This is a genomic window from Achromobacter sp. FW305-C-28 (assembly GCF_058783235.1).
The window spans coordinates 1-56,535 of the sequence record NZ_JBYSYL010000018.1 but is presented as its reverse complement, the minus strand read 5'-3'; the positions used below and the strand labels follow the sequence as shown (position 1 = coordinate 56,535).

Annotated in this window: 52 protein-coding genes and 1 tRNA gene (1 of these 53 only partly in view); 25 read left to right on the top strand and 28 right to left on the bottom strand. The window is 64.5% G+C overall.

Annotated features, from left to right (window positions below; genetic code table 11):
- On the top strand, nt 1-569 hold the 3' portion of the coding sequence (locus tag AC3WMR_RS29305) for an SDR family NAD(P)-dependent oxidoreductase (protein ID WP_492266613.1). Its footprint begins 130 nt before the window's first position; the window shows 569 of its 699 coding nt (coding positions 131-699); its start codon lies off the left edge, out of view; its stop codon occupies nt 567-569.
- Here the strand turns inward: AC3WMR_RS29305 and AC3WMR_RS29300 are convergent.
- Nucleotides 553-1,509, bottom strand: coding sequence for a LysR family transcriptional regulator (locus tag AC3WMR_RS29300; protein ID WP_492266659.1), 957 nt, complete (start codon nt 1,507-1,509; stop codon nt 553-555). The genes AC3WMR_RS29305 and AC3WMR_RS29300 overlap by 17 nt on opposite strands.
- 259 nt (nt 1,510-1,768) lie before the next feature.
- On the opposite strand from AC3WMR_RS29300, the gene AC3WMR_RS29295 reads away from it, so the two are divergent.
- From AC3WMR_RS29295 to AC3WMR_RS29265, 7 genes are all read left to right on the top strand, one after another.
- A complete protein-coding gene (locus AC3WMR_RS29295; RefSeq protein WP_175192799.1) occupies nt 1,769-2,743 on the top strand; it encodes an ABC transporter permease in 975 nt (324 codons plus the stop codon).
- Complete coding sequence (locus AC3WMR_RS29290) at nt 2,740-3,648, top strand: ABC transporter permease (protein ID WP_492266612.1); 909 nt, start codon at nt 2,740-2,742, stop codon at nt 3,646-3,648. The genes AC3WMR_RS29295 and AC3WMR_RS29290 overlap by 4 nt, the downstream gene beginning before the upstream one ends.
- 10 nt (nt 3,649-3,658) lie before the next feature.
- The gene (locus tag AC3WMR_RS29285; RefSeq protein ID WP_492266611.1) at nt 3,659-4,639 is read left to right on the top strand and encodes an ABC transporter ATP-binding protein; all 981 of its coding nucleotides are present in this window, start codon (nt 3,659-3,661) and stop codon (nt 4,637-4,639) included.
- The gene (locus AC3WMR_RS29280; RefSeq protein ID WP_492266610.1) at nt 4,636-5,676 is read left to right on the top strand and encodes an ABC transporter ATP-binding protein; all 1,041 of its coding nucleotides are present in this window, start codon (nt 4,636-4,638) and stop codon (nt 5,674-5,676) included. The genes AC3WMR_RS29285 and AC3WMR_RS29280 overlap by 4 nt, the downstream gene beginning before the upstream one ends.
- The gene (locus tag AC3WMR_RS29275; RefSeq protein ID WP_492266609.1) at nt 5,673-7,280 is read left to right on the top strand and encodes an ABC transporter substrate-binding protein; all 1,608 of its coding nucleotides are present in this window, start codon (nt 5,673-5,675) and stop codon (nt 7,278-7,280) included. The genes AC3WMR_RS29280 and AC3WMR_RS29275 overlap by 4 nt, the downstream gene beginning before the upstream one ends.
- Complete coding sequence (locus tag AC3WMR_RS29270; RefSeq protein ID WP_492266608.1) at nt 7,277-9,226, top strand: CocE/NonD family hydrolase; 1,950 nt, start codon at nt 7,277-7,279, stop codon at nt 9,224-9,226. Before AC3WMR_RS29275 ends, AC3WMR_RS29270 begins: the two co-directional genes overlap by 4 nt.
- Before the next feature lie 141 nt (nt 9,227-9,367).
- The gene (locus AC3WMR_RS29265) at nt 9,368-10,384 is read left to right on the top strand and encodes a porin (RefSeq protein WP_492266607.1); all 1,017 of its coding nucleotides are present in this window, start codon (nt 9,368-9,370) and stop codon (nt 10,382-10,384) included.
- A 13-nt stretch (nt 10,385-10,397) separates the two neighbouring features.
- On the opposite strand, the gene AC3WMR_RS29260 is transcribed toward AC3WMR_RS29265, so the two are convergent.
- The 3 genes from AC3WMR_RS29260 to AC3WMR_RS29250 all read right to left on the bottom strand — a co-directional run bounded on the left by AC3WMR_RS29260 (nt 10,398) and on the right by AC3WMR_RS29250 (nt 13,449).
- Nucleotides 10,398-10,925 carry a DedA family protein gene (locus tag AC3WMR_RS29260; RefSeq protein ID WP_183002165.1) on the bottom strand — a complete coding sequence of 176 codons (528 nt, stop codon included), beginning with the start codon at nt 10,923-10,925 and terminating at the stop codon, nt 10,398-10,400.
- Nucleotides 10,926-10,935: 10 nt separating this feature from the next.
- Complete coding sequence (locus AC3WMR_RS29255) at nt 10,936-12,321, bottom strand: aminotransferase-like domain-containing protein (RefSeq protein ID WP_492266606.1); 1,386 nt, start codon at nt 12,319-12,321, stop codon at nt 10,936-10,938.
- Between the two features lie 192 nt (nt 12,322-12,513).
- Entirely contained in the window at nt 12,514-13,449 is a 936-nt protein-coding gene (locus AC3WMR_RS29250; protein WP_492266605.1) for a hypothetical protein, read from the bottom strand.
- A 152-nt stretch (nt 13,450-13,601) separates the two neighbouring features.
- On the opposite strand from AC3WMR_RS29250, the gene AC3WMR_RS29245 reads away from it, so the two are divergent.
- From AC3WMR_RS29245 to AC3WMR_RS29210, 8 genes are all read left to right on the top strand, one after another.
- On the top strand, nt 13,602-14,513 hold the full coding sequence (locus tag AC3WMR_RS29245; protein WP_492266604.1) for a LysR family transcriptional regulator: 912 nt from the start codon (nt 13,602-13,604) through the stop codon (nt 14,511-14,513).
- A 139-nt stretch (nt 14,514-14,652) separates the two neighbouring features.
- Nucleotides 14,653-16,797, top strand: a complete 2,145-nt coding sequence (locus AC3WMR_RS29240; protein ID WP_492266603.1) for an FUSC family protein — start codon at nt 14,653-14,655, stop codon at nt 16,795-16,797.
- Nucleotides 16,787-16,981 carry a DUF1656 domain-containing protein gene (locus AC3WMR_RS29235; protein ID WP_492266602.1) on the top strand — a complete coding sequence of 65 codons (195 nt, stop codon included), beginning with the start codon at nt 16,787-16,789 and terminating at the stop codon, nt 16,979-16,981. The genes AC3WMR_RS29240 and AC3WMR_RS29235 overlap by 11 nt, the downstream gene beginning before the upstream one ends.
- Nucleotides 16,982-16,995: 14 nt before the next feature.
- Nucleotides 16,996-17,916 carry an efflux RND transporter periplasmic adaptor subunit gene (locus AC3WMR_RS29230; RefSeq protein ID WP_492266601.1) on the top strand — a complete coding sequence of 307 codons (921 nt, stop codon included), beginning with the start codon at nt 16,996-16,998 and terminating at the stop codon, nt 17,914-17,916.
- Between the two features lie 10 nt (nt 17,917-17,926).
- The gene (locus AC3WMR_RS29225) at nt 17,927-19,444 is read left to right on the top strand and encodes an efflux transporter outer membrane subunit (protein ID WP_492266600.1); all 1,518 of its coding nucleotides are present in this window, start codon (nt 17,927-17,929) and stop codon (nt 19,442-19,444) included.
- Nucleotides 19,441-19,887, top strand: coding sequence for a hypothetical protein (locus AC3WMR_RS29220; protein ID WP_492266599.1), 447 nt, complete (start codon nt 19,441-19,443; stop codon nt 19,885-19,887). The genes AC3WMR_RS29225 and AC3WMR_RS29220 overlap by 4 nt, the downstream gene beginning before the upstream one ends.
- A gap of 149 nt (nt 19,888-20,036) precedes the next feature.
- The gene (locus tag AC3WMR_RS29215; RefSeq protein ID WP_492266598.1) at nt 20,037-20,987 is read left to right on the top strand and encodes a glycosyltransferase family 9 protein; all 951 of its coding nucleotides are present in this window, start codon (nt 20,037-20,039) and stop codon (nt 20,985-20,987) included.
- Between the two features lie 46 nt (nt 20,988-21,033).
- Nucleotides 21,034-22,146: a glycosyltransferase family 4 protein gene (locus tag AC3WMR_RS29210; RefSeq protein WP_492266597.1), complete on the top strand. Its 1,113-nt coding sequence runs from the start codon at nt 21,034-21,036 to the stop codon at nt 22,144-22,146.
- A gap of 225 nt (nt 22,147-22,371) precedes the next feature.
- Here the strand turns inward: AC3WMR_RS29210 and AC3WMR_RS29205 are convergent, their stop codons facing one another.
- The gene (locus tag AC3WMR_RS29205; RefSeq protein ID WP_492266596.1) at nt 22,372-22,542 is read right to left on the bottom strand and encodes a hypothetical protein; all 171 of its coding nucleotides are present in this window, start codon (nt 22,540-22,542) and stop codon (nt 22,372-22,374) included.
- A 255-nt stretch (nt 22,543-22,797) separates the two neighbouring features.
- Here AC3WMR_RS29205 and AC3WMR_RS29200 point away from each other — a divergent pair, with 255 nt between their 5' ends.
- A complete protein-coding gene (locus AC3WMR_RS29200; RefSeq protein WP_492266595.1) occupies nt 22,798-23,085 on the top strand; it encodes a hypothetical protein in 288 nt (95 codons plus the stop codon).
- 94 nt (nt 23,086-23,179) lie between these two features.
- Here AC3WMR_RS29200 and AC3WMR_RS29195 read toward each other — a convergent pair whose 3' ends face one another.
- The gene (locus AC3WMR_RS29195; RefSeq protein WP_492266594.1) at nt 23,180-23,614 is read right to left on the bottom strand and encodes a DUF1090 family protein; all 435 of its coding nucleotides are present in this window, start codon (nt 23,612-23,614) and stop codon (nt 23,180-23,182) included.
- A gap of 215 nt (nt 23,615-23,829) precedes the next feature.
- Here AC3WMR_RS29195 and AC3WMR_RS29190 point away from each other — a divergent pair, with 215 nt between their 5' ends.
- The 4 genes from AC3WMR_RS29190 (at nt 23,830) to AC3WMR_RS29175 (ending at nt 30,027) form a co-directional block, all read left to right on the top strand.
- Nucleotides 23,830-25,062, top strand: a complete 1,233-nt coding sequence (locus AC3WMR_RS29190; RefSeq protein ID WP_492266593.1) for an EAL domain-containing response regulator — start codon at nt 23,830-23,832, stop codon at nt 25,060-25,062.
- Nucleotides 25,063-25,118: 56 nt separating this feature from the next.
- Nucleotides 25,119-28,880 carry an ATP-binding protein gene (locus tag AC3WMR_RS29185; protein WP_492266592.1) on the top strand — a complete coding sequence of 1,254 codons (3,762 nt, stop codon included), beginning with the start codon at nt 25,119-25,121 and terminating at the stop codon, nt 28,878-28,880.
- Between the two features lie 14 nt (nt 28,881-28,894).
- Complete coding sequence (locus tag AC3WMR_RS29180; protein WP_492266591.1) at nt 28,895-29,518, top strand: response regulator; 624 nt, start codon at nt 28,895-28,897, stop codon at nt 29,516-29,518.
- Between the two features lie 236 nt (nt 29,519-29,754).
- Entirely contained in the window at nt 29,755-30,027 is a 273-nt protein-coding gene (locus AC3WMR_RS29175; RefSeq protein ID WP_492266590.1) for a hypothetical protein, read from the top strand.
- Between the two features lie 75 nt (nt 30,028-30,102).
- On the opposite strand, the gene AC3WMR_RS29170 is transcribed toward AC3WMR_RS29175, so the two are convergent.
- The 8 genes from AC3WMR_RS29170 to AC3WMR_RS29135 all read right to left on the bottom strand — a co-directional run bounded on the left by AC3WMR_RS29170 (nt 30,103) and on the right by AC3WMR_RS29135 (nt 35,899).
- Nucleotides 30,103-30,441 (bottom strand): DUF6693 family protein, encoded by a 339-nt coding sequence (locus tag AC3WMR_RS29170; RefSeq protein WP_492266589.1) that lies wholly within the window; start codon nt 30,439-30,441, stop codon nt 30,103-30,105.
- A gap of 205 nt (nt 30,442-30,646) precedes the next feature.
- Nucleotides 30,647-30,723 (bottom strand) — tRNA-Arg (locus tag AC3WMR_RS29165).
- A gap of 87 nt (nt 30,724-30,810) precedes the next feature.
- Entirely contained in the window at nt 30,811-31,395 is a 585-nt protein-coding gene (locus tag AC3WMR_RS29160) for a helix-turn-helix domain-containing protein (RefSeq protein ID WP_492266588.1), read from the bottom strand.
- A gap of 12 nt (nt 31,396-31,407) precedes the next feature.
- Nucleotides 31,408-32,700 carry an NAD(P)/FAD-dependent oxidoreductase gene (locus AC3WMR_RS29155; RefSeq protein WP_492266587.1) on the bottom strand — a complete coding sequence of 431 codons (1,293 nt, stop codon included), beginning with the start codon at nt 32,698-32,700 and terminating at the stop codon, nt 31,408-31,410.
- 9 nt (nt 32,701-32,709) lie between these two features.
- On the bottom strand, nt 32,710-33,399 hold the full coding sequence (locus AC3WMR_RS29150) for an amino acid ABC transporter permease (protein ID WP_492266586.1): 690 nt from the start codon (nt 33,397-33,399) through the stop codon (nt 32,710-32,712).
- 2 nt (nt 33,400-33,401) lie between these two features.
- Nucleotides 33,402-34,094, bottom strand: a complete 693-nt coding sequence (locus AC3WMR_RS29145; protein WP_263912289.1) for an amino acid ABC transporter permease — start codon at nt 34,092-34,094, stop codon at nt 33,402-33,404.
- Nucleotides 34,095-34,177: 83 nt separating this feature from the next.
- Complete coding sequence (locus AC3WMR_RS29140) at nt 34,178-34,969, bottom strand: ABC transporter substrate-binding protein (RefSeq protein WP_492266585.1); 792 nt, start codon at nt 34,967-34,969, stop codon at nt 34,178-34,180.
- Nucleotides 34,970-35,143: 174 nt separating this feature from the next.
- Entirely contained in the window at nt 35,144-35,899 is a 756-nt protein-coding gene (locus AC3WMR_RS29135) for an amino acid ABC transporter ATP-binding protein (RefSeq protein WP_492266584.1), read from the bottom strand.
- Between the two features lie 126 nt (nt 35,900-36,025).
- On the opposite strand from AC3WMR_RS29135, the gene amaB reads away from it, so the two are divergent.
- Together amaB and AC3WMR_RS29125 are read left to right on the top strand one after the other, a co-directional pair.
- On the top strand, nt 36,026-37,528 hold the full coding sequence (gene amaB / locus AC3WMR_RS29130; protein WP_492266583.1) for an L-piperidine-6-carboxylate dehydrogenase: 1,503 nt from the start codon (nt 36,026-36,028) through the stop codon (nt 37,526-37,528).
- 176 nt (nt 37,529-37,704) lie between these two features.
- Nucleotides 37,705-38,988 (top strand): phospholipase A, encoded by a 1,284-nt coding sequence (locus AC3WMR_RS29125; protein ID WP_492266582.1) that lies wholly within the window; start codon nt 37,705-37,707, stop codon nt 38,986-38,988.
- A gap of 25 nt (nt 38,989-39,013) precedes the next feature.
- Here the strand turns inward: AC3WMR_RS29125 and AC3WMR_RS29120 are convergent, their stop codons facing one another.
- From AC3WMR_RS29120 to AC3WMR_RS29105, 4 genes are all read right to left on the bottom strand, one after another.
- Complete coding sequence (locus tag AC3WMR_RS29120; protein WP_492266581.1) at nt 39,014-39,976, bottom strand: dihydrodipicolinate synthase family protein; 963 nt, start codon at nt 39,974-39,976, stop codon at nt 39,014-39,016.
- Nucleotides 39,977-39,981: 5 nt separating this feature from the next.
- Complete coding sequence (locus AC3WMR_RS29115; protein WP_492266580.1) at nt 39,982-41,154, bottom strand: L-rhamnonate dehydratase; 1,173 nt, start codon at nt 41,152-41,154, stop codon at nt 39,982-39,984.
- Between the two features lie 67 nt (nt 41,155-41,221).
- On the bottom strand, nt 41,222-42,256 hold the full coding sequence (locus AC3WMR_RS29110) for a 4-hydroxythreonine-4-phosphate dehydrogenase PdxA (protein ID WP_492266579.1): 1,035 nt from the start codon (nt 42,254-42,256) through the stop codon (nt 41,222-41,224).
- A gap of 8 nt (nt 42,257-42,264) precedes the next feature.
- On the bottom strand, nt 42,265-43,239 hold the full coding sequence (locus tag AC3WMR_RS29105; protein ID WP_492266578.1) for a Bug family tripartite tricarboxylate transporter substrate binding protein: 975 nt from the start codon (nt 43,237-43,239) through the stop codon (nt 42,265-42,267).
- A 120-nt stretch (nt 43,240-43,359) separates the two neighbouring features.
- Between AC3WMR_RS29105 and AC3WMR_RS29100 the strand changes: the two genes are divergently transcribed.
- On the top strand, nt 43,360-44,286 hold the full coding sequence (locus AC3WMR_RS29100; protein WP_492266577.1) for a LysR family transcriptional regulator: 927 nt from the start codon (nt 43,360-43,362) through the stop codon (nt 44,284-44,286).
- A gap of 14 nt (nt 44,287-44,300) precedes the next feature.
- Here the strand turns inward: AC3WMR_RS29100 and AC3WMR_RS29095 are convergent, their stop codons facing one another.
- The 8 genes from AC3WMR_RS29095 to AC3WMR_RS29060 form a co-directional block, all read right to left on the bottom strand.
- Nucleotides 44,301-44,702 carry a barstar family protein gene (locus tag AC3WMR_RS29095; protein ID WP_492266576.1) on the bottom strand — a complete coding sequence of 134 codons (402 nt, stop codon included), beginning with the start codon at nt 44,700-44,702 and terminating at the stop codon, nt 44,301-44,303.
- A gap of 228 nt (nt 44,703-44,930) precedes the next feature.
- On the bottom strand, nt 44,931-45,317 hold the full coding sequence (locus tag AC3WMR_RS29090) for a hypothetical protein (RefSeq protein ID WP_492266575.1): 387 nt from the start codon (nt 45,315-45,317) through the stop codon (nt 44,931-44,933).
- On the bottom strand, nt 45,271-45,573 hold the full coding sequence (locus AC3WMR_RS29085) for a hypothetical protein (RefSeq protein ID WP_492266574.1): 303 nt from the start codon (nt 45,571-45,573) through the stop codon (nt 45,271-45,273). Before AC3WMR_RS29085 ends, AC3WMR_RS29090 begins: the two co-directional genes overlap by 47 nt.
- A 169-nt stretch (nt 45,574-45,742) precedes the next feature.
- Nucleotides 45,743-46,057 (bottom strand): DUF6984 family protein, encoded by a 315-nt coding sequence (locus AC3WMR_RS29080; RefSeq protein ID WP_492266573.1) that lies wholly within the window; start codon nt 46,055-46,057, stop codon nt 45,743-45,745.
- A gap of 723 nt (nt 46,058-46,780) precedes the next feature.
- Nucleotides 46,781-47,185: a hypothetical protein gene (locus AC3WMR_RS29075; RefSeq protein ID WP_492266572.1), complete on the bottom strand. Its 405-nt coding sequence runs from the start codon at nt 47,183-47,185 to the stop codon at nt 46,781-46,783.
- A 167-nt stretch (nt 47,186-47,352) separates the two neighbouring features.
- Nucleotides 47,353-49,215: a hemagglutinin repeat-containing protein gene (locus tag AC3WMR_RS29070; protein ID WP_492266571.1), complete on the bottom strand. Its 1,863-nt coding sequence runs from the start codon at nt 49,213-49,215 to the stop codon at nt 47,353-47,355.
- A 39-nt stretch (nt 49,216-49,254) separates the two neighbouring features.
- Nucleotides 49,255-49,644: a ribonuclease toxin immunity protein CdiI gene (gene cdiI, locus AC3WMR_RS29065; protein WP_492266570.1), complete on the bottom strand. Its 390-nt coding sequence runs from the start codon at nt 49,642-49,644 to the stop codon at nt 49,255-49,257.
- Nucleotides 49,645-49,652: 8 nt separating this feature from the next.
- Nucleotides 49,653-49,820 (bottom strand): hypothetical protein, encoded by a 168-nt coding sequence (locus AC3WMR_RS29060; protein ID WP_492266569.1) that lies wholly within the window; start codon nt 49,818-49,820, stop codon nt 49,653-49,655.
- Nucleotides 49,821-49,924: 104 nt separating this feature from the next.
- Between AC3WMR_RS29060 and AC3WMR_RS29055 the strand changes: the two genes are divergently transcribed.
- Complete coding sequence (locus AC3WMR_RS29055) at nt 49,925-50,257, top strand: hypothetical protein (protein ID WP_492266568.1); 333 nt, start codon at nt 49,925-49,927, stop codon at nt 50,255-50,257.
- A gap of 42 nt (nt 50,258-50,299) precedes the next feature.
- Here the strand turns inward: AC3WMR_RS29055 and AC3WMR_RS29050 are convergent, their stop codons facing one another.
- Nucleotides 50,300-50,893, bottom strand: a complete 594-nt coding sequence (locus AC3WMR_RS29050; protein WP_492266567.1) for a hypothetical protein — start codon at nt 50,891-50,893, stop codon at nt 50,300-50,302.
- Entirely contained in the window at nt 50,890-56,520 is a 5,631-nt protein-coding gene (locus AC3WMR_RS29045; RefSeq protein ID WP_492266566.1) for a hemagglutinin repeat-containing protein, read from the bottom strand. Before AC3WMR_RS29045 ends, AC3WMR_RS29050 begins: the two co-directional genes overlap by 4 nt.
- Nucleotides 56,521-56,535: the final 15 nt, after the last annotated feature.

Below are 56,535 nucleotides of genomic sequence, written 5' to 3'. Positions count from 1 at the left end.
AACTGCCAGGCACGACTGTGCACACCCAGGTGCTGGACGTGGCCCGCGACGCCGACGCCATGGCCGCGCTGCGCGACCTGATCGCCCGCATGGAAGGCCTGGACCTGTGCATCATCAGCGCGGGCGTGGGCTTTTTGAACACGGACCTGGACTGGGACAAAGAGTCAGACACCATCGGCATCAACGTGCACGGCTTCGCGGCCATGGCCAACATCGCGCTGCGGCATTTTATCCTGCACCGCAAGGGGCACCTGGTGGGCATTTCGTCGGTGGCGGCGCTGCGCGGCAGCGGCGCCGCACCGGCCTACAACGCCTCCAAGGCGTTCGTGTCGAACTACCTGGACGGGCTGCGGCAGAAGGTCAGGCACTTGAGGCTGCCGATCGCGGTGACCGACGTGCGCCCCGGGTTCGTGGCCACCGCCATGGCGCAAGGCAGCGGCCTGTTCTGGGTGGCGTCACCTGAAAAGGCCGCCAAACAGATCGCCCACGCCATCCGGCTGCGCAAGCGGCGCGTCTATGTCACGCGGCGCTGGGCGTTGATTGCCGCGCTGCTCAAGCTGATGCCGTAAGCGGCGCGTCGCCCGGCTCGGGCGGCACCACCGAGAAAGCGCCAGGCCCGGCGCGCTGCGTCATCGCAGCGAGAATGCGCGCGGCCAATTCCGGCACCAGTGCATGCGGCGGCTGCCCGGCCAGCGTGGCCATGCCCACGTAGTAATCGATGCGTGGGCGAAACGGCCGGCGCTCGATGCCCATGTCCAGGCACAGGCCGGCAAACAGGCCGTTCACGATCGACACCCCCACGCCCTGCGCGGCCAGCCGGCAGGCCATTTCCACCGAGTGCACCTCAGCCTTGATCTGCGGCATCATGCGCCCGGCGCGAAACGCCTGGTCGATCTGCTGGCGCAGCGAACGCTGGCGGCCCAGCAGTACCAGGTCGACGCCGATCAGGTCAGCCGACGTGACTGCGTCCAGCGCCCGCAACGCGTGGCCCGGCGGCATCACGCAGACGGCTTCGGTGGCCAGCCGCAAGATCATCGACAGGCCCGAATTGACGGGCGGCGAACGCACCAGCGCCAGGTCGGCCTCGCGGCCCAGCACCGCGACCTCGCTGGCTTCATAGGTGCCCACCAGCACTTCCAGCGCCACCTCGGGATGATCGGCCAGAAACGCGTCGGCCACCGATGGCATGACCGACTGCGCCACCGTACTGGGCAGCTGCACCCGGATCAGCGTGCGCCGCTGCCCGCCCAGCCTCAGCTGGTTGACGTGGCGGTGCAGCGACTCGGCATCCGAGATCATGTTCTGCACATCGGGCAGCAGCGAATCGGCTTCGGCTGTGGGATGCAGGCGCCCCTTGCGCCGCACGAACAGCGGCAACCCCAGGTCGGCTTCGAACTGGCTCAGAAGACGGCTGACGGCGGGCTGGGACGCGCCCAGCCGCTGGGCCGCCTCGATCGTCGAGCCCGTGGTCATGAAGGCCAGAAATGCCTCTAGCTGCTTGAAGTTCATGCTGTCGTGCACGGTCCGCATTGCGGCCGCCCGCAGTGCGCGCGGCCTAGGGTTAACACCAAATTTCTCGTAAATCACATAGCCGCATGCCGGCTTGGCATACGGTTGCCAGCGCGGCGGGATGGATCGAACATTCCGCCCATCAAGGATTCTCGCCATTCATGAATCCGTAATCAATACGCGATATCGCCGATTTTTCCGGCAAGGAGCCCCCGATGCGCGCCGCCCCCTTCCCCGATTCCTGTCGCCACGGCACATCATGACCGCCTTCATCATCCGCCGGTTGTGCCAAAGCGTGGTGATCCTGGCCATCACGTCGCTGATCGTGTTCGCCGGTGTCTACGCCATCGGCGACCCCATTGAAATCCTGGTGCCCGCCGACGCCACGCCCGCCGAAATCGCGCAGGCCGTGCAGTCGCTGGGCCTGGACCTGCCGCTGTACCAGCAGTACCTGAAGTTCGTCGCCAACGCGCTGCATGGCGACCTGGGCAACTCGTTCGTCTTCAACCAGCCCGCCATCCAGCTGATCCTGCAACGCCTGCCGGCCACGCTGGAACTGGCCTGCGTGGCGCTGCTGCTGGCGCTGGCCATCGGCCTGCCCCTGGGGCTGGTGGCGGGCCTGAAGCCCGATTCGGCGCTGGACCGCGGCATCATGACCGGGTCGATCCTGGGCTTCAGCCTGCCCAACTTCTGGCAGGGCATCATGCTGGTGCTGATCTTCTCGGTCACGCTGGGCTGGCTGCCTTCCACCGGGCGCGGCCCCACCGGCGAATTCCTGGGCATGCGCACCAGCCTGGCCTCGTGGGACGGCATCCGCCACCTGATCCTGCCGGCGCTGAACCTGGCGCTGTTCAAGATCGCGCTGATCGTGCGCCTGACCCGCAGCGGCGTGCGCGAAACCATGCCGCTGGACTACGTGAAATTCGCGCGTGCCAAGGGCCTGCGCGAATCCCGCGTGATCGGCATGCACGTGCTCAAGAACATCCTGATCCCCATCGTCACCGTGGTGGGCATGGAATTCGGTTCGCTGATTGCCTTTGCCACCGTCACCGAAACCATCTTCGCGTGGCCCGGCGTGGGCAAGCTCATCATCGACAGCATCATGAAGCTGGACCGCCCGGTGGTGGTGGCCTACCTGTTGATCGTCGTCACGATGTTCATCGTGCTCAACCTGCTGGTCGACATCCTCTATTCCATCCTGGATCCCCGTGTCCGCGTGGGAGCCTCGCAATGACCGCCTCCGTTTCCCGGACCTGGCTGCCCAGCCGCGACACCACGCTGGGCCAGGCGCTGCACGGCGTGCTGGACAGCCGCCCCGCCACGATCGCCGCGGTCGTGTTCCTGCTGCTGGTGCTGGCCGCGCTGCTGGCGCCATGGATCGCGCCGCAGAACCCCTATGACCTGGCCGCCATCACCATTCTGGACGGCCGCATGCCGCCCGGCAGCCACGGCATCTATGGCGATGTCTACTGGGCCGGCACCGATGCCCAGGGCCGCGACATGCTGTCGGCCATGATGTATGGCCTGCGCACCAGCCTCAGCGTGGGCGTGCTGAGCGGCCTGTTCGCCATGGCCGTGGGCACGGTGCTGGGGCTGGTGGCCGCGTACTTCGGCGGCCGCATCGACGCGCTGATCATGCGGCTGGTGGACCTGATGCTGGGCTTTCCCACCATTCTCGTGGCGCTGATGATGCTGGCCATATTGGGCCAGGGCGTGGACAAGGTGATCCTGGCGCTGGTGGTGGTGCAGTGGGCCTACTTCGCCCGCGCCGTGCGCGCCACCGCCGTGGTCGAGCGGCGCAAGGAATACATGGAAGCCGCCCTGTGCCTGGGCCTGAGCCACCGCCGCGCGCTGTTCAGCCAGCTGCTGCCCAACTGCATACCGCCGGTCATCGTCATCGCCATGATCCAGACCGCCAACGCCATCGCCGCCGAGGCCACGCTCAGTTTCCTGGGCATCGGGCTGCCGGTCACCGAGCCGTCGCTGGGCCTGCTGATCGCCAACGGCTACCAGCAGATGCTGGCCGGCCTGTACTGGATCAGCGTGTTCCCCGGCGTGCTGTTGCTGACCGTGGTCTTCACCATGAACATCGTGGGCGACCGTGTCCGCGAGGCGCTCAATCCGCGCCTGCAGAAATAGGACTCGCGCCATGACAAGCACCCCCACCCTTTCCGTGCGCAACCTGCGCACCTGGTTCCATACCCGCGCCGGCCTGGTGCGGGCGGTGGACGACGTCAGCTTCGACGTGCATCCCGGCGAAATCCTGGGCCTGGTCGGCGAGTCCGGCTCGGGCAAGTCCATCACCGGCTTTTCCATCCTGGGTCTGATCGACCCGCCGGGACGTATCGACGGCGGCCAGATCCTGTTCAAGGGTACCGACCTGGCGACGCTGTCGCGCGAAGAATTGCGCCAGTTGCGCGGCAACCGCATCGCCATGGTGTTCCAGGACCCGATGATGACGCTGAACCCGGTGTTCCGCATCGAGACCCAGATGGTCGAAACGGTGCAAACGCACGAACGCTGCAGCCGCAAGGCGGCCTGGGCTCGCGCCCGCGACACGCTGGCGGCAGTGGGCATCCCGTCGCCCGACGAACGGCTGAAGGCCTATCCGCACCAGTTGTCCGGCGGCATGCGCCAGCGCGTGGCCATTGCGATTGCCATGCTGCACAAACCCGACCTGATCATCGCCGACGAACCCACCACCGCGCTGGACGTCACCATCCAGGCGCAGATCCTGGCCGAAATGCAGAAGCTGTGCGCCGAAACCGGCACCGCCATGGTCTGGGTCAGCCACGACCTGGCCGTGGTGGCCGGGCTGGCCGACCGCGTCTGCGTGATGTATGCCGGGCGAGTCGTCGAATCCGGCCCCACCGACGACATCCTGGATCGCCCCCGCCACCCGTACACCATCGGCCTGATCGGTTCGGTGCCCAGCAACGAACACACGGGCGACCGGCTGTACCAGATTCCCGGCATGGCGCCGTCGCCGCTGGCGTTGCCGCCCGGCTGCGCCTTCAACCCGCGCTGCGGCCATGCATCCGACCGCTGCCGCATCGAACAGCCGGCCATCGATGTCACGGGCAACCGCAGCCACCGATGCTTTCACCCCCAGACAGGAGCCTTCTCGTGAACCCGCCGATCCTGATGCAGGCCAACCAGGTGTCGCGCCTGTTCGTCAAGCGGCCCGACTACGCCGAACGCCTGGCCGGCTTGCTGGGCGCCAAGGTCGGCACGCAGACCGTGCACGCGGTGGACAAGATCGACCTGACCATCCACCAGGGCGAAGTCGTGGGGCTGGTGGGCGAGTCCGGCTGTGGCAAGTCCACGCTGGGCCGCGTGCTGGCCGGCATTCTGCCCGCCACGTCCGGCACCATCCAGACGCCGGCCGGCGAACTGTCCACGCTGACCGGCCAGGCCGCGCATGCGCAACGCATGGCCACGCAGATGATCTTCCAGGACCCGATGTCCTCGCTCAATCCGCGCAAGCGGGTGCGCGACATCATCGGCGAAGCCCCCTTGGCCAACGGCATCATCGCGCGCCGCGACTACGACGATTACGTGGTGCAGGTGATGCGCCGCGTGGGCCTGGACCCCGACTACCGCAACCGCTTTCCGCACCAGTTCTCGGGCGGCCAGCGCCAGCGCGTGGGCATCGGCCGGGCGCTGGCCGTCAAGCCGCAGTTCCTGATCTGCGACGAATCGATCGCGGCGCTGGACGTGTCGATCCAGGCGCAGATCCTGAACCTCTTCATGGACCTGCGCCAGGACCTGGGCCTGACCTACCTGTTCATCAGCCATGACCTGGGGGTGGTGCGGCGCATCAGCGACCGCACCGTGATCATGTACCTGGGCCGGGTAGTCGAATCCGGCCCCACGGCAGACGTCTTCCAGGCCCCGCGCCATCCCTACACCCAGGCGCTGCTGAACGAAGTGCCGCGTCTGTCGAACCGCAAGCGGCGCTTTCATGCCATCCAGGGCGAGATCCCGTCGCCGCTGCATCCGCCGTCCGGCTGCCATTTCCATCCGCGCTGTCCGCAGGCCATGGCCCGCTGCAAGACCGACGCGCCGCGATTGCAGGCCACGGCCGACGGCCACCAGGCCGCTTGCCACCTGTTGGACGCCCGGCCGAATGCGTCCGCATCGCAACAAGGAATCCGCGTTTCATGACCTTCCCCCGCCCCTCCATGCGCGGCCTGCCGGCCTTGGCGCTGACCCTGTCGCTGACGCTGGCGGCGCTGCTGTGCGCCACGCCCGCCACGGCGCGCCCGCTGCTGACCATCGGCCATTCCAGCGAACCCTCGTCCATGGACCCGCTGTTCTCGCGCACCGGCAACAACCAGGCCGCCGCCGAGAACGTCTTCGAGCGGCTGGTGTCCACCGACGAGAACATGCAGACCCAGCCCGGCCTGGCGCTGTCCTGGCAGGTCCTGGCCCCCGATACCTGGGAAATCCGGCTGCGCCCCGGCGTGCGCTTCCATGACGGCACGCCGTTCACCGCCGACGACGTGGTGTTCTCGCTGGACCGCGCGCCCAAGGTGCCCAACAGCCCGGCGCCCTTCACTGGCGCGGTGCGCTCGATCGCCGCCGTCCAGGTCATTGACGCCCTGACCCTGCGCATCCGCACCAAGGAACCCACGCCGGACCTGATGGAGCAGATCGGCCTGGTCTACATCCTGTCGCGCCATGCGGCCCAGGGCAAGCGGTCGGAAGACTTCAACAGCGGCGTGGCCGCCATCGGCACCGGCCCCTACAAGTTCAAGCGCTGGCAGCCGGGCGACAGCCTGGAACTGGAACGCAACGATGCCTACTGGGGCCGCCGGCCCGACTTCGACCGCGTGCTGATCCGCTACATTGCCAACGACGCGGCGCGCATTTCGGCGCTGCTGTCCGGCTCGGTCGACCTGATCGACAGCGTGCCGCCCACGGATGCCAGGAACCTCAGGAACAAACCCGGCTACACGCTCTACAGCTCGCCGTCGGCGCGCCTGATCTACCTGGCGCTGGACTCGGCGCGCGACGCCAGCCCCTTCGTCACCGACGCGCAGGGCAAGCCCATGAGCGTCAATCCGCTCAAGGACGTGCGCGTGCGCCAGGCAATCTCCAAGATGTTCATGCGCGGCCCGATCACCGAGCGGCTTCTGAGCGGCGCGGGCGTGCCGGCCGGGCAGATGGTGCCCGAAGGCCTGGGCGGCTACAGCCCCAACCTGCCCGCGCCCGCGTACGACCTGGACGGCGCGCGCGCCCTGCTGGCCCAGGCCGGCTACCCCAAGGGCTTTGGCCTGACGCTGCATTCGTCCAACGACCGCTTCGCCGGCGACAGCGACCTGGCCCAGGCGCTGGCGCAGATGATGGCGCGCGCCGGCCTGCGCATCAACGGCGTGGTGACCCAGCCCTACAACGTCTATGCCGGCGCCAGCGGCAAACAGCAATACAGCGCCTTCATCTTCTCGTACGGCAACAGCACCGGCGACTCGTCCAACGGCCTGACCAACGTGCTGGCCACCTACGACAAGGCCGCGGGCACCGGCGCCTTCAACCGGGCACGCTATTCCAATCCCGCCGTGGACCGCCTGCTGGCGCAGGCCGCGGTGGAATTCGACGCTGGCAAGCGCAACGCCCTGCTGCGCCAGGCCGCCGAGGCCGCCTTCAACGACGTCGGCATCGTGCCGCTGTATTTCCCCGTGGCCTTCTGGGCCGCCCGCGATGGCACGGCCATCCGCGCCAACAAGCTCGAACGCACTTCAATGCCGTACATACAGGAAACAAAATGACCGCCCCCGACGCCCCCCACTGCCCGCCGCCCGCCGCCTTGCTGCAGGACCAGCGGGTGCGCATGCGCGACGGCATCCACCTGGCCACCGACGTGCACCTGCCCGCCGGCTACCGGCCCGGCATCGACGCGCCGCTGCCCGTGATCCTGGAGCGCACGCCCTATGGCAAGGCCGAGGTGTCGCGATCCGAGCAGATCGGCGCGCGCCTGGGCGTGCCGCGCCCGGAAGTCGCGCGCCATTTCGTCGCCCATGGCTTTGCCGTGGTGTTCCAGGATTGCCGTGGCCGCTATGGGTCCGAAGGCCAGTTCACCAAGTACCTGTCCGAAGGGCCGGACGGCTTCGACACCCTGGCCTGGATCATGCAGCAGCCGTGGTGCAACGGCCGCATCGGCACCATGGGCCTGTCGTATGCCGCGCACACCCAGATGGCGCTGGCGTGCCTGAATCCGCCGGGCCTGGCCTGCATGGTGCTGGACTCGGGCGGCTTTTCCAACGGCTACCAATGCGGCATCCGCCAATCGGGCGCGTTTGAATTGAAGCAGGCCACGTGGGCCTACAAGCAGGCCAAGCTCAGCCCCGCCGCGCAGCAGGACCCGCTGGTGCTCGCGGCGCTGGAAGCCGAGGACATCCGCCAGTGGTTCACCCGCATGCCGTGGCGGCCCGGGCATTCTCCCCTGGCCAGTGTGCCGGAGTACGAAGACTACCTGTTCGAGCAGTGGCGGGCCGATACCTTCGACGCGTCCTGGCGGCAACTGGGCATCTACGCCCAGGGCTACTACGACGCCATTCCCGACATCCCCGTGGCGCTGATGTCCAGCTGGTACGACGCCTACGTGCGCACCACCATGGAGAACTACGACGGCCTGACGCGGGGCCGCCAGTCGCCCGTGCGCCTGATCATGGGGCCGTGGCTGCACGGCGACCGCAACACGACCCACAGCGGCGACGCCGACTTCGGCCCGCGCGCGGCGTTCGACGGCAATCTGGCCGGCGACTGGCTCGGCTTCCGGCTGGCGTGGTTCCAGCGCTGGCTGCAGGATGCGCCGGCGCCGCAGGCGCAACAGGGCGCCGCGCCGGATCCGGTGGCGCGGCTGTTCCTGATGGGTGGCGGCAGCGGCGCGCGCGTGGCGCAAGACCGGTTCGACCATGGCGGTTCCTGGATCCAGGCCGATGCCTGGCCGCTGCGCGAGGCCCGCCCCACGGCCTACTACCTGCATGCCGATGGCCGCCTGGATGCGCAGGCCCCCGTCTCGGCCGACGCCCGCATCAGCTATCAATACGATCCCCGCAATCCGGTGCCCACCATCGGCGGCGCGCTCACGTCCGGCCAGCCGGTGTTCGAAGGCGGCGGCTTCGACCAGCGTGAAGACGCGCGTTTCTTTGGCGTGCGCCAGCCCGGCCTGCCGCTGGCTTCGCGCGACGACGTGGTGGTATTTCAGACCGCGCCGCTGGACGCGGACCTGGCCGTGGTGGGCCCGGTCACGGTCACGCTGCACATCTCGTCCGACTGCCCCGACACGGACTTCACCGCCAAGCTTGTCGATGTGTACCCGCCCAGCGCGGACTATCCGCAGGGCTACGCGTTGAACCTGACCGACGGCATCTTCCGTTGCCGCTTCCATGCGTCCTGGAATGAGGCCAATGCGTTGACCCCCGGCAAGGTTTACGAAATCATGATCGAACCCTTTGCCACCTGCAATCTGTTCAAACGAGGCCACCGCATCCGCCTGGATATCTCCAGCAGCAACTTTCCGAAGTACGACGTCAACCCGAACAGCGGCGAATCCGCCGCCGACGCCCGCGAAAAGCGCATCGCGCTGAACACGGTGCACGTGTCGGCGGCCCATCCGTCCCACGTCACGCTGTGCGTGGCTTCGCCGCAGGACCTGACGCCATTGCCCGCGCCCGGCGCCACCGGCGCGCACCGCGGCCCGTTGACGCAATGAGCTAGCGCCCGCGTCAGTCACGCCGGCCTCGCCTGGGCGCCGGCCCAGCCATCCGATGTTCCACCCTCCGCCGCCGGCGCGCCGCGCCGGCGGCCGGGGCTTCTTTTGTCCAACGCAACGCCAACCGAGGGGATCTCAACCATGAAAAGAATCATTCGTCACCGCCGCAGCCTGGGCGCCGCCCTGGCCCTGAGCTGCATGAGCCCGGCGCAGGCCGCCGAGACCAGCAGCGTGACGCTGTACGGCCTGGTCGACCTGGGCACGACCTACGAGCGCCGTGATGGCGAATCCAGCCTGCGCCAGAAAAGCGGCAACCAATCCGGTTCGCGCTGGGGCCTGCGTGGCGCCGAAGAGCTGGGCAACGGCTACCGGGCCGTATTCCGCCTGGAAAGCGGTTTCAACGCCAACAACGGCACGCAGGCGCAGGGCCGCCTGTTCGGCCGCTGGGCCTATGTGGGCCTGGCTGGCGGCTTCGGTGAAGTGCGCCTGGGGCGCCAGTGGGTCTACGGCTTCGAGTGGGCCGGGGTCGGCTCGCCCTTCGGCACCGGTTGGGGTCAGGCCTCCAACAACGCCAGCCTGGCCTACAACGACGGCGACTTCGGCGCCGGCGGCCGCGTCAACAACGCGGTGTTCTATGCCACGCCGCGCATGAACGGCTGGCAAGCGGGCGTGGGCTACAGCTTTGAAGCCCACGACAACGACGCCTTCGCCACCGACGCGCACGACCGCGTGCTGACCGCCGGCCTGCGCTACAACGGCGGTCCGGTCGCCGCCGCGCTGACCTACGAACGCCTGAACCCGAACGCGCAGCAGCCCAACAAGACAACGGCCGGCAACCTGCAGGTGGCCGGCTCGTACGATTTTGACTGGATCAAGCTGCACGGCACCTACGGCAACCTGCGCAACGCCAACACGGGCCCGTCCGCCGGCTACGACAAGGTCAATTCGTTCATTGCCGGCGTCACCGTGCCCACGGGCAAGTCCTCATCGGTGCTGGCTTCGGTGCAACGCGCCACCGGGTCGGACATCACGGGCTGGGCGCTGGGCTACGAATACGACCTGTCCAAGCGCACCAACCTGTACGCCTACGTCAACCGCGTGGACATCCGCGAATCGCACACGCTGCAGACCTCGGTGGGGATACGGCATCAGTTCTGATGCCCGGCCCGGCTCACAGGAACGCGCGCGTTCCCCACCAGCCGGGCAGCAACAGCGCCGCCGCCCACAAAAACGCCGATGCCCAATTGGCGGCCTGGAACGCGGCGGCGCGCATGCCGCAGATGCCCGCGATCATCGGCACCGTGGCGCGCAAGGGGCCGAAGAAACGGCACAGCACGATGCTCAGCACGCCCCATTTCTGGATGAACAAGGTACTGCGGTGCAGCAGCTCGGGGCGCTTGCGCAGCGGTTTGCTGCGCATCAGGCTGGGGCCGAACCACACGCCCGCGGCGTACTGCACCCAATCGCCCAGCGCCGCGCCCACCGCGATCGCCAGCCACACGGCCACGAAATTGGCATCGCCCAGCCCCAGGATCGCGCCAATGGACAACAAGATTGCCGTGCCCGGAATCACCAGGGCCACCAGCGGCAGCGATTTCAGGAACGCGAAGGCAAACCCCATGGGCGCCAGCCAGTCCGCGTGGGTCTTGGCAAAGTCCACCACCGAGTCCTGCATGGCCTGGAAGGTCTCGAACAGCATGCGCGTCCCGTCACACGATCACATCGCGCAATCCGCGCGGCCGGCGCCGCACCAGCCCGGCCAGATGTTCCAGCGCCTGGCCCAGTTCCTGGCGGTCCGGGATGCTGCCCAGCGAAATGCGGATGGCGTTGGGCGCGCCGGGACCTTGGTGAAAGACGTCGGATGACGTCACGCTCAGCCCCTCGTCGCGCGCCACGCGCTCCAGGTCGGCCGCGGTCCAGCGGTCCGGCAGCGTCTGCCACAGATGGATGCCCGCAACCGCGGTGGGAAACGGCCCCGGCAGCAATTGACGCGCCAGGCGCTGGCGCGCATGCGCCTCGGCGCGCACGCCGTCCAGGATCTGCTGAGCCATGCCGCTGGCGATCCATTGGGTAGTCAGCACGCCCATCAGCGGCGCGGCCATCACCGCGAACGCGCGCATGGCCGCCAGCACATTGCGGCGGCCGTCCAGGTCGGGGCTCAACACGAAGGCGGTGCGCAGGCCCGGCGTCAGGGTCTTGGCCACGGTGGCGATGTGAAACACCGACGCGGGCGCCAGGCTGGCCAGCGACGGCGGCGCGTCGTCCAGGAACAGGGAATACGGATCGTCCTCGATGATACGCACGCCGCAGGCCGCGGCCGAGCGCAGGATATCGCGGCGGCGCGCCGCGCTCATGGTGTGCGCGGTGGGGTTCTGCAACGTCGGATTCAGGTAGACCAGGCGGGCGCCTTCGCGGCAGGCGCGTTCCAGCCCCGCCGGCGTCATGCCGTCGGCGTCCGTTTCGGCGACCAGCACGCGGCGGCCCAACTGCTGGGCCGCCGTCAACAGCCCCGGATACACCAGCGGTTCGGCCGCGATGCCATCGCCCGGCCGGCTATAGGCCAGCATTACCGCGGCCAGCGCGGCCTGGGCACCGGGGCAGACCAGCACGCGGTCCGGATCCACCCGGCCCACCGACGGGGCCAGCCATTGCGCGCCGGCCTCGCGTTCGGCCTGCCCGCCGCCCGCCTGGTGGTAGGTCATCATCACGCCGACGTCATGGCGTTCCATCGCCTTGGCCAGGCCGCGCCGCAGCATGTCCTGCAAATCGCAGCCCAGCGGCAGCGGCGGCATGTTCATGCCCAGGTCCAGCATCTGCAACAGCGGCTCGTCGGCCGGCCGCGCGATGAAGGTGCCGAGCGGGCCGCGCGGCTCGATCAGGCCGCGTTGTCCGGCTTCCGCATAGGCGCGCGTCACCGTCGTCAGGTCCACGCCCAGGTGCTGCGCCAGACCGCGCTGCGGCGGCAGGCGATCGCCCGGCTGCATGCGGTTGCCGGCGACGGCGCTATCGATGAAATCGGCGATCTGACGGTAGCGCGGGCCCGCGCCCCGCACGAACGTCAATGGCCAGGACGCATATATGTCTTCGTTGGGCATGGACTATATTGCGACAAAACGGCGCAATGTATGGGTTCCAGTAATCGTCCAGTATGGCGAAGAACGCGTATTAAGTCCATACATCGGAAATCTTGTACGGCTGCGCTGCCGTCCCGATGCGGTCACGCCCGTCGAGCCGCGTCGACGCCCTCCTATCGGCGGCGTCATTGCCGACGCCCGGGTGCCGTGCCCCTAGCGCACGCCGGGGTCGGCCTGCACCAGGTGGCGCCAGGGAAAGACGTCCTGACGAAAATGGCTGACGTAGCCGCCGCGCGGCGATTGCACCACCATGAACTGCAGCTTCGGCCGCAGCGCCTGCAAGGCCTGCAATTGCACAAGGCTCAGGCAGGTATTGCGTAGCGTCAGCGCCCGCAGCCGCTCTCCCGCGGCGCTGCGCAACAACCGCTCGTAGGCCGCGAACGGCGTGATGCAGCCCTCCTCGCGCGCGTCGGCCCAGGTCGAGTGCATCTCGGTCGATTCCGTGAAATCGAGCGACCGCAAGGCAGTCAGATTGCCTGACGATGCCAGGTTGTCGATGAAACCCTGCGTATCGAATCCACTCTCGACTTGCAGCGTCGACAAATACGGCAACGGCACGGCAAAGAACGACGCATCGGGCGCATTGGGCACGGTCAGCTGGACCAGGCCCGGCGCCTTCGCGGCGAACCGCGCGATTTCGCCGCCCTCTTCCATGATGGTGCCGGCGCGCTGGATCAGCACGGTATTGTGATCGGCCTGGCCACTCGGACGTATGGTCAGCGACTTGAGCAGCGGAAAACGCACGGCGCTATCGAGCAGCGGCGTGAACTCCCATTCGCGCGTGCCGTTGGCGCCTTCGTCGGGGCCGAAGAACGATAGCGCCACGATCGCATCGGCCACCTCCTGGTCCGCCAGACAGGCCAGCGTCCAGGCAAAGGGTTCTTCCCACAGTTCGCCGAAATACGTCACTTGCAAACCGCCAAGCAGGGGCGCGACGGACAGGTACTGGTACGCCCGGCCCCACAGCGGCAAATCGGGCGCCGTGATGTCCACGTCTTCATCGGCGCAGGCGTCAAGCGTGAATTCGTGGATACGACGCTGCAACGCAAGCAGCTTGCGGTAGCCGGGGGTCGACAACGGGTGAGCCATGCGGGCGCCTTGTGCGGGAAAGGATTTGGACTGGCCGGCCACGATACCGCAAACGCATGTCAGGCGTGCGTGGGCCGCACGGCCGACCGGCGCCGTCGAATCCGGCGGGCGTTGCATAATTGCACGGTTCCACCCACGCCGTGACACGCCCCATGCGCCCCGACCTGAACCTGTTGTATGCCCTGCAAGCCCTGCTGGAAGAGGGCAGCGTGGTGGGCGCCGCGCGGCGCATGAACCTGAGCGCCCCGGCCATGAGCCGTACCCTGGCCCGCATCCGCGAGACCACCGGCGACCCGATCTTCGTGCAGTCCGGCCGCGCGCTGGTGCCGACGCCGCGCGCCCTGCAACTGCGTGACCAGATTCGTGACGCCATCGAGCAGGCCAGCGGCGTGCTCGCGCCCGGCGCCGAAGCCGACCTCAAGCAGCTGGAAACGCGCTTCAACGTGCGTGCCCACGATCTTTTCATCGGCATCTACGCCGGCCGGCTGCTGGACGCGCTGCAGAACGACATGCCGCGCGCCACCTTGTGTTTCACCCCCGAGGAAGACGATGTGGACGACGAAGCGTTGCGCTCCGGCCGCGTCGATCTGTTCATCAGCGCCTCGCGTGCGCTGGGCCATGAAATCCGCGTGCAGCCGCTGTTCACCACGCGCATCGTCGGCGTCGCCAACCAGGACCATCCGCTGTTCAAGGACGAGATCAACGCGCGCCGGGTGGCGCGCTGGGGCCACATCGGCGTGTCGCGCCGAGGCAAGTCGCAAGGCCCCATCGACGATGCGCTGGCCGCGCAGGGCCTGGATCGCCGAGTCACGCTCATCGTGCCCACGCCCAGCGCCGCGCTGCTGGCGCTGCACGGGTCCGACCTGATCCTGCCGCTGCCCGAACAGTTGGCGCGCGCGGCGGTGCAGATGGGCATGAAGCTGCGACTGTTCGACCTGCCGCTGGCGCTGGATCCGGTGCTGATCACGCAGGCCTGGCATCCGCGCTTCCAGCACGAACCGGCACATCAATGGCTGCGCCGCACCATCCGCGGCCTAACCGAAGACGCACGCGATTCCGCTTGAGGCACGCGCGGGCCTCTGCGGCCACATAACGCAAAAACCCCTGTGCCACGCGCACGCCAGCCGTGCGCGCTTTCGACTTCCCGCCCGGCCAGACGCCTCATAGACTTTCCTGTCACAAGCATTCAGGAGCGATAGGAACATGTCTGCCCCTTCCTCAGCGGCGGAACGCCACGCGCGGCCGGCGTCATGGGCCGGCCGCATGCTGACGGCCGTATCGCAGGCCGCTTTCATCCCCCCGCGCGCCGCCTACCTCATCCGCTCCGTCGCCGCGGCGGCGCTGGCGCTGGGCGTGGCCTATCTGCTGGAACTGGAATCGCCGTACTCCGCCGCCTCCACCGTGCTGCTGGTCATCAACCCCGTCCAGGGCGCGGTAATCGGCAAGGGCGCCTGGCGCATCATCGGCACGCTCGTCGGCATGCTGGCTGCCGTCGTCCTGATGGCGCTGGCCGGGCAGATGCCGTTGCTGTTCATCCTGGGCTTCGGCATCTGGCTGGGGCTGTGCGTGGCCGCCATGACGCTGCTGCGCCACTTCCGGGGATCCGGCGCCGTGGTGGCCGGCTACACCATCGGCCTGGCCACCTACGGCGCCATGGGTCATCCCGAGGCCACGTTCGAACACGTGATGGGACGGGGATCGACCGTCGTGATCGGCGTGGTCTGCCTCGGCCTGGTCAGCAGCCTGTTCAGCACGCGGGGCCTGCGCGCCAGACTGCAGGCGCAGTACGCGCGCCTGGCGGCGGTCGTGGCGAACGCCATCGCCCGCCAGCAGGACGCCGCCACGGCCGACGAGATACCCACGCGGCTGCACGTCATCGCCGACGTGTACGCCCTGGACGACCTGCTGGCCGCCGGCAAGGCCGAATCCGAAGACCTGGCCCAGCGCGCTTCAGCGGTACGCAACGGCATGGCGTCGCTGTTCGGCGCACTGGTCGGCGGGGCCGCGCCCCTGGCCAGGGACGACGCCAGCGCCGGCCAGCCTTCGGAGCCTGATGTCCGTGCCCACCGCCCGTCCGGCGCCCCTGGTGCCCTGGCTGACCTGCAAGCGCCGCTCCGGCAAGCCTGGGAAGACGCCGCGCGTGCGCTGGACGACGGCGACGCCGCGCGGGCCTCGCATCTGCTGCGCGAGGCGGATCAACGGCTGGCCGATGCCTTGACGCACTTGCGCCTGCACGACGCCCGCGACGAAGCCGCCGTGCTCATCACCGCCGACCGGCTGCGCGAACAGCTGGACGCCTATCTGGCCGCGCTGGACGGCCTGGCGGCCCTGGCACGGCCCCGGCCGGCGCCGGGCGGCGCGCCCGTGCGCTTTCACCGCGACTATGCCGGAGCGCTGCAAAACGGCCTGCGGTCAATGGCTGCCATCGTCCTGGCCGGCTTGTTCTGGCTGTGGACCGGCTGGACGCATGGCGACATGATGCTGCTGGTGTTGGCGCCCTACTGCGCGCTGCTGGCCACCGCGGGCAATCCGCCAGCCGGCGCACGTGAATTCCTCAAGGGCACGCTGCTGGCCGTGCCCGCCGCGTACGTCTGCGCTTTCGGCGTGCTGCCACGGCTGGATGGCTTTGCGCTGCTGGTGGTGGCGCTGGCGCTGTTCTGGTTGCCCGGCATCTATGCCACCAGCGCTCCGCGGACGGCGCTGGCCGGGCTGGCCTACCTGGTCGCGTTCAACACCCTGACGGCGGCCGGCAATCCCATGCACTACTCGCTGCATGACTTCGCCAACTATTCGGTGGCCTGGGTACTGGCGACCGCGTTCGCGTTGCTGGCCTTCCAGTTGATCCTGCCGCGCAATCCCTCGCGCGACGCTACCCGCTTGCGCCACGCGCTGCGCGATGACGCGCTGGCCTTGCTGCGCGGCAAACAGCCCGACGCGGCCGCCTGGCAACAGCGCCAGCAACACCGCCTGGCACAACTGGGCGCGTTGCTCAAGGACCAGCCCGCGTTGCCCGGCACGCTGGCGCAGGGCAAGGCGGCCATCCATGTCGGGCGCGAAGTGCTGCGGCTGCAGCGGTTGCTGGCCAGCCGCCAGTTGCCGCCCGCGGCCCAGCGCCTGGCGCAACAGGGCCTGGATCGCCTGGGCCGTGGCGGCGCAGCCGTCTCGCGGCGCGCCCAGCATGCGCGGCGCGCGGCGCGCCAGCTGGCTCGCCTGCTGGACCAGGCCCCGGCGCGGCGCCAGGCGGTGCAAAAGGCCATGGCCGCCTTCGCCGATATCCACGCGCTGATCCAGGGCCAGGCCGGCTACTTCAACGCCCATCCCGCTTCGGAGGCTCCCCGTGCTGAGTGAATTCGCCATTGCCGGCATCTATGTGCCGCCCTTCTTCCTGTATGCCTGCATCAGCGTGCCGCTGTATTGGCTGCTGCGTGCGGCCATGGCGCGCAGCGGGCTGCTGCGGCGGGTCTGGCACCCCGCCCTGTTCGAGTTCGCCCTATCGCTGGCGCTGGTGTCCCTGTTGATCCTGCTGCTTTGATTCCCACATTCCTTATGTCACTGACTTTGAAAAAACTCTCGCGCGCGGCGTTCACCCTGGCCGCGCTTGCCATCGCCGCGGCCCTGGTCGCTGCGCTCTGGAACGCCTATGTGCTGGCGCCCTGGACCCGCGACGGCCGCGTCAGCGCGCACGTGGTCCGCGTTGCTCCGGAAGTCTCGGGCACCGTGATCGAGGTGGCCGTCATCGACAACCAGCCGGTCAAGCGAGGCGACGTGCTGTACCGCATCGACTCCAGGCGTTTCGAGCTGGCGGTCGAGCAGGCCCGCGCCCAGGTCGCCGCGGCCGAACAGGCCGTGCGCCAGCGGCATGACGAAGCGCGCCGCCGCAGCGGACTGGATGACCTGGTCTCGAAGGAAGACATCCAGCGCTCCAGCCGCGCCGTCCTCATCGCCCAGGCCGAGGCGCGGCGCGCGCAAGCCGCGCTGGACCTGGCCGAATTGGATCTGGCGCGCAGCGTGTTGCGGTCGCCGGTGGACGGCTACGTCACCCGCTTGCGGTTGCGCGACGGCGATTACGCGGTGGCCGGCAAGCCCGACATCGCCATCCTGGACGCCCACAGTTTCTGGGTCACCGGCTACTTTGAGGAAACCAAGCTGCGCCAGATCCGCGCTGGCGCGCCGGCGCAGATCAAACTGATGGGTTTCGAGCCGCTGCTGAACGGCCGCGTGGCGTCGATCGGGCACGGCATCGCCGACGACAACGACGGCCCCGACGAGCACGGACTCCCCTCGGTCAAGCCCACTTTCAGCTGGGTGCGTCTGGCGCAGCGCATCCCTGTGCGCATCGAGCTCGGCGGCATCCCCGACGGCGTCGTGCTGGCGGCCGGCATGACGTGCAGCGTCGAGGTCGGCCTTGCTGGCGAGCAGGCGGTGGCCCAGGGCCGCCTGGCCCGCTGGCTGCACGCGTTGATGTAGGAGGCGCGTCATGACACGTCTGCGATTTGCCCGTCGCGCCGCCCTGATCGCCACCGCAACCGCCGCGCTCGGCGCCTGCGCCACGGTCGGCCCCGACTACCGCCACGAAACCCCGGCGCATCCGTCCGCGTGGTCGGCCGCGCTGCCCGATGCCGCCCCGGCTGACGCCGACGCGCTGGCTGCGTGGTGGCGCGCCTTCAACGATCCGCTGCTCGACCAGTTGGTGCAACAGACCCTGGCGCGCAATCAGGACCTGGACATCGCCCGGCTGCGGCTGATACAGGCCCGCGCCGAACGCGACCAGGTCGCCAGCCGCCTGGGACCTGAGCTCGGCGCCACGGCAGACGCGGCCGCCTCACGGTCGGCCCGCGCGCTGCGGTATCCGCCTGGCATCGGCGAGTCCCGGGCCTACCGCCTGGGGCTGGACGCCAGCTGGGAAATCGACGTCTTCGGCGGCCGCCGCCGCGCGGTCGAACAGGCGGACGCCGAGACCCAGGCTGTGCAAGAAGACGGCCAGGCCCTGCGCACCAGCCTGCTGGCCGAACTGGCCACGGACTATGCCGCCCTGCGCGCCACCCAGCAACGCGCCCTCATCGCCCGCGACAATGCCGCCACGCTGGCCGCCGCCGAACAGCTGGCGGCACGCGCCTTCCGCCACGGCCTGGGCACCGCCGCCGACGTGGCGCAGGCCCGCGCCGAGCGCGAACTGGCCCAGGCCCGCTTGCCGGAATTGCAAGGCGAGCAGGCGCGCCTGACGCACGCCATCGGCGTATTGACGGGTGGGTTCCCTGCCGAACAGAAAGCCGCGCTGGCCATGCCTGGCCAAGCGCTGCTGATCCCGCCCGCGCTCCCGGCCAGCCTGCCATCGGAGGTGGTGCGCAACCGGCCCGATATCCGCGCCGCCGAACGCCGGCTGGCGGCCGCCACGGCCGGCATTGGCGTGGCGACGGCCGAACAGTTCCCCACCTTCATCATCCCGCTGGGCCTGGGCAGCGCCGCCAGCCTGGTGCGCGATCTGTTCTCCGATGCCAGCATCGTCTGGTCGCTCGGCGTCTCCGCCCGCCAATCCGTCTATGACGGCGGCCGGACGGCCGCGGGCGTGCGCGCGGCCCAGGCCCAGGCGCAAGCCCGGCGCGTGGCCTACGAACAGACCGTGCGGCGCGCGTTCCAGGAAGTCGAGGATGCGCTGGCCGGCCTGGACGCCGAGCACGCGCGCCAGCAGGCGCTGGCCGCCGCCGTCCACGACAGCCAGGACGCCCTGGCGCGGGCCACCCGCCTGTACCGCAATGGCCTGACCGGCTATCTGGCCGTGCTGACCGCGCAGCGCGCCACCTACCAATCGCGCGACGCGCTGGCCTTGAGCCAGCTGGCGCGCACCCGCCACGCCATCGGCCTGTACAAGGCGCTGGGCGCGGGTTGGCAAGCCCCATCGGCCGCCCCCGGCGTCGAGTCCGCGCCGCATGCCGGGACCGACCCCGGATCCCCCTTCCCGCTTTCTGTCCCCCCTCAAAGGAGCCCCACGTCATGACCATTCCGCCCAACGCTTTCCGCATTCACGACGTCCGCCGCTATCCCCTCTGCCTGTTCGATTCCGCCCAGGCGCTCGATGGCTATGCGCCGCAATGGGAAGCAGAAATGGAGGCGCTGCTCGCCGCCGGCCAGCCCTTCACCATCGCCTACGTGGAACTGGACCCAGCCGAATCGCACGAAGACCGCAAGCACCGCGGCCTCTGGCTCAAGCGCAACAAGGAACGGCTGGGCCGGCTCTGCAAAGCGCAGATCAGCGTGGAGCCGGACGAGGCCCGCCGCGCGGCGGCCAGCAAACAGGGCGAACTGGCGGCCAAAGCCTTCGGCATTCCCCATGAAGCCGTGGCCTCGCTCGAAGAGGCCGTGGCGCTGACCCGCCGCCTGACCCATCCGCTGCCGCGCGTCAGGGCGCAGGATATGTCCGGCTGGGACAACCTCAGCTGACGCGCCGGGCCGGCGTCAGCGGACATATATATTTCTTGTAATCTGACCCGGCCGAATCTTCACATTCTTTAAATTTATCGAGGAAGATTTCGCCGCCCCCTCCCGTAGATTGCGTAGCCATTGCATCGGCTACCACGGAGAGGTCGCGCGTGTCGGACATCGTTGTCTACGTCAGAAGCCAGCCCCAGCTGGGCGACCAGATCGTCGCCTTCGCCACCCTGTATCAGCTCAAGGCCTGGTGGCCCGGCAGGCGGATCAAGGTCGTGGCCCGCGACGACATCGGGCACATCTACCGTGGCCTGCCCTGGGTCGACGAATTCCAGCGCGCCCGCAGTCTGCTGGACTACGTTCGCAGCCTGACCGCCCGGACCCAGGTGTCGGTCAACCTGCATCACAGCAGCGAACGTTTCGGCCTGGTCAATCTGCTGCGGCTGCCCGCCATCCGGCTGGGCTTTCGCAACGCCCGCTTCAGCGACCTGGTGTGGACGCACTGCCACCGCAAGGACGAAGCCGAATACATCGGCCTGGCCAATCTGCGCCTGCTGGCCGCGTACCGGCCACTGAACGCCGAAGACGCCGCCCGGCGCTGCTTCGCCGAATTGGCCCGGCTGCATCCCCATACCGAACTCGGATCGGACGTGGTCTTCATCCCGGGCGGCGGCGCGGGGCCGTTCAAGCGCTGGAGCCTGGCCCATTACCTGCGGCTGGCCGACAGGCTGAAATCGCTGCTGGGGCCGGATACCCGCTATGCCTTCGTGTTGGGCCAACAGGAGGCCCGCGAACGCGCCCAGCTGGAGGCCCTGCACCGACCCGACATCCAGGTGGCTTATTGCCGCACGCTGCCCGAACTGAGCGCCATCATGCTGCGCGCGCGTCTGGTGGTCGCCAACGACTGCGGCCCCTCGCATGTGGCGCAAGCCGCCGGCGTGCCCTACGTGGGCATCTTCAACCAGCCCAACCCGGAATGGTTCTGGCGCCGGCGCGGCGCCGTCGACGTGGTGCCGCGCCATCCTCGCGACGGCATCAACTCCATCACGCCCGACGAAGTCCTGCACGCCTGCGCGCAGGCCCTGTCACGCACGCCGGCCGCTCGGGCTTGACCGACGGGTCAAGCCGCGGCGTACCTTTCATCTCTTGTTGAACGTCATGCGCATCCTGCACACGCTTGGTGAAAAAAGCCTGGGCGGACTTGAATTCCGCACGCTGGAACAGGCCGCCTGGCTCAATGGCCATGGCCACGCCACTGTCATCGCGGCCCCGGCCGGCAGCGCCATTCGCGACGCGGCCTATCGCCGCGACATTCCCACGGTGGACATCGATTTCGATTCGCCCTATTCCCCGGCCACGGTGCTGAGGCTGCGCCGCGCCGTCAAGCAGATGGACATCGACGTCATCGACAGCCACAGCCGCGCCGACGGCAAGACCGCCGCGCTCTGCCGCGACCTGTGCGCCATTGTCCGCACGCGGCATTTCGCCAAGCCCATGCCGACCTGCCCGCGGCGCCGGCTGGAATGGAAGCTGGGCTGCGATCACGTCATCGCCACCAGCGACGCCGGCCGCGATGCGCTGCTGCATGCCCGGCTGGCGCGGCCGGAACGCATCAGCGTGGTGGGGGAATGGGCCGGCGAAGCGTTCTTTCGCGTGGTCGACAAACACGGCGTGCGCCAACGCATCCGGCGCGCATTGAACCTGGATCCCGCCGCCTATGTCGTGTCCACCATCGGCATGTTGCGCCCGGAAAAGCGCCAGACCGACCTGTTGCGCGTGGTGCTGCGCCTGCGCCGCCACGCCGTGCCGGCCACCGCGCTGGTCGTGGGCATGGCCACCATCGATACCGAGCCCTACGCGCAGCAGCTGCGCGCCTTGGCGGTCCAGCTGGGTATCGCCGAGCACGTCGTGTTCGCGGGCCACCGTAACGACGTGGCCGACCTGATCCATGCGTCCGACGTGGTGCTGGTGCCTTCGGCCACCGAAGCCTGGTCACGCATCGTGCCGGAATCCTTCGCGGCGCGCTGCCCGGTGGTGGCCAGCAATATCGGCGGCCTGCCCGAGATCGTCCGGCCGGGCGCCACCGGCTGGCTGGCCGACGCCGGCGACGTCGCCGGCTTTGCCGACCGCATCCTGGAAATCCGCCGCGACCCCATGGGCACTGCGGCCATGGTGGAACGCGCCCGCAGCCATGCCGAGTCCAATTTCCGGCTGGGCAGCCAGATGCAGCACACCCTGGACGCCTACCAGCGCGCCCTGGGCCCGGACTGACACGGCCTGGAGAAACCCCGCGGCGCGGAACATGTGGCCGATCGCTTCCAGCGCCGGCACGTAGGCGGCTTCGTCGGCCGGGTCATGGGGCACGACCGCGATGGTTTCGGGCGCCGGCTTGCCGCGGACCCACGGGTTTTCGTCCGGGTCCGCATCGTAATGCCGCATGATGTCTTCAGGGGCAGGCATCGTGCTTTCCATCCCGATCAAATCGGGGCGCGGGCCCTAGCGTCCGCGGGCGGATCCGCGGCTGCCCGGCTTGCGGTCCATGGCCCGTCCCTTGGGGGAAAAGGTGTTCTTCGGGGCCGGCCAGCCCTTGGCGGCGGCGGGAACGTCCGGCTTTTTCTGCACGGCGGGTTTGTCTTTCTGTTCCGGGGGGATGTCTTTCTTGTCCATGACGGCTCCTGAGGACGGCCCGCGGCGGCATGCCGCAAGGCCAATGGGGTCAGCATACGCGTTTTGCGCGGCGAGGCCACAATTCAGAAAGTTCCAATAGCGCGGGGGGTCATCCGGCTTGCACACTGGGGATGCAATCCAACACTGAAGCCAACCACCCCGACTATGCATCCCCCCCTACTCAGCGACGTCGCCGCTGAAAGCATGTTTCGCCCCCCGGAACTGATGGACAAACTCCCGCCGCCTGGCATTCTGATGTTGATGCGCGAACATGGCTGGTCGGCCCTGCGCGCCTGGCGCGAAACCCACAACCTGAACCGCACCGAAGTCGCGAACCGGCTCGACCTCACGCTCACTACCTATATTCTGCTTGAAGACGGCGTGGTGCCGCTGTGCGAATGGACCGCGCCTTTTCTCGAAGCGCGCCTGCGGATCAAATGGTCCATCGTCTGGCATCCGCCCCTCCTCCCGTCCCGCGACGCAACATCCAAGTACCCGCTGGCCAAACGGCGGGGCCGTGCACGCCGCGAGCCCCAGGACTGAAACCCTTAAAAAAAAGGCGCGCCTCTCTTTGCAAAGGCGCGCCTAAAAGATCCCGCCGTGGCCGGCCCACGACCCAGACGGGATCCTCAGCGATCTAACTGCGTTGCTCGATCCGCGCGGCGTCCAATTCTTGCGTGGCCTGGTCCAGCTTCTGCTTGGCGCGGCTGATACGGTTGGCGTCGCCGTCGCGCAGCTCACGATTCAGCACCTCCTGACGGGAGTCGACCTTGCTTTGCTTTTCAGCGACCTTCGCGGCACGCGCCTTGGCAAGCGCCTTGTCGTCGCATTGTTGGCTCTTGGCCAGCGCCACCCTCAAGCCAGCGATGCGCGCATTGTCGGCATGGGCGCGTTGGGCTGCGTCAAGCGCTTGCTCGACCTCCTGGATCTTGGCGGCGCAGCCCGTAGGAATTTCAGCTTGCGCATCGACATCGCCAAATACCGCTGCCAGAGCCAGCGTGGCCCCAACCAGGGCGGCGCCCCTGACGGCATGGATGCGATGTCTGGCGATACCCGCGGCGGTTTTCTGCATACCCATAAGTCCCTATACCAGCCGCAAAACGCGGCGAACGGCTCATGGTGCCCAGCCACCGACCCACTGAACATTGGAACATTCTGAAAATGGCAACACTTGAAGATCTCACGAAATCTCCAGCCTGCACTCCTGTAACAAATATCAGAAACATCCAATGCCCTCCCCTTGGCCTCCAGCGCAGAATGCACTCGAATTCACCAATAGGAAGGCACATGACACTTCGAGTGCTTGTACTGGAAGACGATCCTATCCAGGCGCGCTACGCGTCCGCAGCCCTGTCGCGTTGCGACCTCGCGGAGTTCGGCGTCGTCAACGATGCGCAAGAGGCCTTGCGGCGCCTGCGCGCGCAGCGCTGGGACGTCCTGTTATGTGACCTGCGCCTGCCCGGCATGGACGGCATTTCACTGGTGCGCGAGCTGGCCACGCTGAACGCGCCGCCCCAGGTTATCTTCACTACGACGCTCGATCCGCGATTCCTGCGATCCGCCGAACTGGTCGCCCGCAGTTCGTCGGTCGAAGTCATCGGCCTGATCGAAAAGCCGCTGGCCGTGGACGCGCTGCGCGACATCCTGGCGGGCGGCGGCCACCATGCCCAGGCAAACCCCGCCGCCTTGCCGGCCAGCCGGGGATTTCCGGTCACCGAGCGCGCCGCGCTCGAGGCCTTGCAAGACGGCCGCATCCAACCGTGGTTCCAGCCTCAGATCTGCTGCCGGAGCGGCCGCATTCTCGGCGTCGAAGCGCTGGCGCGTTGGTACGAACCCTTGCACGGCATCCTGTCGCCCACCACCTTCCTGCCCACCATCGCCGCCCGCAACCTCGACGGGCAACTGGCCGCCTGCATCCTGCGGCAATCCTTGACTGCCCAGCAACGCTGGCAAGCGGACGGCCTGAACGTCTCGGTCTCCATCAATCTCAGCAGCGCCGCCATGGCCCGCCACAGCGTGGTGCAATCGCTGGCCGATCTGTCCGACGCCTGCGGCGCCCGGCGCGAGAACGTCGTCTTCGAAATGACCGAAACGCTATCCGACAACGCGGCCGAAGGCTCGCTGTTCGAGAACCTGGCCGAACTGCGCATGGCGGGATTCGGGCTCGCCATCGACGATTTCGGCATCGGCTATTCATCGATGGCGCGGCTGCGCGACATCCCTTTCACGGAGCTCAAGATCGACCGCTCTTTCCTGGAAGGCCTGTCCCACCATCCGCATCAACGCGCCATCGTGGAATCCATGATCGGCCTGGCGCACCGGCTGGGCATGCATACCGTTGCCGAAGGCGTGGAGACCGAAGCGCACAGCAAGGTCATTCGCGAACTCGGCTGCGACCGCGAACAAGGCTATCTGTACGGCGCCCCCATGCCGGAATGGCAACTGCTGTCGTTCTGCCAAGCCCGGGGCATGCTGCCGCTGCCCGAACACACCTTACCGCCCTCTTCGCTATGCAGCTAAAATGTGCCGATCTGCCCTGACGGTTGATGCCTGCCCGCAATGAAGGATATGGCACCTTGCCTACTGTATTCGCACCCGCGTTCCGGAAGCTGCTTGGCGGCGCCGCAGTCGCCCTGGCCCTGACGCTTGGCCCCCTCCAGCCGCACGCCGCACCCGTTTCAACCCCGCCCATTTCCGCCCTGGACAGTTCATCCGAAGCCAGCGGGGTGGTGCTGCCCGACTCCGGCGACGTGACTGACGCCACGCGCGACCGCCGCGTCATCGTGGGGGTACTGGAGGGCATGGCCCCCCTGATATCGCGCAGCGAGCGCAACAGCAACGCCCGCGGCCTGGCGGCCGATTACCTGGACATCATCGCCCGCGCCAAGAACCTGTCGGTAGGGGTCCGCTTCTACGACAGCCTGGCTGCGTTGTCGGCGGCGCTGGAGGCGGGCGATATCGACGCGGCCGTCGGCGCGGATGCCGTGCTGCCGCAAGCGCAGTACCCGCGGTCGATGCCCATCTTCAGCGCCGCCGCTGTCGTCATCACCCGCTCCGAAGTGCGCAACGGCAGCTCTCTCGGCAAGGGAACGCTCGGATACCTGCGCAGCGAGCTGGACACCAGCGCGGTGCAACGGCACATCCCCGATGTCTCGCTGCACGCCGTGGACAGCTACTACGAGGGCCTGGAGCGCGTCGCCACCCACAAGGACGTGGCGTTCCTGGGAGACACCGTCTCGATCTCCGCCTACAACAACGCCATCCTGTTCTACATGCTGAAAGCGCGCCCCTCCACCACGGGCCTGCGCACCGAGTACGCCTTCGTGTTCAATCCGCATCGCGCCGAGCTGTTACGCGCCTTCAACGAAGCGCTGGCCACCGTGCCGCCTCGCGTCCACACGACGCTGCAGCGACGCTGGGTGCTGGCGGAGCAGGGGCGCCTGGACGGCAAGGTGGTGTTCACCGACGCTGAACAGCAGTGGATCCGGGACCATCCCAGAATCATGGTCGCGAACTCGACGCTGGTCGTGCCGTTCACCTTCCGGGACAGCTTTGGCCGTGCCGCCGGGGTATCCAACTCGGTCCTGGATCTGGTCACGGCCCAGACCGGCCTGCAATTCACCTACGAGTTCTATGATTCGGCGCTGGATCAGCTTCAGGCCGTACGCGATGGCCACGCCGACATGGCCAGCACCATGCAGGGCAATTACCCGGATTTCTCCGGGTTCGTGACCACGCACCCCGTCCTGCACTCTACCTACGCCCTGATCTCCCGCATAGACGGCCCCCAGCCCAAGACCATCGCCGAACTGCAGCCCCTGCGCGTGGCGCTGGTGAACGCATCGCCGATCAAGTCCATACTGCGGGCCGCGGCCACGGACCGGCCGCCGGCAATCGTCGATGTGGCCACCGGCCTGGCGGCTCTGAACGCCGTCGCCACCGGCGAAGCCGATGCGACCACGCTGTTGTACCCCTCGGCCGAATACCTGATCGCGGAGTACTACCAGGACAAGTTGCGCATCACCGGCATCGGCAAGCCGGACATGGTGCCGTTCGTCTATCCCGTGTCCGATCGGGATCCGTTGCTTGCCTCCATCATCAACAAAGTGCTGGACGCCATTACCGACGAGCAGATGGAATTCATCATCGCGCAATGGCAATACTCCGAGCCCCTGGAGTTCCGCTGGGCCGCGCGCGGCCCGCTGGTGCGCGGGCTGATCATCGGAGGCAGCGTGGCGGCGCTGCTGCTGGGCGCCTGGTTGACCATCCTGCTGCTGCGCTTCCTGGGCCGGCGCCGCAACGACCGCCTCATGCAGGAACGCCTGACGCTCAAGCGCCAGATGCTCGACGCCAATCCCAACCCCATGTACGTGTGGAACCCGGACGGCGTCATGATTGCCTGCAACGAAGCCTTCGAGAAACTCGTCCAGGACCCCATCGTGGATATGAACCTGACCCTCGAAGGCATCGCCACGCTGGACGACGACAGCCGCCAGAAAGTCAGGCAAGCCTACGATCAGGTCAAAACCACCCGCCAGCCGTACTTCGCCGAATTGACCCTGACCCTCGGCGGGCGCGAACTGACCGGCCAGCATTGGGTGGTGCCGTTGCTGACCGCCGACGGTGAAATCCAGGCCTTGCTCGGCGGCTGGGTCGACCTGACTGAACTGAAAGCGACTGAACGCTCGCTGCAATTGGCCATCCAGCACGCCGATGCGGCCAACCGCGCAAAAATGCTGTTCCTGGCAACCATCAGCCACGAGATCCGCACACCAATGAACATCGTGGTCGGCGCGCTGGAACTGCTCAAGGAAGGCAAGGCCGGCGACGTCTCGCTGCCCGCCCAACAACAGGCGGCGCTGGCGTACGATTCGGCCACCGCGCTGCTGCTGTTGCTCAATGACATCCTGCATTACTCCAAGATCGAGGCCGGCGAGGTATCGCTGCATCTCTCGTCCAGCGACCTGACCGAGGCCCTGCCCCGCTGGGTCGCCGCGTTCAGCCGTTCGGCCGAGGCCAAGCACATCGGCCTGACCACCCGGATCGACCCCGACGTGCCCGCCGAATTGGTGTTCGACGCAGGCCGCCTGCGGCAGATCGTCAACAACCTGGTCGCCAACGCGATCAAATTCACCCCCAAGGGCGAGGTAACGGTCACCGCCAGCCTGGGCAACCAAGGCAAGGACTGGTGCGCCGTACGCATCGCCGTGCAGGATACCGGCATCGGCATCGCGGCCGATGTCGTGCCGCAATTGTTCAGCCCATTCCAGCAAGCCACCGCCAGCACCTACGAACGCTATGGCGGCACCGGCATGGGGCTGGCCATCAGCAAGAAACTGGCCGAGCTCTTCGGCGGGGAGATCTCCCTGCAAAGCACCGAAGGCCAAGGCACCACCGTCACCGTGACTCTACCCATGCGCCATGGCAACACCTGGTCCGTTCCCGATACGCCCGCATCGGGCACCGCGGAGCAATTCCCGGCATTGGGCCTGCCGGCCACCAGCACCGTGCTGATCGTGGACGACCATCCCTCCAACCGGATGCTGCTGGAAACGCAGCTGCGCCTGCTGGGCCTGCAGGTGATTTCGGCGGCGTCCGGCCCGCAAGCCCTGGATGCCCTGCACCATGCCTGGAAGCACGATCACGGCGCCGGCGGCATCGCCGCCGTCATCACGGACTGCGCCATGCCCGGCATGGACGGCTACACCCTGGCCCGCGAAATCGCCGCAGGCGCCGCTGCCCGCGGGCTATTGAAACCGCCCATCATCGGCTATTCGGCGGACGGCACGTCCACCGCCCACCGCCGCTGCCTGGAATCCGGCATGCTGGGCCTGCTGGTCAAGCCGGTCGAGCTGAATACGCTGCGCGCCGCGCTGCTCGGGGCGCCTGAACCCCCTGCGCAAACGCCTGCCGCGGAGCCCGCCCACGCCCCCGCGGCGCCGTCCCTGGAGCCCGCCGTTTCGCCTCCCAGTGAATACCTCGACAACCTGGTGACGGTGTTCGGCACCCCCGAGAAGGCCAGGCAATTCGTCGCCACCTTCCTGGACCTTTTTGACCAGGATCTGGAAGACCTTGCCGCCCAGCTTCCCTTGAACCATGACGGTAAGCTGCACGACTGGATCCACCGCGCAAAGGGGTCCACCCATGCGGTCCAGCACCCTGGCCTGATCGAATGCGTGGCCAGATTTTCGGGCGCGATCCGCACGGCGGATGCCGCCGGCCGGGAGACAATCGGCGCCGCTTTCATCGCCGAATGCCGGCAGATCATGGCAAAAATGCGGGAACAAGGCGATTCAGGCTTGGCGAGCGGCATAATATTGTCGGACCAAATCCCCTGAAAGGCCTGCATATCATGCGAGTCATTGCCATTGACGACCATCCCCTCATCCTTGCCGCCATCGAACAGATCGTCAATGACCAGCCCAACACCCAGATGGTGGGGCGCGCCTCGACCATCGCCGATCTTCACGGTCTGTTGGCCACCACCGCCTGCGACGTTCTGATCGCCGACTATTCCCTGCCGCGCGAAGACGCCGCGGACGGTCTGTCGCTGCTGCGCCAGATCCAGCGCCAGTATCCCGACCTGAAGATCATCGTGCTGACCATGCTGGACAATGCCGCGGTCATCCGCGTGATCATGAACAGCGGCGTTGCCGCGCTGGTCAGCAAGCGCGACCCCCTGAACCATATTTCCATCGCGCTGCAGAGCCTGCGTGGCGGCCTGACCTACCAATCGCCCACCATGCAATCGCTGCTGGACGAAAGCCGCCACGCGGCGGCCGGCGGCACGCTGAGCGGGCGCGAACTGGAAGTCCTGCGCTTGTTCGCGGCAGGCATGTCCATGACCGAGGTGGCGCTCAAGGTCAACCGCACCGTCAAGACCGCCAGCGCGCACAAGGTGTCGGCCATGCGCAAATTGGGCGTCAAGAATGACGCCGAACTGCACGCCGCCCTGCGAGACCTGCGCCTGCGCTGACGCTTTTCGCCAGAAGATTCAGAAAGTTCCAATAGCCGGACACCTGTCCGGCGGGCAAGCTATACAGGCTTGCCCAGGCGGCCGTCATCGAACGCCCCCCTCCTGGTCGCCAGCACTCTCGCCGCTGCGCAACCCTCCGCCGTCCACCCGTCATGCCTCTTCACTCCCTGCCCAAAGCCCGCCCCTGGCGCTGGCTTTTCTTTTACGCGTGCGTCACGCTCGCTTGCGAGCTGGCCGTGCATCTGCTCTGGATCCGGTCTTGCCGCGCCCTGATCTGCCGCTGGGGCATCTGCCCGTCGTCCGTCTGGCTCATGCTGCTGGTCACCGCCCTCGTGGCGCCGATACCCTGTTGGCACCTGCGGCACGGGCTGTTCAAGCGCACCGCCGGACGCGACCGCCGGTCGGCGCGGCGCTTTGCCACCATCTATTTCATGTGCGGGGTCGCGGGTGTGCTCGGCGCCACGGTATTGTTCAACCTGGCTCTAAATACCTGGTTTCAGCTGCAATAGGCCGCACCGGCCTCCTGAATCCGTGACGCAATAAAAAGCCGCCCGAAGGCGGCCAGTCACGGGGAAATACCCGGCTCAGATCGCAACGTCCACGATCTTGGTGTGGTTCATGCAATGCGCATGGATCTTGTACAGGAAGATGAAGTAGCCGATACCCAGCGTCACGATCGAAATGATCGCCCACAGGACGATATTGCCGATGATGCTGGCCAGGTCGATCGTGCACCGCAGGCGCCCGATCCGCCGGCCGTTTTCATCCAGCACCGACGTGCGGCTGATGATGAAGCGCTGCATGTAATACGGAAACACAAACACAGCGAGCCCCAACGTCACGATGGTCAGCAAGATCCAAATAATGCCGTGGCCGATGATATCGCCCACGGTCAGATCCGACTTCAGGGAAAACTGCCTCATTGTTTGATGCCTATAGAGGGGTTCAGAAAGAAAACCAGCAATGCAGCTGGAATGGCAGAATAGGCGCGATGCGCGGCCGATTCCATTGGAACTTTCTGAGAATTGGATCAGGTCAATGAGACTGAGCGCGTAGGCGACGACGACGACGCCAAGGGCTTTCGCATACCAGGGCGTTGGGCGTGCCGTCCCGCAAACTCGAATCGACTGGCGCGGCAGGAGGGGCTCGAACCCCCGACCCCGGGCTTAGAAGGCCCGTGCTCTATCCAGCTGAGCTACTGCCGCGTGATGTTTGAACGCCCGGAACCGGTCCGGGCGCAGCATTTTACCCTGTTGTGGCCTTGCAGTGGGCCGCGCACGATTCCTCGTCGATTATTCCTCGCCAATATCCGCATGCGTGGACACCCACAACACCAGGGCGTCTTTCTTGCTCAGGCTGATGACCCGGTGGCCCATGCGGCTGTCGATGTAGAAGCTCTCGCCCGCCTTCAAGCGTGCCGGTTCGTAGAACTCGGTGTAAAGCTCGACCTCGCCTTCCAGCACGTAGACGAATTCTTCGCCATGGTGGCGGCTCCAGTCCTGGAATTCATCGAACTTGCGGGCCTTGACCCGGGTGTGGAACGGCATCATGCGTTTGTGCGACAGCGCGGTGCAGAGCAGGCGGTGGTCGTAGTACGGGGTTTCGTACTGGCGGCCCTCGCCCTGGCGGGACAGGCTGCGGCGGCCGGTGCCCATGTGGGCGTCCGACGTGGTGAAGAGCTCGGCCACGTCCAGGTCCAGGCCTGCCGCGATCTTGATCAGGTTGTCATAGGTGGGCGACAGCAGGCTGTTCTCGATTTTCGAGAGCGTGGACGCGGACACGCCGGTGGCTTGCGCCGCCTGCTTCAGGGTCCACTCCCGCGCCTGGCGCAGGGCTCGCAGCCGTTGTGCCAACACGCTCTGTTTGTTGCCTTGCATCTGTACACCCTGTCATGCGCGCGACTGCCGCTCCCGCCACCAATCGCGCGCCTGGTAAGACCAATATGTGAGTTGAACCGCCGCCGTGCCGAAGGCGCCGCCGTTCCAGCCCAGCCCGAACGGCGCGAACAGCTGGTAGCGCTGGCTGTCGCCGGTGATTGCCTCCGCCACGACCCGCCCGCCGATGGCGGTGGTGTTCATGCCATGTCCGCCGAAAGCCGTGCAATACCAGACCTCGGGGGCCAGCTTGCCGATCTGCGGCATCAGATGCCGCGCGTAGGCCATGCGCCCGGACCACGCGGTCTCGACCCGCAGCCCCTGCAATTGGGGGTAGACCGAGAGCAATTCGCGGCGCAGGGACTCGGCCAGATCGGGCGGATCATCGACACGGGTGGTGATTCTACTGCCCCAGCCGATGCGCCCGCCATCGAGCACCCGGTAATAGTTGCCGGCGCGGCGGTCGTCGCCTATGGCGGCCGACGTGCGGATGGCCTCGTGTACCCGGTCGCCCAGCGGCTCGGTCAGCATGATGTAGGTGGCGATCGGCAGCATGGCCCGGCGCAAGGCGGGCACGGCGTCGCCGGTGTAGCCGCCGGTGGCCAGCACCACGGTGCGTGCGTTCACCTGGCCGGCGGCGGTGTGCAACTGCTTGATCGAGCCGTCCAGCCGCGCCTGGGTCACCGGAGAATCTTCATGGATGGTCACGCCCAGCCGCACGCATTCCCGGGCCAGGGCGCGGGCGTAGTTCAGCGGGTGGAAGTGAAACGAGGCCAGGTCTTCGATACCCTGGAAGTACGCATCGGACACCAGCCGTTCACGCACGTCGGCGCGCGACAACAGGCGCACGTCGCGGCCGAAGTCGCGCCACTGGTCGTCGCAGTAGCGCCGCAGCGCGTCGGCGGCCTCGTAGCGGACCACGCGCAGGCGGCCGTCGACCTTGTGGGCATCGGTGATGTGCAACGCGCGGATGTTGTCGCGGATGATCTCGACGCCTTCCATGGACAGCCGGTACAGCTGGCGGTAGTGGTCCTCGTCCACGTGCTTGCGGATGGCGTCGGCGCCGGCCGAGAACGCCGGCGAGACCGAGCCGCCGTTGCGACCCGACGCGCCCCAGGCAATGCGGCGGCCTTCCAGAAGCGTCACATTGCGGCCGCGAAGGGCCAGTTCCAGCGCCGTGGACAGGCCGGCCAGCCCGCCGCCGACCACGCAGATGTCGGCGTCGGCCGCGCCGGCCAACGGCGCATAGCAGGTCTGCGCATCGCCCAGCGTGCGCTTGTAGTAGGTATCGATGTACTCGGTGGCCATGGTCTGGGGTCAGTGCAGTCCGGCGCCCTGCAGCCCGCCGGTCAGGCGTTTTTCCAGCCAGTTGGCCAGGCGCAGCAGCGGGTAGCAGTAGAGGAAATAGATGGCGGCGATCATGCCGTAGATGAACAACGATTTCGCCGGGAAGGTGATGATGAACACTTCCCCCTGGCGGGTCAGTTCGGTGATGCCGACGACCGACAGGATGGCGGTGCTTTTGATCAGCATGACGTAGACGCCGCTCATGGGTTGCACGATCAGGCGCATGGCCTGCGGCAGCACCACCAGCCGCAGGATCTGCAAGGGGCGCAGGCCCAGCGTCATGGCGCCTTCGGTCTGCCCGCGCGGCACCGACTGGATCGCGCCCATGACGATCTCGGCTACGTAGCACGACGTATAGACCGACAGCGAAACAAAAGCCGCCGTGCCCGAATCCCAATGCAGCAGTTCGATGCCGGAACTGGGCAGCACGAAATAGAAGATGTACAGCTGCACCAGGAACGGCGTGCCGCGCAGCACGTGGATGTACAGCCCCAGCAGCTGATGCACGCCGCGAATGCGGTAGCTGCGGATGACGCCGATCACGAAACCCAGCAGTGAGCCCGCGATGATCGCCAGAAACGAGATCTTCAGCGTTTCCCAGAAGCCCTTGAGCAGGAACGGCAGGACGACGCCGGCGGTGGACAGGTAGGAATCCAGCATGCTTACCTCGCGTTCCAGGCGGGACCCGCCAGCCAGAGACTCACGCCTCGCGACAACAGCAGCATCACGCCGTAGATCAGCAGATAGCCGGCGGCGATGGTGAGGAAACTTTCGTTGGGCACGATGCGGTCGCTGTTCATCTGCACGCCGGCCGCCACCAGTTCGAACACGGTGATCAGCGACAGGAGCGAGGTGTCCTTGATGAGCACGGCCGTCTGCCCCAGCAGCGGCGGCAGCGTATTGACGAAGGCCTGCGGCAGCACTACGTAGCGCAGCCGCTGGCGGTAGTTCATGCCGCAGGCCTTGGCGCCTTCGATCTGGCCGCGTGGCACGGATTCGATGCCGACGCGGATGATTTCGCTCATGTAGGCGGCATGGTGCAGCGTCATGGCAAGAATGCCCAGCACCATTTCGCTCCAGCCCTTGGCGCCGGGGATCAGCATGGGCACGGCGTAATACACCAGGTAGATCTGCACCAGCAACGGGGTCGAGCGGATGAACTGCACGTAACCCGCCACTGGCCGCCAGACCGCGGCACGCGGCGACATGTGCGCCAGCGCCAGCGGGATGCCGGCCAGCACCGACAGCACCAGGCTGGCGCCCGCCGCGATCAGGGTATTGGCCAGGCCGGTGGCGAACTGGCCGGTGTACTGGCTGACGATGCGCCAGTTGTAGTAGTCGATCAACCAATCCATGAGCGATAGCCTGTCAACACGGGGAGAACCTGGCGCCAGGCCTCAAAGGCCTGGCGCGGCGGCAGCCTGACGGCGCAAGCGGATCAGTGCTCTTTCTTCCAGTCGGTCGAGTACCAGTACTTGACCTGCTCGGGCAGCGTGTTGTCGGCGGTCTTGAGGGTCTGCCAGTTGTCGAGCCAGAACTTCAGGCGGAAGGCGTTGGGGCCCACGGCAAAAGCCAGCGGTTCGCGCACCATGATGCCGTCCAGCACCCGCAGGTTGCCGAAATCGACCAGGAACTGGTTGGCGGTGGACAGCGACATGATGCCGGCGTCCAGACGGCCGCTGGACAGGGCCTGGCCGACCGGCGCGCTGCCGCCCGAGAATTCCTTCAACGTGGCCTTGGGCAGCATCTTCTTGCCGACTTCCGCATAGGTGCTGGCGCCCAGCACGCCGACGGTCACGCCGGCCTTGTCCAGTTCGCTGTACGACTTGTAGGGCGAATCCTTGGGCACCACGGCGACGGTGTCGGCGTAGAACATGGGCGCCGAGAACAGCACCTGGGCCGCACGCTGCGGGGTGGGCGTCATGTCGGCGGCCACCATGTCGGCCTTGCCCGACAAGAGCGCCGGGATCAGGCCTTTCCATTCGTAGTCTTGCAGCACCAGCTTCACGCCCAGGTCGTCGGCCATACGCTGGGCCACTTCCACCGCCAGGCCGGTGCGCTTGCCGCTCTTGTCCATGAAGCTCATCAGCGGCCCCGAGGTCTGCACCGCCACCCGCAGCTCGCCACGCTTGATGATGTCTCCCAGCTCGTCGGCCTGGGCCGGCAGCGCCACCGTAGCGGCCGCCACGGCAAGGCCGGCGGCTCCCAGCCATTGTTTGATTTTCAGCATTTGCTTCCCCTTCAAGATAAGAATGGACGTGTGTCGTTCCGGGCAAATGCCTGATGCCGGCGGCGCCCGGAGAGGCCGGGCCGGCCCTGGATAGCACCAGGCGCCCGCGCCAGAAGCGCTGCCGGGGCCTGGTTGCTGCCTGTGCTGCGTACTGCTTGATGCGTACTGCGGGAACTACAGGATCTTTTCCAGGAAAGCGCAGGTGCGCGGTTCTTTGGGATGGCAGAAAACCTCGTCGGGCGTGCCGGATTCGATGATGCGGCCGGCATCCATGAACAGGGCGCGGTCGCCCACGTCGCGGGCAAAGCCCATTTCGTGGGTGACGACGGCCATGGTCATGCCGTCGCGCGCCAGCGCCCGCATCAGTTCAAGAATGCCGCCGACGGTTTCGGGGTCGAGCGCCGAGGTCGCTTCGTCGAACAGCATCAGCTTGGGGTCCATGGCCAAGGCACGGGCGATCGCCACGCGCTGCTGCTGGCCGCCGGACAACTGGCTGGGGTAGCGGGCGCCGTATTCGCCCATGCCGACGCGGTCAAGCAATTCGCGGGCATAGCCTTCGGCCTGCGCGCGGTCGCGGCCGCGCACCACGCGCTGCGGCAGCGCCACGTTGTCCAGCGCGGTGCGGTGCTGGAACAGGTTGAAGTGCTGGAACACCATGCCCACATTGGTGCGCCAGCGGTTGACGTCGGTGGCCGGGTCGGTCAGCGACACGCCGTCGACCTGGATGGTGCCGCTGTCGATGCGTTCCAGCCCGTTCAGGGTACGCAGGAACGTGCTCTTGCCCGAGCCCGACGGCCCCACCACCACCAGCACCTCGCCGCGGTTCAGCTGGCAATCGATGCCCGCCAGCGCCAGGTGGTCCGGCTGGCCGTCGCGCTGGTAGGTCTTGGTGACCCCCTGCACCTGCAGCAAAGGTTCTGACACGAGCATCGCCTTGAAAAAAGGTTTCGCATTTCGCGCTGGAGTTTCGTATAGTAAATTTATTTCCAGAATCGCCACTTAGGCATAACCCTTAAGCGAAGGCATTCCTTCGCAGGCAATCTCCAAGGAACCGGTATGGACACTCCCCAAGACATCCTGCGCGCGCTCGGCTTGAACCCTGATGCCCTGACCGGCGGCACGCTGGTCGCCCGCAGCCCGATCGACGGCGCCGAACTGGCCCGGGTGCACGAGCACACCGTGGCGCAGGCGCACGCGGCCATCACGCGCGCCCGCCAGGCCAGCCTGGCCTGGCGCGACGTGCCGGCGCCGCGCCGGGGGGAACTGCTGCGCCTGTTGGGCGACACGCTGCGCCAGCACAAGCGCGAACTGGGCCAGCTGGTCAGCCTGGAAGCCGGCAAGATCCTGGCCGAAGGCGAAGGCGAGGTCCAGGAAATGATCGACATCTGCGACTTCGCGGTCGGCCTGTCGCGCCAGCTCTACGGCCTGACCATCGCGTCCGAGCGCCCTGGCCACCGCATGATGGAAACCTGGCATCCGCTGGGCGTGGTGGGCGTCATCAGCGCGTTCAACTTCCCGGTGGCCGTGTGGTCATGGAACGCCGCGCTGGCACTGGTCTGCGGCAATGCCGTGGTCTGGAAGCCGTCTGAAAAAACGCCGCTGACGGCGCTGGCCTGCCAGGCGCTGTTCGCCCAGGCCGCGCAACGCTTCGGCGACGCGCCGGCCGGCCTGTCGGAAGTGCTGATCGGCGGCCGTGAAGTCGGCGAAGCGCTGGTCGACTCGCACGCCGTGGCGCTGGTGTCGGCCACCGGCTCGACCCGCATGGGCCGCCAGGTCGGCCCGCGCGTGGCGCAGCGCTTTGGCCGCGTGCTGCTGGAACTGGGCGGCAACAACGCCATCATCGTCGGCCCCACCGCCGACCTGGACATGGCCGCGCGCGGCATCGTGTTCGGCGCCATCGGCACGGCCGGCCAGCGCTGCACGACCACGCGCCGCCTGATCGTGCACGAAAGCGTCGCCAATGATCTCTTGCAACGCCTGCACAAGGCCTACGCCAGCGCGCCCATCGGCAACCCGCTGGATAGCAAAAACCTGGTGGGTCCGCTGATCGACCAGGCCTCGTTCGACGCCATGCAGGCTTCGCTCAAGGCGGCCGCCGAACAGGGCGGCAAGGTCACCGGCGGCGAACGCGTACTGGCCGAGCAGTACCCGGACGCCTGGTACGTGCGCCCCGCCATCGCCGAAATGCCGGGCCAGACCGACGTGGTCTGCCACGAGACCTTCGCGCCCATCCTGTACGTGATGCGCTACACCGACTTCAACCAGGCGCTGGCGTTGCAGAACGGCGTGCCGCAAGGCCTGTCGTCGGCCATCTTCACCAACGACCTGCGTGAAGCCGAGACCTTCCTGTCGGCGTCGGGGTCGGACTGCGGCATTGCCAACGTGAACATCGGCACGTCGGGCGCCGAGATCGGCGGCGCGTTCGGTGGTGAAAAGGAAACCGGCGGCGGCCGCGAGTCGGGATCCGATTCCTGGCGCAACTACATGCGCCGCGCCACCAACACCATCAACTACTCGCGCAACCTGCCGCTGGCGCAAGGCATCAAATTCGGCGAATAAGCCGGCCTTGCCGCTGCACACGCCCCGCGCATTGTCGACAATGCGCGGGGCGTTTACGTTTGCGGCCCCTGCGACAGCGCATGGCGGTTGCATGCCCTACATACGATTAGTCTGACTTACAAAATGTAGCCCGGGTCGATGCTACATTTCTTCGTCACAAATCCAACCCGCCTCTCATGTCCATGCCCCGTCACATCGCCCTTCCCCTGCGCACCCTGACCGCCGCCCTGGCACTGGGCCTGGCCGGCAACGCCGTCGCCGGTGTGTCGTACCGGTTGGACCGGCCATCCGCCGCGCCCGGCGACACCGTCACCATCGAAGCGGTGTATTTCAACGAAGGCAACGCACGCGCCACCTGGGAAGCGCCGCCCGAACTGGTGCTGCAATGGCGCAGCCAGGACGGCCAGATCGTGCGCAGCCTGGCCAAGCTGCAAGGCGGCAAGGCCAACTACAGCGTGCCGGTCAACAATTTCGCCCGCATGTCCTGGAGCGCGGTCGTGCCCGCCACCGCCCGCGGCCTGCAGGCCATTGCCATCGAAGGCCAGCCGGCGATGATGGCGCTGGACGCCACCGGCCGCGACAGCGGCACCCTCGCCAGCACGCCCGCGCCCGGCCCCGTGGTCGATGCCCGCACCGGCCAGCCCGTGCCGCCGGCCGTGGTGGCCGCGGCCGGCGCATCGCCCGAAGGCGGTCCGGCGCCAGACACCGTGGCCGTTTCGACCTACCAGCAATCGGCGTTCGATCATTTCCGCAGCGCGATTTCGGAATACAAGCCGGTGTACTTCGACATCGGCACCCGCGGCCAGACCACCGCGCGTTTCCAGATCAGCGCCAAGTACCGGTTGTTCAGCCCGTCCGGCAACCGCCCGGCCACCTGGGGCGAGAATTTCTACCTGGGCTATACCCAGACCTCGCTGTGGGATCTGCAGGGCGATTCCATGCCCTTCATCGACACCACCTTCAACCCCAGCCTGTTCTGGCTGTCGGACAACATGTGGCAGTCGGAGAACCAGGCCTGGCGCCTGGGGCTGAACACGGGCGTCGAACACAATTCCAACGGCAAGGCCGGCGAAGATTCGCGCTCGGTCAACAACGCCTACATCCAGCCGCAGTTCAACTACCGCTTCGATGGCGGCAGCACGCTGACGTTCGCCCCCAAGGTCAAGGCCTACTTCGGCGTGGCCAGCGAAAACTCGGACTACGCCGACTACGCCGGCCGGGTCGACTGGAACCTGCGCTGGGCACAGGACAACGGCGCCGTCGTGTCGGCCATGTACCGCCAGGGCGACCAGCGCCGCCGCACCACCCAGCTGGACTTCGCCTGGCCGCTGCAGCGCACCTGGCTGAACATGAACGGCTACCTGCACCTGCAGTACTTCAACGGCTACGGCGAAACGCTGCTGGGCTACAACCAGCGCAACGACTCGCAGTTCCGTATCGGCCTGTCGCTGGTGCCGTAGCGTTGGCGCTCAGGCCGCAGGGCCGTCAACGGCCCCAACGCAGCACCAGCGGGTCCAGCCGCCGCGCCACGTCCAGCAGCCCCTGCCGCACCTCCGGCCGCATCGCCGGAAATGGATGACGTGGCGCGTCGCAGTCGATGATGCCGCCCGCTTTCATCAACGCCTTGGCAGTCAGGATGCCGCCCTGGCGATTCTCGTAGTTGATCAGCGGCAGCCAGCGCTCGTACAAGCGGTAGGCCTCGTCGGCACGGCCGTCGCGGTGCGCCTGGATGATCGGGCGAATGCCGTCAGCAAAGCCGCCGCCCGTCATCGAGCCCGTCGCGCCCGCGTCCAGGTCGGGCAGCAGCGTGATGGCCTCTTCGCCATCCCACGGTCCTTCCACCGCCGCGCCGCCCAGCGCGATCAGGTCGCGCAGCTTGCTGGCCGCACCGGGGGTTTCGATCTTGAAGTACGACACCTGTTCGATCTCGCGCGCCATGCGCGCCAGTAGCGCAGCCGGCAACGGCGTGCCGCTGACCGGCGCATCCTGGATCATGATGGGAATGTCCAGCACGTCCGAGACCTGCTGGAAGAACCCCACCACCAGCTCTTCGGACACGCGGATCGTGGCGCCGTGATACGGCGGCATGATCATCACCATGGCCGCGCCCAGGTCCTGCGCGCGGCGGCTGCGGGCCGCGCAGACGCGGGTGCCGTAATGCGTGGTCGTCACGATGACCGGCACGCGGCCGGACACGTGTTCCAGCAGCGTACCCGTAAGCGTCTCGCGTTCGTCGTCCGACAGCGAGAACTGCTCGGAAAAGTTGGCCAGGATGCACAGGCCGTCCACGCCCGAGTCGATCATGAAATCCACCGCGCGCTTCTGGCCGGGCAGGTCCAGTTCGCCGGATTCGGTGAAGATGGTGGGCACCACCGGGAAGATGCCGCGATAGCGTGGCGCCCGGCCTGGCGTGGCGGATGTCGATGCCGCCGTCGTTGTCGTCGTCATGGCGCTTACTCGATGATGTTGAAGTCTTTCAGGTGTTCGGTCTTGAGCGTCAGGCCCAGGCCTGGCTTGTTGTCATCCAGGTCGATGTAGCCTTCGCGGGCCACCGGTTCGCCATCGAAGAGGTAGTAGAACAATTCATTGCCCACTTCCACATCGAACATGGGGAAGTATTCGCTCATGGGCGAGGCCAGCGTGCTCATCGTCAGGTGATAGTTGTGCATCTGGCCGGCGTGCGGAATCACCGGCACGCTGCAGGCCTCGCACAGTGCATTGATCTTGTGCGCCGCGGTGATGCCGCCGACCCGGTTGGTGTCGTACTGCACCACCGACACGGCCTTGCGGTCCAGCAGCTGCTTGAAGCCGTACAACGAAAATTCGTGTTCGCCGCCCGAGATGGGAATGGACGTCAGCTGATTCAGTTCGGCGTAACCGTCGATGTCATCGGCAATCACCGGCTCTTCCAGCCAGCGCGGTTCGAACTTTTCCAGCTTGGGCAGCATGCGCTTGGCGTATTCGAGGTTCCAGCCCATATAGCATTCCAGCATCAGGTCGGTGTCGTAGCCGATCACCTCGCGCACCGCCTCGACCGATTTCAGGTTTTCGGACACGCCGCGCTGCAAGTGCGCCGGGCCGTAGCCAAAGCGCATCTTGAAGGCCTTGAAGCCTTGGTCCAGGTAGGTCTGCGCCTCTTCCTGCATCGCCTTCAGGTCGCCGCGGTACAGCTTGGAGTAGTAGACCGGAATCTTCTCTTTGGTGCGTCCGCCCAGCAGCTTGAAGACCGGTTTGTTCACCGACTTGCCCAGAATGTCCCAGATGGCCAGGTCCACGCCCGAGATCGCCGCCATCGTCACGCCCTTGCGGCCCCAGGCGTGGGTGGCGCGGTACATGCGCTGCCACAGGTATTCGTAGTCCCAGGGATCGTGGCCCACCACCAGCGGCGCCAGGTACTGGTCGATGATGGCCTTGGCAATGCGCGGCGCCAGCGCCACGTTGCCCAGCCCGACGATGCCGTCATCGGTCTCGACTTCGACCACCGTCCAGCCATGAAAGCGGAAGGTGCTCATGGTTTCCTGCGGCGAATACAGCAGGTCCATCGCGTTGGAGCAGAAGTTGCCTTGCGGCGGCACGGTCTTGCCGGTCCATTCGTAAACGCGCGCACGGACGGATTTGATCTTCATGGGAGGTTCCTGCGTAAAGGGTCGAACGAGTCGGAAAACGAAAAAAGCGGGAAGGCGGCCGGCAGCTTCAGGCCGCGGCGGTGCGCGTGGCACGATGAGACAAGCCCATGCGGCAGGCGATGCGAAACGCCTGCCAGGTGGCTTCGACATTGGCGCGCCCCTGGCCCGCGATGTCGTAGGCCGTGCCGTGGGCCGGCGTGGTGATCGGAATGGGCAACCCGCCCTGCACCGTCACCCCGCGCGAAAAGCCCAGTAGCTTGATCGCGATCTGGCCCTGGTCGTGGTACATCGTGACAATGGCCTGGAACTCACCGGCCTGCGCCTTCAGGAAGATCGTGTCCGCCGGAAACGGCCCCTGCACCGGCAGCCCTTCCTGGTTCAGCTGGCGCACGGCCGGCGCAATGATGTCCACCTCTTCGCGCCCGCACGTGCCGCCGTCGCCGCCATGCGGATTGAAGGCCGCCACCGCCACGCGCGGCTCGGCCACGCCATTGGCCCGCAACGACTGGTAGATCAACCGGGTCGCGGCCTTGATGCCGTCGATGCTCAGGGCCGCTGCCGCATCCTTCAGGGGAATGTGCGACGACACGCGCGACGTCCACAGATCGCCCAGCGTATTGAATTCGCAGAAGTAGCCCGTCACGCCCAGATACTGCGCAAAGTGGTGCAGCTCGTCGTCGTGGCGCAGGCCGCCCTGCTTCATCGCGAACTTGTTCAGCGGCGCAAAGCAGATGGCGTCGATGTGGCCATCACGCGCCGCGTCCATGCAGGCGTTCAGCACGCGCAGCACCGACGCGCCGCCGGCCGCCTGGGCCTGCCCGACCGTCACGTCCTGCTGGCGCACCGTGTCCATCGCCAGCCAGGCGGGCGCGGCGGTGTCCGGCCGCGCCCGCACCGCCTCGATGCTGTCCACCGCCTGCGTGGCCACCTGCACGCCGGCCACCCGCTGGCCTTCACGCCACAGCCATTCGTCGCCCACCAACACGATGTTGGCCTGCTGCGTCGCGTCGGGCCTCGCCAACAGGCGCGCGATCAGCTCGGGGCCGATGCCGGCGGGGTCGCCCAGCGTCAGGGCAATGACGGGTTTGATATTGGGATTCATGCTGGGGCTCATTCCACGGAGATATGGTTCTTCTTGATGATGCCGGCGTAGCGCTGGTTCTCGGCCTGGTGGAACTGCGCGAACTGAGCCTGGCTCATCGGGTTGATATCGGCGCCGATCGCCTGCAGGCGGGCCTGCGTGTCGGGCAACGCCAGGATGCTGTTGACGGCGTCGTGCACCCGCTGCTGCACGGCGGCCGGCGTCGCGCTGGGCATGTAGATGCCGTACCAGGCGCTCATTTCGACGCCTGGCACACCCGCCTCGGCCATCGTCGGCACGTCCGGCAACTGCGGATTGCGCCTGGCGCTCAGCACCGCCAGCGCGCGCACCTTGCCGCTCTTGACGTGCGGAATCACCGACGACGCCGTTTCGAACGCAATCTGCACCTGCCCGCCCATCAGGTCCACCATGGCCGGGCCGCTGCCGCGATACGGAATGTGCGTCATCTGCACACCCGTCGCGTCCTTGAACAGTTCCGCGGCGATGTGCTGCGTGCTGCCCGAACCGCTACTGGCGAAGTTGTATTCGCCCGGCTTGCGCTTGAGCAGCGCGATCAGTTCCTCTACCGACTGCGCCGGCACCGCGTTGTTCACCACCAGGATGTTGGGCACCGCGCCCACGAACACCACCGGCGTCAGGTCGCGGTCGTTGTCGTAGCCGAGCTTGAGCAGATGCGGCGCAATCGCGTGCGCCGTCGACACGCCCATCACCATCGTGTGGCTGTCGGCCGACTTGGCGGCCAGGTCCGCCGCCAGCGTGTTGGACGCGCCTGGCTTGTTCTCGACCACCACCGTCTGCTTGAGCATCGGCCCCAGCTTGTCCGCCACTGCACGGGCCATTGCATCGGTGCCGCCCCCGGGCGCCGAGCCCACCAGCAGGCGCAGGGGCCGCGTCGGCCAGTCGGCGTTCTGGGCGTACGTGGGCATTGCGGCGGACAGGCACAAGGCACCGGCCGCCAGGGCGGCGCATAGCCGAATCTTCATGGTTGTCTCCTTGGGGGTTTATCGCCCGTGACGGGCTTTGTTATGCGTGCATCTTAGAAACAAGCGCTGTTTCCGTAAAATGAAACTTTTGCACCAACCGTTCACCCCAGGCGATCAATCATGGAACGCGTTCCCAACGTCCCCGCCCTGCTGGCCCGCTTGCGCATGCGCCAGATCGTGCTGCTCCTGGCCATTGAAGAACGCGGCACCTTGCGCGCCGCCGCCGCCCAGCTCAACATGACCCAGTCCGCCGCCAGCAAGATGCTGCACGAACTGGAACTGGCTATCGGCCAGCCGCTGTTCGAACGCGTCGGCCGAGGGCTGGCCCTGACGGCCGCCGGTGATTGCGTGATGGGTTACTTTCGCGGCATGCGCGGCACGGTGTCGTCCCTGGCTCGCGAGCTGGAAGAATTGCGCCTGGGCAGCGCCGGCAAGCTGTTCATCGGCAGCATCATGGCCGCCTCGCCCGGCCACCTGACCGACGCCCTGCTGCGCCTGAAACAGACCTACCCCCTGCTGGCCGTGGAGATATCCACCGGCACCAGCGACCTGCTGATCCAGCGCCTGAGCGAAGGCAAACTGGATGTCGTCATCGGGCGGATGCTGACGCTGTCAGACCGCCACTACGTCTTTCGCCCCATTGGCGACGAAGCCCTGTGCGTCATCGCCGCCACCGGCCACCCGCTGGCCCGACGCAAACGCGTCACCTTCGACGCCCTGCAGGCCTATCCCTGGATTCTGCAACCGCACGGCAGCCCCATGCGCGACGTGATGGAACAGGAATTCCGCAGCCACAACGCCCCCCTGCCCAAAGGCCTGATCGAGTCCGCCTCGATCCTGACCACCACCAACCTGGCCATCAAATCCGACATGCTGGGCGTCATCCCCGAATCGGTCGCCAGCCGCTATGCACGCCATGGCCTGCTGGCGATCATTGCGTATCAGATTCAGCAGTCGCTGACGGCGTTCGGCAGCATTGTTCCCAAGGATCGGCCATTGAGTACGGCAGCCAGGCACTTCGTGGAATTGCTGCACGGGGCGGCGTAGAAGGAAAGTTGCGTCTAGGCGCCCTGGGCGTCTGGCGCTTGCGCTGGCGTCAACAGGGCCTCGATCGGTGCGCAGTCATTGATACGGAACACCACTTCCAGCTCATGCCGGTGATCCCCCTGCCACCGCAACGCGGCGTCTCGCAGCAACTGCAGATAAGTCTGCAGGTCTTCCCGGCGAATGTTCGGCAGCCGCTGATGGACCAGCACGATCTTGGGGCACGGGACCCAATCCAGGTCCTTGAGACCGGCCGCAAGCATGTCCCAATTGCATCGAAAGTATTTTGGAAACCACAGCAGGAAGTACAGCGACTTCATCAAGTCTTTCGTGGCTTCTATTTTCGGATCGACCCGCACGCAAAACGCTTCCGCAGCGTCATAGGACGGCATCCGTTCGACAAACCTGAATGGCAGCATATTGGATTCCTGTAGTTGAGAGGCCTTGGCGCTACCTGCCTATAGTGCCGCACCTGGCACCGTATCGCGCCGCCTCACAGGAAAATCGGACCAATCCTGCAACCTGGGGGTCTTGAGCTGTCTTCAGGGGAGCTATCTGGGGAAAGCCACCGTAACCAGAGGGCTACCTTGAATCGAATGACGATTCCATACTGGCAGGCGTCTATGAACGGCATCGTCCCGCAGCACCTAGCGCTTGTCTCGATGCAGGCACACCAACTCTGCACCCCAGGAAGGCTCGATGCAAAACAATCGCAATGTTCCCGCGATCACCTCGGCCCTGGATTTCTCTATGGCGTTGTCATCCACTCGCAGCGTTCCATCTGACAGCTGATATAGCCAGCGCAGTCTTGCAATGATGGCGCTGTCTGACATTCTGTCGATTTTCGAGTCCAGGACCCGGGAGACAACGTTCTGTCCGATGAAGTCGGTCATGCGAAATGACTGGACCCGCCCCAGCGTGACGCGCTCGATCTCATTGCCGCTGAACTCAAACTTCAGGATCAGCGTTTCGGTGGGCTTTATGTGTTCAACGGCAAGAAGCTCTGCGTCGTGGAATGGCAATTTCTTCATCATCTTTCCAATCAGCTAGTTTCCAGCCGCCCGCCCAAGTCGCTTTTTTCAATATCTTGCATCGTGCAGGCCAGTCATCTCTTAAAAACCAGGTGGCTTGTTTGGAATCATTCTCTGTTGCCCTTGCAAGCCAGGACGTTATCTCATCAATGTCTTCAAGCGACCACGTGTCGTCAAATTGACTGAGGCGCAGCATCACGCCTTCGAACTGACTATCAGCGTCGCGGCCCTCCAGTAGTTCGGCAGCCTCATTGGACACGCATTGGCTGAAGTCTTTACCCGCTTGCCGGTACTGGTCAAGATGAAACGACTTCGCAGCCGAGGCCACCGAAAGAAAGGCAAGTGAAATAAGGTGTCAGACTACGTTTTTAACGCGACCTCTTCAGGCCGAAAACGTAGTCTGACACATTATCTTCACCTTATCTTATTCATTCTCTCGGAAAGCTTATAAATTCATAAAAATCCGCCTTCCACACATCCAATTCATATAAATTTCCATAATTGTCGATATTTAAAACGACTGAAACCGCAATACCATCCTCATCGAGAAAATCTTTTCGCGCCACTTCGCGACCTATGGAACGGTCGCTATCCAATGAGCAGAAGAGCAAACTCCCCATACCCCCATCACTCATCTCCTCCACATTCGCCTGATTGAGCTGTGGCAACAGAAATTTATACTCGGCGCAACATTCAATCATTTTCTTAATGAATTCCAATTCAATTAAAGTCAGCTTTCTCATTTCGGAGCCTTCGGTGGCGTTATTCTCCTACATTTATCGTACCATCCGGAAGTTTAAACGCGCTGTAACCCAGCTTCACCCCATCGACAACAACCGATCCAGTATATTGCCCTTCTCGAATGCCAGCGCCAACCTTAGATAGATCTGCTTGAATAGCTCGGCTAACGGCATCTCGTTGAAAACCTGCAGCTTCAACATGACGAAATGTGTGGCTGACCTGATTCTCAACCCTGCCAAATTGAATGACTAGGTCACCAATCGCACCGCCAGCGCCGGGTAGTCTCCCAAGTATGCGTACATTCGCCCCCCCCCCCACCGACCAATGAAGAAGGAGAGATTGCCCCACTTTGTACAACTGCAGCGGTCTCTGCGGATATAACTCCAACCGTTACCGCATCGGCAGGATTTACCAATGCCCATGCCAGCAATGTCGGCGGCAATCCACTTAAAGCGACAACTGCCGCCACCCCGCTCGCACTCAAGGTCACATTTGACATCAAGTTGAGCGCTTGAGCGTTCTTGGTAGCAGCATCCACGACCTTGGCCTTGTCCGGGAGCTTCAACCCATTTTTAGCGTAGAAAAACGTAGTCTGACACCTTATCTTCTTCTGGGCATACCAAACTGAATTTGGTGATGTCGCAATATAGCCAATTTCGTGAACGATCCTATCTGCCGACCACCTCTGGCCGAAAACGTAGTCTGACAACTTATTCTCATGATCATTATCGACAGTCCGTGCCAGGGTAACTCATGACAATCAAATACCTAGCATATCCGTAGTTGCCTGGCGGAACGATGTCATACTGCTCTCGGCCTCGGCAATACGTAATTTTCCCGTCCTTTTTTATTCTTACCGCACCCAAGCTTTCCATTAATTCTGAATTGCCATCCTCCGCCGCCTTACTCCAACGTGACGATGAAAATTCCAACATTATTAACGCAGCCCCTGACTTCATTATCTTCTTTTCAGATAAAGAATTTCCATTAATTTTTTCTACTGGAGAAATCAATGCAACCATGCTTGAATAAACTGACGACACATCTTTTGGCGCTTGATACACGACATAAGCCACTAAAAAAAACCAAAATAAAGAAAATAACAAAACAAATTTCCTATTTAGTTTCATAGTCCGAATGCTCGCCACTTAATAAAAGGGACAGCAATTCCAGCACCAACCCCATACCCCACCCCACCATTAAAACCAGGCGTACCCCCCCCCACTCAAACGCCGTTAATCCACCAATAGCGTGATTAACCCCCACGCAAAGCACTAAACAATAAGACCCCTGTACATTAGCCCCTGCAAGATAGGTGTTGATTATATTTGCGCCCACTGTTAGAAGCCCGATCCAAGATCGAACCAAACACAACACTGCCACCGCCTGTTGAAATCGGAACAGAACTCGAACCAGAAATATAAATCTGACCGTCATATAGATTTACTGAAAGCGCCACGCCTTTCCCAATCATCGCGAATTGCGTAGACACGTAATCCGGCCGACTATATTCATTTCCTGGACGACCGTAGCTAACCCCTGCCTGGCAGTCTCCCATTCCAATCGAGCATGGCTGCGCCTTGTAGTCACCAACAAATTCACCTCGCCAAGCCGGCTTCCCGTAAGGAGAAGACAGACCTGACAGTGCTTTGACTGAATCTGCAAAACTGGCATACCCGGAATACGTGAAATCGCCCAATGCCTGCCTCGACTTAACCCAAGCATGCTCTTGCGGATGGCTCGCAATCTCAGATTCACTGACGAAATTTTGATTGTAAAGGGGGCTACCTTCCGGGAACTCGGCCCAGCATTTAACCTCATAGCAGGCGGCTCTCGTCAAACGTTCTTGTTTGGCAGCATCCCCATTGGCCTCAATTTTTATTCGCTCCAATTCCGAGACGTGGAGTTGCCGATTGTATTTATCGGCTGCAGCGGCTGCCCCCGCACCACTCATCCCGCCCACAGCCCCACCCGCCGCGCTAGCAAAAACATTTGTGATGACTTTCACAACTTGATCACGTACCTCAGCTGGAAGCCCGCTTGTTGCTTGAGCAATTTGGTCCTTTACCAAATGCCCAGCCAAATCTCCAGCAATAGTGCCGGCTATTGCCCCGCCTACATCTCCTGCGCCAAGTGCGGCACCAACACCGGCGACTGCGGCATGCAAGGCAATTGCGCCGACCTTACCCTCTCCCCAGATGGACGGGTTCTTGTCAGCAAGATCCTTCAGCACATCCCCCGCAATCTGCATCCCCAACTGACCAAACGCCTGCTGGAACTCGATCTGCTCGCGGACTTTGTCCTTATCGAAGATCTTGCCGATGCTGCCGTTAGCGCCAGCCGTATCGCGGCTCAGCCCCGCTGTGCTATCCCGCCCCGTGCCCTTGTCCGACCGCACTTCAATCGTGCCCGCCGACACTGCCGCGCGCGTCGTACCGGATTCACTGCCACTGGTGCTGGCAAAGCTCAACCCCGACGGCCCGCCCCCTAACGCATCACCCTTGTTGGGTTTATCGAGCGCGCCAGACATACCCAGGCTCAGACCCACCATGGTCGACTTATAGTCAGCCTTGTTATGCAGGTTGCTGAACCCCAGCGTCTCCGTGGATAGCCAGTTCTTGGTCGCCTCGGCGTCGCTGGCAATGACCGCGCCCGTCAGCTGCGTATGCTTGCCGACATAAACGTCATAGCCACCCTTGCCTGCGTACAACCCCGTCTGTTCCACCACACTGCCGTAGTTCGACTTGGTCTTGCCCAGACTAGCCCCGATATAGGCGTTACCCGTCATCGAACCGAAGCTGAAGCTGGCGCCCGCGTTGGCTTGCTTCTGCTTGGCGTCGTAGCGATCCGAGTCTTGCTGGCTGGCCAATATCAGGTCGCGGCCGATGTCCGCACGGATGCTGTCCGCGCGCGCCTGGGCGCCTTCCAGAATGGTGTCGCGGCCCGAGATCAAGGTCAGGTTGTCGCGTGCGCTGACCTGGGTTTCGCGGTAAGTCGTGCCGTTGCCCTTGGCGTTGCCGCTGCCGACGTAGCCGCTGGCAAAGATATTGATGCCACCGCCACTACCGCTGTCGGAAACACCGATCCCCACGCCGAGCTTCCAGCCGCTGTTCTTGTTGGTGGAAACTTCCGTGGACGTCAGCGTCTGGCTTTGCAGCATCAGGTCGTTAGGGCCGCCCGCAGCACAGAGTCTGACACCCTATTTAATTTCACCATCCGCCTTGATAAATTGCTTCGGTTTCGTTTCAAGTATTTTGGCAATCTCCAACCTTGATTCAGGATGCCTTGAGGTATATATTTCACAAGCCCCCCTCACGAACCCTGAACAAGTCTTCTCATCAACATAAATAGTGATTTCATCCGGAGGAATGCCATATGCAAATTCAATTCCTTCAAAATGATCTTCCTGGAAAAAGCTATTCAAGTCAGGGAATCTACAATAAGCACCATCAGTGCTATACCCCCATCGGTGGCAAATATTTTTCACAGCATCAATGAAATTCCCATCTGCATACATAATGTCAAAATAGGCCTTTAAAACCCATAGCCTATCTGACTGATCATAAGGTTGACCGAACAGTTCGCTCATCCCCCCCCCTATTTAGGATGAAAATTCCGAACAACACCACTCTTATCTAAATAAACTCTGAAAGTGACGCCGCCGTAAGTACTATCATAATTACTAATTCCTTTACCAATTGCCTCTTCATAGCCTGCGGCTGCAGCTCTTTGCCCAAGCCCCAATATTTCCATATCTGTAAACACGGCAGGATCGTAAATAAGGTGTCAGACTACGTTTTCAAAGCGAGCTCTTCAGGCCGAAAACGTAGTCTGACACCTTATTTATTTTTGAGATTTACCGCAAGCGCATGAGCACCGAATGCACTTTCCGTAGCTTGAAGTCCCATCAGTTCGGGTTTTCGTTCGAGGACAGTCAAAGCGCGGGTGCAGCACGTTTACAGATCCTGCTGTTGATCCACGCGCTGGCAACATTTCTGCTGTGGCGGGTGGGTCAGTTGGCCGAGCGCGAGAAACTGAGGCCAGCCTATGAATCCAATAATCGTAAAGACCGGCCGACCATCTCGTTGCTTACGCTAGGGGCGATGATTTATGCCGAGCGGGCACTGACTTTGACTGAGGAGTCGGTGCTTGGTCTTTTGCAAAGAACGCTAAAACCCTTTGAACCCATGGGAGGATTGTGATGAATTCGTGTGGAAACCTCAGAGTTTGACACCTTATTTTTCTTATTTCTTTTCGGGAACATCGATATAAAATGCTCTCGCACAGATCTCCCAAAGGGCCCATCCCGAAGCGGGAGGATTATCAAGCACCCCCTCCAGAAGATATTCTCTAAAAAAAGAGCTTACTTCTGGGCGATTGCCGAACTCCTGCGTAACCCTTCTCTCAGGAAATAGCCGCCCACTCGGAGCATACTGATCAAAAGATCGCCTGAAAAAAACAACTCTCTCAAACACTAGCCAAAATCCTCCGACATATTCATGCATCGCATACAAGCTATCTGCCATACTTGTATATTGCACCCATTCCCCTGAGTGTTTTCGCGCCCTTAAAAGACCACCCTTCAATTCCCACTCGACATACTCGACCATTCTAGATGGATCATAAATATAATGCCGAGGAAATAATTCAACCCCCCTACCTTTTTTTCCTTCAATAAATTCGAAAAAATTCCCCTCGCCCTTTTTTCTTGAAATATGTCCATCCGGCAAGGCCGCCCCACCCTTTACAAAAACTCGCAACTCATCGCCGTTTTGTATGAATTCTCCGTACGTACAGTCAAATTTATTAATTGCGTCAAAATCTATGTCCACTATCATCGTATTTTTTCCAGAACAATAGTTCTCATACTATCAAGATTTGTAATGACGCTCCCATCAGTACGAAGAAAGGTATACCCCGAAAACCTTGAGTCAAGGGGGGAATTTTGAACAATTCTCAACCCTAACCTCTCCAAATCAGATGTACTTGGCAGTTTGCCATAGGGATTGGCCGAATTCGCGTTAATAACTATCTTCCCTCCAGGCTCCACTACACGGGTGGCTTCTGGCAAGAAGTCCATCATCGAATTGGTTCCACCAGCGTTTTTAGGTATAAATGGATTGCTCGCGACAATCTCCCCCAATGAACTATCAGCGAAAGGCAATTGCCTAGCGTCGGCACGAATACCTGTTTGAATATCCGCCCGGATATCCACATTTATGGCACCCGGTGTCTGGGCATTTTTTCCACCAAATAGTTCTATGGTCGGCTTACCAGCACCTCCTCTCTTGGCAGCCATGGCAACTTCGGCCACAGTTGGTCTCAATAGCCCACGCACCGTAGAAACTATCCCACTCAGCGCCCCTCCACCGCTGTCAATCGCTAGTCCCTCAGCAACGCCAGCCGCGACGGTGTAATGCCACGTCCCGTCACGAGGATCGGGCGCCGCTTGAATCATAGGAGAATCTGCCGGTACAGCAAACGGTCTCCCGCGCTTGTCGAAAAACACCACATTGCCGCTAGCTGTGGCCAACTGAACCGCTATGCGACAAAGAGAAGAGGCGCTATCTACGCAAGCGCTAGCCAGTTCTTTGTCACGTCGCTCTGACATGCCGCTCAGTGCTCGTGCTCGATCACAACTATCCGGATTCCCAGGACCACAAGAAGCGATTGCCGCATCGAATTGACGCTGCTCGGACGCCCTGAAGTTTTCGGCTTTTTGCCCGAGATAATTGTTCTCGGTCTCGATCTGGGCGGCCAAGGTCGCGACAGCACTATCTCCTCCCAGCGATGCGGTAAGGCCAGCAACAAGGCTGGCGACCAGATTGACTCGTGCTTCTTTCTGCTCGGCCGTCAGCTCCTTGCCAACTTGACCCGAAAGACCCTGGATGAGGTTGTTGAGCACGACACTCGCCGCAGCCCCCGCCGCTGCAACACCACAACTACTTCCTTGACCAATGGCGCCAGCACAACCCACAAGCCCTTGCAATGCCGTCCGAGCAGCCTCGCTGTCCAAAGCATCCGCAATCTGCTTCACTTTGCCGGCACCCAACGCCTGCAGATAGTTCGCCGTAGCGGACTGCAAGAATTGACCAGCACCTCCCGTGACGTTGCCCCCTGCGGCGGCTGAAAGGGCAGTCAACCCAAGACGATACGCCCCGTCGGGCCCCCATTTGGCTGCTTCCTTATACCGGGCTTGGAGATCGTTCTTGAGCGCAGGGTCCGCCTCAGCATCCATTGCTTTCTGCAGCGCATCCGCCTCCTTCGCCCGATTCGTCAGGAACTGCCCCATCTGCCGGCTGGCCTCTGACGCGATCTCGAAGCCCGCCTCAATCTTCTCCTTGTCAAAGATCGGCTTGAGCGCATTCAACGTATCGGACGTGTCGCGGTTCAAGCTCGCAATGGTCTCGGCTGCGGTCTTGCCTGTCAGCGCCTGTTGGGCAGCCTCGTCACGAATGACGATCGTGCAGCCACTGATGGCGCTTTGTGTCGTGGAGCTATCCTTGCCACTGGCAGCGACCACCACCGGCAGGTTGGCCGAGAACCCGCCGCTTGAAGGCAGGGACGTGCTCGCTTCCTTGGACGCGCCGCCCGCCACCTGGTTGTTCTTGGTGGTGCCTAGAGCCCCCGGGCCGTCCTTGCCCGCCCCACCACCAAAGCCGAATCCACCGCCCACCGAAATTTGATTGGCGTTATAGCTGGCGGTGTTCTTGATATCTTGCGTGACCAGCGTGCCGGTGCTGAGCTTGTTCAGACCTTCGGCTACGGCTTTGTCGCTGCTGGCAATGACGCTGCCGATCAGCGTCGTGTTGTTCTTGACGTCAATCAGGAAGCCGCCATCGCCTGACCATAGCCCCGTCTGATCAGTAACCGTCTGAAAGTTACTGTTCATCTTGCCCGTGCCGAAGTTGGCACTGACGCTGCTCGCCCCGGCGCAGAACGGCGGAATACACAGGACCAGGCCCACGCCCGCGCTTGATTGCTTCGATTTATAGGTGCTTGTGTCCTGCAAGCTTTCCAGCAACAAATTGCCCCCGACAGAGGCAATGATCTGATCCGCCTTGCCGACAGCGCCTTTGAGCGTGGTATCACCGCCCGATTGCAAGGCGAGGACGTTACCGGCGATCACCTGACTGTTTGTCCACGTCAGGTCCTTGCCATCGGCACTGCCTCGCGATGCCGAAGCGCCCAGTTCAAGCGTGAAGCCGTTGGACTGGCCGGTGCTAAAGCCAATACCAACGTTAAAGCCACTGCTCTTGCTATCGGTCTTCTGCTCGAAGGTATTCTTGGCTGCCTGCAGCAAGATGTCGCCATCTGCTTTAAGCACCGCGTTATTGCCAGCCGACAGATTGGAACCAATCACCGTAATGTCCGACGCGCTTCCCGCGCCCTTGGCGACAATAACCAGGTCCTTTCCGGCCGCGACATTCGAGCCCACCGAGACCGAAGAATTGCGATCAGTCGTGCTGGTGCTCTTGCTGCTGCCGTAACTGATCTTGATGCTCGCGCCGCCCAACTTGGACGGATCGCTCTTCACAGCGTCGTAGGCATTACTGGCTGCAAGCCCGGTGGTGACACCGGCCAGCCCCATCATGACCGGGTTATCCACCTTGCCGGCCGCTTCGGCCATACGCCCGCCCGTTTGCATGGCATTGACGACTGGGTTGCTTGCGGTCAACGTGAAACCCGATTGCTTGACCTCATGCACCTCGCGCTGACGCATGGTGTCGGCCCCACCCACGATACTGACGTCGCGGCCCATCATCGTAATATCGCCCTGACGCGCGATAACATCGCTACCCAGGACATTGAGCGATGCGCCGGCATTGATCAATACGTCGCCCGTAACGCTGCCTACCGTGCTGCCGGTGTTCAGGCCGCGCTTGGTGTCCGTCCAATCCGTGGTCTGACGGGAACCGTAGCTAAGGCCCCCTAGCCCTCCGAGTCCAGACTTCTTGATCTTCTCGTACTGGTACTCGTCGGACTTATTCTGCATCGCCACGATGTTGACGTTGCGGTCGGCCGACATGATCAGAGAATCCTGTGCAGCAGCATTGGAGCCGACAACGTTTAGGTCCCGCCCAGCCATCAAGATCGCAGTGTCGCCCGTGAAAGTCGACGAAACCGCTTGAGTCCAACTCGTCTCACTGATGCGATGCGTGGTCTTGCTCGACAGGAACCCTTTGGTCTTGTAGTAGATCTCGTTGTAGGTGTACCCGCTGGAATCGCCCGCGACTATGTTGATGTCGCGCCCGGCCCCCACGGCCAGTTGCTTGTCCGACGCCACTTGTGCGGCGATGGCGTTGACATCCTGCGTGACGATCAGCGTGAGGTTGCCACCTGCGGCAATCTGCGTGCCAATATCCGTCGTAGTACGCATCTCCGCCCGGTTCTTCTTGCCGAAGTCGTGCGATTCCCCGTACCGCGTACCGGCGGCCGTCAGATTGATATCGTTTCCGGCACGAATGGTCGCGTCGTCTTTCGCGGCGATAGCAGCGGCCTGCGCATTGAAGTCGCGCCCCGCCTGGGCGTTCAAGGTGCCCGCATCGACGCGCGCCACGCCATCAACGATCGTGTTGCTGATACCCCCGCGCACGTTCGACTGGGTGCTGGACGTCAAATTGATGTCCCGGCCCGCAACCAACGTGACCGACTCGCCCTTGAGCAGACCCGCCAGGTTGTCGATGTCGTTGCGCGCGTTCAGATTGACGGTCTTGCCCTGCATGGCGCCGACGCTGTTGCGCACGTTCTGCGCGTCGACGACCAGCGCGTTGCGCGCGCCGATGGTGCCGCTGTTGTTCACATCCCCCGTGGTGCTGATCTGCGTGTCACGGCCCGCGATAAGGGAGCCGTCGCCGCGCAGGTCGCCGGGCTTGACCGCCAGGTACACCTGCGGGGTCAGCACTTTTTGCTGGGTGCCGTCGGGCAGGGTGACGGTCTGCTCCACCAACCAGACGATGTCGCTGGTCAATTGGCGCATCTGGTCCTCAGAGAGCGCCGTGCCGACGGTCAGCCCGAACTTGCCGGCAAAGTCTGCTCCGGCCGTGAGCAAGGCCTTGTATTGGGTTTCGTTGTCGGTGTAGTCGCCAACGAAACGCTGGCCGCTGGCGAGCATGACCTGCTCGGCCACCAGTTTCTGTTCATAGAAACCGTCGCCCAGGCGTTTCAAGATCGTGCCGGGGTCCTGATTGAGTTTCTGCAACAGGAAGTCGCTGGACACCACCGAACGCGAACCGATGAACTGGCTGTCGGTGGCGATCAGGTACGGCGCATTGGGCGCCTGCATGACGCGGTACAGCGCGCTGGTCGGGATGACGGGTGGCAGCACGACGACCGTGATGGCCTTGTTACCCGGCAGCGTGATGCGGGTCAGGCTGGCCGGCGGCAGCGCCTGGGTGACGGCGCTGGCGCCGGGCGTCTGGCCGGACGTCGGCACTGCCGTATTGCCCTGCGCGGCGCCCAGGCCGGTTTCGATGCGTTCGGCCAGGACGGTGGCGTTGTAGTCGGACCGGTTGTACTTGCGCGAGTCGTTTTTCTCGTAGGTGTAGGCCATGGTGCCTACCCGGTCGACGGTGCGCAGGCCTTCGGCGCCCACGTTGCTGAGCGTGCCGCCCTCGGTTTTGAGGGTTCCGCCAGCCAGGATGCGGCTCTTGTCGTTGACGATGTTGCCGGCCAGGCGTGCGTTGCCGCCCACGAGGATCTTGCCCGGATCACTTTGCGTGATGCGGGTTTCGCTTGTGATCTGCGTGACTTCGTAGAAGGTGAAGTCCTTGATCATGCGGTTGTTGCGGAAGTCGGCGTTGAAGTCCTTGATCTTGTCGTTCAACGTGTCGTAGAGCTGCAGGTCGCGTTCGTACGTGGCCTGTTGCTGGGCCAGGTCGGCAGGGCAGCGCCATCCGCACTCGTCCGGAGTTGGCGGTTTCTTGATGCCGGTGGGGCGCTCGACCCCGAAGACCGACCAGATCTTGGCATCGGGCTTGTACAGGAATTGGGGCGGATTGGTGTAGCAGTTGCCCGCATCGCCGCCGCTGCAGTCGTAGTGTTCGGCGATGTACGCCAGCCCGATCGGCGCGCTGACGCCGGCACGGCCTTGCTGGTCTTCCTGGATATTGCTGTAGTCAAAGGGCGGGCCGTACTGGCTTTCCGGATAGCGGGTCGACGGCAGCAGCAGGCGCCGCTCGTCGTATTGACCCATCCAGCTGGGGCCGCGACCGCAGATGGATTTGACGGTGTTGCAGAACCACATGCCTTCGCCATCGACGATCTCGGTCGTGCCGTCCAATCGATAGAACCACTTGGCTTCGCGGCTGACCTCGACCGTTTCACTGGCGAAGTGCAGGTTGCGGTTCTGGATGCTGGCCGCCGCGATGTCGGCGTTGCGTTCGGCTTCGATGGTGGCCGATTCATTGACCAGCGACTGCGCCTGGCCCGTTGCCTTGCCCGTTGCGTCCAGCGCCCCGCCCACGCGCAGGTCGCCCGC

Excerpts from the sequence above, each read along its gene's own strand:
- AC3WMR_RS29110 (WP_492266579.1), bottom strand. The coding sequence starts at position 42,256 with ATGAATCCCAATATCAAACCCGTCATTGCCCTGACGCTGGGCGACCCC.
- AC3WMR_RS29055 (WP_492266568.1), top strand. The coding sequence starts at position 49,925 with ATGAGCACCGAATGCACTTTCCGTAGCTTGAAGTCCCATCAGTTCGGG.
- amaB (WP_492266583.1), top strand. The coding sequence starts at position 36,026 with ATGGACACTCCCCAAGACATCCTGCGCGCGCTCGGCTTGAACCCTGAT.
- AC3WMR_RS29100 (WP_492266577.1), top strand. The coding sequence starts at position 43,360 with ATGGAACGCGTTCCCAACGTCCCCGCCCTGCTGGCCCGCTTGCGCATG.
- AC3WMR_RS29240 (WP_492266603.1), top strand. The coding sequence starts at position 14,653 with ATGTCTGCCCCTTCCTCAGCGGCGGAACGCCACGCGCGGCCGGCGTCA.
- AC3WMR_RS29180 (WP_492266591.1), top strand. The coding sequence starts at position 28,895 with ATGCGAGTCATTGCCATTGACGACCATCCCCTCATCCTTGCCGCCATC.
- AC3WMR_RS29275 (WP_492266609.1), top strand. The coding sequence starts at position 5,673 with ATGACCTTCCCCCGCCCCTCCATGCGCGGCCTGCCGGCCTTGGCGCTG.
- AC3WMR_RS29170 (WP_492266589.1), bottom strand. The coding sequence starts at position 30,441 with ATGAGGCAGTTTTCCCTGAAGTCGGATCTGACCGTGGGCGATATCATC.
- AC3WMR_RS29190 (WP_492266593.1), top strand. The coding sequence starts at position 23,830 with ATGACACTTCGAGTGCTTGTACTGGAAGACGATCCTATCCAGGCGCGC.
- AC3WMR_RS29050 (WP_492266567.1), bottom strand. The coding sequence starts at position 50,893 with ATGATAGTGGACATAGATTTTGACGCAATTAATAAATTTGACTGTACG.
- AC3WMR_RS29200 (WP_492266595.1), top strand. The coding sequence starts at position 22,798 with ATGTTGATGCGCGAACATGGCTGGTCGGCCCTGCGCGCCTGGCGCGAA.
- AC3WMR_RS29225 (WP_492266600.1), top strand. The coding sequence starts at position 17,927 with ATGACACGTCTGCGATTTGCCCGTCGCGCCGCCCTGATCGCCACCGCA.
- AC3WMR_RS29080 (WP_492266573.1), bottom strand. The coding sequence starts at position 46,057 with ATGAGAAAGCTGACTTTAATTGAATTGGAATTCATTAAGAAAATGATT.
- AC3WMR_RS29270 (WP_492266608.1), top strand. The coding sequence starts at position 7,277 with ATGACCGCCCCCGACGCCCCCCACTGCCCGCCGCCCGCCGCCTTGCTG.
- AC3WMR_RS29125 (WP_492266582.1), top strand. The coding sequence starts at position 37,705 with ATGTCCATGCCCCGTCACATCGCCCTTCCCCTGCGCACCCTGACCGCC.
- AC3WMR_RS29160 (WP_492266588.1), bottom strand. The coding sequence starts at position 31,395 with ATGCAAGGCAACAAACAGAGCGTGTTGGCACAACGGCTGCGAGCCCTG.
- AC3WMR_RS29145 (WP_263912289.1), bottom strand. The coding sequence starts at position 34,094 with ATGGATTGGTTGATCGACTACTACAACTGGCGCATCGTCAGCCAGTAC.
- AC3WMR_RS29295 (WP_175192799.1), top strand. The coding sequence starts at position 1,769 with ATGACCGCCTTCATCATCCGCCGGTTGTGCCAAAGCGTGGTGATCCTG.
- AC3WMR_RS29150 (WP_492266586.1), bottom strand. The coding sequence starts at position 33,399 with ATGCTGGATTCCTACCTGTCCACCGCCGGCGTCGTCCTGCCGTTCCTG.
- AC3WMR_RS29290 (WP_492266612.1), top strand. The coding sequence starts at position 2,740 with ATGACCGCCTCCGTTTCCCGGACCTGGCTGCCCAGCCGCGACACCACG.
- AC3WMR_RS29205 (WP_492266596.1), bottom strand. The coding sequence starts at position 22,542 with ATGGACAAGAAAGACATCCCCCCGGAACAGAAAGACAAACCCGCCGTG.
- AC3WMR_RS29260 (WP_183002165.1), bottom strand. The coding sequence starts at position 10,925 with ATGCTGTTCGAGACCTTCCAGGCCATGCAGGACTCGGTGGTGGACTTT.
- AC3WMR_RS29140 (WP_492266585.1), bottom strand. The coding sequence starts at position 34,969 with ATGCTGAAAATCAAACAATGGCTGGGAGCCGCCGGCCTTGCCGTGGCG.
- AC3WMR_RS29210 (WP_492266597.1), top strand. The coding sequence starts at position 21,034 with ATGCGCATCCTGCACACGCTTGGTGAAAAAAGCCTGGGCGGACTTGAA.
- AC3WMR_RS29265 (WP_492266607.1), top strand. The coding sequence starts at position 9,368 with ATGAAAAGAATCATTCGTCACCGCCGCAGCCTGGGCGCCGCCCTGGCC.
- AC3WMR_RS29300 (WP_492266659.1), bottom strand. The coding sequence starts at position 1,509 with ATGAACTTCAAGCAGCTAGAGGCATTTCTGGCCTTCATGACCACGGGC.
- AC3WMR_RS29070 (WP_492266571.1), bottom strand. The coding sequence starts at position 49,215 with ATGCTGCAAAGCCAGACGCTGACGTCCACGGAAGTTTCCACCAACAAG.
- AC3WMR_RS29250 (WP_492266605.1), bottom strand. The coding sequence starts at position 13,449 with ATGGCTCACCCGTTGTCGACCCCCGGCTACCGCAAGCTGCTTGCGTTG.
- AC3WMR_RS29115 (WP_492266580.1), bottom strand. The coding sequence starts at position 41,154 with ATGAAGATCAAATCCGTCCGTGCGCGCGTTTACGAATGGACCGGCAAG.
- AC3WMR_RS29155 (WP_492266587.1), bottom strand. The coding sequence starts at position 32,700 with ATGGCCACCGAGTACATCGATACCTACTACAAGCGCACGCTGGGCGAT.
- AC3WMR_RS29090 (WP_492266575.1), bottom strand. The coding sequence starts at position 45,317 with ATGATGAAGAAATTGCCATTCCACGACGCAGAGCTTCTTGCCGTTGAA.
- AC3WMR_RS29135 (WP_492266584.1), bottom strand. The coding sequence starts at position 35,899 with ATGCTCGTGTCAGAACCTTTGCTGCAGGTGCAGGGGGTCACCAAGACC.
- AC3WMR_RS29230 (WP_492266601.1), top strand. The coding sequence starts at position 16,996 with ATGTCACTGACTTTGAAAAAACTCTCGCGCGCGGCGTTCACCCTGGCC.
- AC3WMR_RS29285 (WP_492266611.1), top strand. The coding sequence starts at position 3,659 with ATGACAAGCACCCCCACCCTTTCCGTGCGCAACCTGCGCACCTGGTTC.
- AC3WMR_RS29075 (WP_492266572.1), bottom strand. The coding sequence starts at position 47,185 with ATGAAACTAAATAGGAAATTTGTTTTGTTATTTTCTTTATTTTGGTTT.
- AC3WMR_RS29105 (WP_492266578.1), bottom strand. The coding sequence starts at position 43,239 with ATGAAGATTCGGCTATGCGCCGCCCTGGCGGCCGGTGCCTTGTGCCTG.
- AC3WMR_RS29120 (WP_492266581.1), bottom strand. The coding sequence starts at position 39,976 with ATGACGACGACAACGACGGCGGCATCGACATCCGCCACGCCAGGCCGG.
- AC3WMR_RS29255 (WP_492266606.1), bottom strand. The coding sequence starts at position 12,321 with ATGCCCAACGAAGACATATATGCGTCCTGGCCATTGACGTTCGTGCGG.
- AC3WMR_RS29095 (WP_492266576.1), bottom strand. The coding sequence starts at position 44,702 with ATGCTGCCATTCAGGTTTGTCGAACGGATGCCGTCCTATGACGCTGCG.
- AC3WMR_RS29195 (WP_492266594.1), bottom strand. The coding sequence starts at position 23,614 with ATGCAGAAAACCGCCGCGGGTATCGCCAGACATCGCATCCATGCCGTC.
- AC3WMR_RS29245 (WP_492266604.1), top strand. The coding sequence starts at position 13,602 with ATGCGCCCCGACCTGAACCTGTTGTATGCCCTGCAAGCCCTGCTGGAA.
- AC3WMR_RS29220 (WP_492266599.1), top strand. The coding sequence starts at position 19,441 with ATGACCATTCCGCCCAACGCTTTCCGCATTCACGACGTCCGCCGCTAT.
- cdiI (WP_492266570.1), bottom strand. The coding sequence starts at position 49,644 with ATGAGCGAACTGTTCGGTCAACCTTATGATCAGTCAGATAGGCTATGG.